Origin of the sequence: Herbidospora sakaeratensis (assembly GCF_001570525.1) — a bacterium.
Lineage (GTDB): Bacteria > Actinomycetota > Actinomycetes > Streptosporangiales > Streptosporangiaceae > Herbidospora > Herbidospora sakaeratensis.
This window is the reverse complement of record NZ_BBXC01000029.1, coordinates 18,183-75,269: the sequence shown is the minus strand read 5'-3', so window position 1 is coordinate 75,269 and position 57,087 is coordinate 18,183. Positions and strand designations below refer to the sequence as shown.

Annotated in this window: 53 protein-coding genes, 1 pseudogene and 1 riboswitch (1 of these 55 cut by a window edge); of the genes and pseudogenes, 12 read left to right on the top strand and 42 right to left on the bottom strand. The window is 72.1% G+C overall.

Annotated features, from left to right (window positions below):
* From murG to mraZ, 10 genes are all read right to left on the bottom strand, one after another.
* Positions 1–142: the start of an undecaprenyldiphospho-muramoylpentapeptide beta-N-acetylglucosaminyltransferase gene (gene murG / locus AW271_RS36755; RefSeq protein ID WP_062342738.1), read on the bottom strand. The gene continues 938 nt to the left of window position 1, outside the view; 142 of the gene's 1,080 nt are visible here — the first part of the coding sequence; its start codon is at positions 140–142; the stop codon falls past the left edge of the window.
* A gap of 44 nt (positions 143–186) precedes the next feature.
* Positions 187–1,440 carry a putative lipid II flippase FtsW gene (gene ftsW, locus AW271_RS36750; protein ID WP_062342736.1) on the bottom strand — a complete coding sequence of 418 codons (1,254 nt, stop codon included), beginning with the start codon at positions 1,438–1,440 and terminating at the stop codon, positions 187–189.
* Positions 1,437–2,798, bottom strand: coding sequence for a UDP-N-acetylmuramoyl-L-alanine--D-glutamate ligase (gene murD / locus AW271_RS36745; RefSeq protein ID WP_062342733.1), 1,362 nt, complete (start codon positions 2,796–2,798; stop codon positions 1,437–1,439). Before murD ends, ftsW begins: the two co-directional genes overlap by 4 nt.
* Positions 2,780–3,856 carry a phospho-N-acetylmuramoyl-pentapeptide-transferase gene (gene mraY, locus AW271_RS36740; protein WP_030450324.1) on the bottom strand — a complete coding sequence of 359 codons (1,077 nt, stop codon included), beginning with the start codon at positions 3,854–3,856 and terminating at the stop codon, positions 2,780–2,782. Before mraY ends, murD begins: the two co-directional genes overlap by 19 nt.
* Entirely contained in the window at positions 3,853–5,220 is a 1,368-nt protein-coding gene (locus tag AW271_RS36735; protein WP_062342731.1) for a UDP-N-acetylmuramoyl-tripeptide--D-alanyl-D-alanine ligase, read from the bottom strand. The genes mraY and AW271_RS36735 overlap by 4 nt, the downstream gene beginning before the upstream one ends.
* On the bottom strand, positions 5,217–6,728 hold the full coding sequence (locus tag AW271_RS36730; protein WP_062342729.1) for a UDP-N-acetylmuramoyl-L-alanyl-D-glutamate--2,6-diaminopimelate ligase: 1,512 nt from the start codon (positions 6,726–6,728) through the stop codon (positions 5,217–5,219). Before AW271_RS36730 ends, AW271_RS36735 begins: the two co-directional genes overlap by 4 nt.
* A gap of 67 nt (positions 6,729–6,795) precedes the next feature.
* A complete protein-coding gene (locus AW271_RS36725; RefSeq protein WP_500784393.1) occupies positions 6,796–8,511 on the bottom strand; it encodes a peptidoglycan D,D-transpeptidase FtsI family protein in 1,716 nt (571 codons plus the stop codon).
* An 893-nt stretch (positions 8,512–9,404) separates the two neighbouring features.
* Positions 9,405–9,935, bottom strand: coding sequence for a cell division protein FtsL (ftsL, locus tag AW271_RS36720; RefSeq protein ID WP_062342727.1), 531 nt, complete (start codon positions 9,933–9,935; stop codon positions 9,405–9,407).
* Positions 9,936–9,943: 8 nt separating this feature from the next.
* Positions 9,944–10,903 (bottom strand): 16S rRNA (cytosine(1402)-N(4))-methyltransferase RsmH, encoded by a 960-nt coding sequence (gene rsmH / locus AW271_RS36715; RefSeq protein WP_062342725.1) that lies wholly within the window; start codon positions 10,901–10,903, stop codon positions 9,944–9,946.
* Positions 10,904–11,147: 244 nt separating this feature from the next.
* On the bottom strand, positions 11,148–11,579 hold the full coding sequence (mraZ, locus tag AW271_RS36710; protein ID WP_030450330.1) for a division/cell wall cluster transcriptional repressor MraZ: 432 nt from the start codon (positions 11,577–11,579) through the stop codon (positions 11,148–11,150).
* Between the two features lie 400 nt (positions 11,580–11,979).
* On the opposite strand from mraZ, the gene AW271_RS36705 reads away from it, so the two are divergent.
* From AW271_RS36705 to AW271_RS36695, 3 genes are read left to right on the top strand one after another with little or no spacing between them, the layout of a single operon-like run.
* Positions 11,980–12,966: an AAA family ATPase gene (locus AW271_RS36705; RefSeq protein ID WP_062342724.1), complete on the top strand. Its 987-nt coding sequence runs from the start codon at positions 11,980–11,982 to the stop codon at positions 12,964–12,966.
* A gap of 11 nt (positions 12,967–12,977) precedes the next feature.
* The gene (locus AW271_RS36700; RefSeq protein ID WP_062342722.1) at positions 12,978–14,216 is read left to right on the top strand and encodes a DUF58 domain-containing protein; all 1,239 of its coding nucleotides are present in this window, start codon (positions 12,978–12,980) and stop codon (positions 14,214–14,216) included.
* Positions 14,216–16,780, top strand: a complete 2,565-nt coding sequence (locus AW271_RS36695) for a transglutaminase TgpA family protein (protein WP_062342720.1) — start codon at positions 14,216–14,218, stop codon at positions 16,778–16,780. The genes AW271_RS36700 and AW271_RS36695 overlap by 1 nt, the downstream gene beginning before the upstream one ends.
* A gap of 84 nt (positions 16,781–16,864) precedes the next feature.
* Here AW271_RS36695 and AW271_RS36690 read toward each other — a convergent pair whose 3' ends face one another.
* The 8 genes from AW271_RS36690 to AW271_RS36655 form a co-directional block, all read right to left on the bottom strand.
* Positions 16,865–17,263, bottom strand: coding sequence for an SCO2097 family morphological protein (locus tag AW271_RS36690; RefSeq protein WP_030450334.1), 399 nt, complete (start codon positions 17,261–17,263; stop codon positions 16,865–16,867).
* 156 nt (positions 17,264–17,419) lie between these two features.
* The gene (locus AW271_RS36685) at positions 17,420–18,658 is read right to left on the bottom strand and encodes a DNA polymerase IV (RefSeq protein WP_062342719.1); all 1,239 of its coding nucleotides are present in this window, start codon (positions 18,656–18,658) and stop codon (positions 17,420–17,422) included.
* 249 nt (positions 18,659–18,907) lie between these two features.
* The gene (locus tag AW271_RS36680; protein ID WP_062342717.1) at positions 18,908–19,603 is read right to left on the bottom strand and encodes a methyltransferase domain-containing protein; all 696 of its coding nucleotides are present in this window, start codon (positions 19,601–19,603) and stop codon (positions 18,908–18,910) included.
* 60 nt (positions 19,604–19,663) lie between these two features.
* The gene (nusB, locus tag AW271_RS36675; protein ID WP_030450337.1) at positions 19,664–20,074 is read right to left on the bottom strand and encodes a transcription antitermination factor NusB; all 411 of its coding nucleotides are present in this window, start codon (positions 20,072–20,074) and stop codon (positions 19,664–19,666) included.
* On the bottom strand, positions 20,074–20,634 hold the full coding sequence (gene efp, locus AW271_RS36670; RefSeq protein WP_062342715.1) for an elongation factor P: 561 nt from the start codon (positions 20,632–20,634) through the stop codon (positions 20,074–20,076). Before efp ends, nusB begins: the two co-directional genes overlap by 1 nt.
* 30 nt (positions 20,635–20,664) lie before the next feature.
* Positions 20,665–21,702, bottom strand: a complete 1,038-nt coding sequence (locus AW271_RS36665; RefSeq protein ID WP_062342712.1) for an aminopeptidase P family protein — start codon at positions 21,700–21,702, stop codon at positions 20,665–20,667.
* A gap of 19 nt (positions 21,703–21,721) precedes the next feature.
* Positions 21,722–23,149 carry an AAA family ATPase gene (locus AW271_RS36660; RefSeq protein ID WP_062342710.1) on the bottom strand — a complete coding sequence of 476 codons (1,428 nt, stop codon included), beginning with the start codon at positions 23,147–23,149 and terminating at the stop codon, positions 21,722–21,724.
* Between the two features lie 25 nt (positions 23,150–23,174).
* The gene (locus AW271_RS36655; RefSeq protein ID WP_062342709.1) at positions 23,175–24,728 is read right to left on the bottom strand and encodes an MDR family MFS transporter; all 1,554 of its coding nucleotides are present in this window, start codon (positions 24,726–24,728) and stop codon (positions 23,175–23,177) included.
* Positions 24,729–24,814: 86 nt separating this feature from the next.
* On the opposite strand from AW271_RS36655, the gene AW271_RS36650 reads away from it, so the two are divergent.
* Entirely contained in the window at positions 24,815–25,363 is a 549-nt protein-coding gene (locus tag AW271_RS36650) for a TetR/AcrR family transcriptional regulator (RefSeq protein ID WP_245653379.1), read from the top strand.
* 25 nt (positions 25,364–25,388) lie between these two features.
* On the opposite strand, the gene AW271_RS36645 is transcribed toward AW271_RS36650, so the two are convergent.
* Both AW271_RS36645 and AW271_RS36640 read right to left on the bottom strand, forming a co-directional pair.
* Positions 25,389–25,934: an SMI1/KNR4 family protein gene (locus AW271_RS36645; RefSeq protein WP_062342705.1), complete on the bottom strand. Its 546-nt coding sequence runs from the start codon at positions 25,932–25,934 to the stop codon at positions 25,389–25,391.
* Positions 25,935–25,966: 32 nt separating this feature from the next.
* Positions 25,967–27,001, bottom strand: coding sequence for an LLM class F420-dependent oxidoreductase (locus AW271_RS36640; RefSeq protein WP_062342703.1), 1,035 nt, complete (start codon positions 26,999–27,001; stop codon positions 25,967–25,969).
* Between the two features lie 111 nt (positions 27,002–27,112).
* Between AW271_RS36640 and AW271_RS36635 the strand changes: the two genes are divergently transcribed.
* Positions 27,113–28,000 (top strand): endonuclease/exonuclease/phosphatase family protein, encoded by an 888-nt coding sequence (locus tag AW271_RS36635; protein WP_062342701.1) that lies wholly within the window; start codon positions 27,113–27,115, stop codon positions 27,998–28,000.
* Here AW271_RS36635 and AW271_RS36630 read toward each other — a convergent pair.
* The 4 genes from AW271_RS36630 to AW271_RS36615 are packed head-to-tail and all read right to left on the bottom strand — an operon-like array spanning position 27,997 to position 31,585.
* Positions 27,997–28,551: a nucleotidyltransferase family protein gene (locus AW271_RS36630; protein WP_062342699.1), complete on the bottom strand. Its 555-nt coding sequence runs from the start codon at positions 28,549–28,551 to the stop codon at positions 27,997–27,999. The genes AW271_RS36635 and AW271_RS36630 overlap by 4 nt on opposite strands.
* Positions 28,548–29,651, bottom strand: a complete 1,104-nt coding sequence (locus AW271_RS36625; protein WP_062342698.1) for an XdhC family protein — start codon at positions 29,649–29,651, stop codon at positions 28,548–28,550. Before AW271_RS36625 ends, AW271_RS36630 begins: the two co-directional genes overlap by 4 nt.
* Positions 29,644–30,729 (bottom strand): vWA domain-containing protein, encoded by a 1,086-nt coding sequence (locus AW271_RS36620; RefSeq protein ID WP_062342697.1) that lies wholly within the window; start codon positions 30,727–30,729, stop codon positions 29,644–29,646. The genes AW271_RS36625 and AW271_RS36620 overlap by 8 nt, the downstream gene beginning before the upstream one ends.
* The gene (locus tag AW271_RS36615) at positions 30,722–31,585 is read right to left on the bottom strand and encodes an AAA family ATPase (protein WP_062342696.1); all 864 of its coding nucleotides are present in this window, start codon (positions 31,583–31,585) and stop codon (positions 30,722–30,724) included. The genes AW271_RS36620 and AW271_RS36615 overlap by 8 nt, the downstream gene beginning before the upstream one ends.
* A gap of 58 nt (positions 31,586–31,643) precedes the next feature.
* Here AW271_RS36615 and AW271_RS36610 point away from each other — a divergent pair, with 58 nt between their 5' ends.
* The 5 genes from AW271_RS36610 (at position 31,644) to AW271_RS36590 (ending at position 35,849) form a co-directional block, all read left to right on the top strand.
* A complete protein-coding gene (locus AW271_RS36610; RefSeq protein WP_062342690.1) occupies positions 31,644–32,231 on the top strand; it encodes an HD domain-containing protein in 588 nt (195 codons plus the stop codon).
* Between the two features lie 63 nt (positions 32,232–32,294).
* Complete coding sequence (locus tag AW271_RS36605) at positions 32,295–33,116, top strand: ABC transporter permease (RefSeq protein WP_062342688.1); 822 nt, start codon at positions 32,295–32,297, stop codon at positions 33,114–33,116.
* Positions 33,092–33,787, top strand: a complete 696-nt coding sequence (locus tag AW271_RS36600; RefSeq protein ID WP_062342686.1) for an ABC transporter ATP-binding protein — start codon at positions 33,092–33,094, stop codon at positions 33,785–33,787. Before AW271_RS36605 ends, AW271_RS36600 begins: the two co-directional genes overlap by 25 nt.
* A complete protein-coding gene (locus tag AW271_RS36595; protein ID WP_062342684.1) occupies positions 33,784–34,746 on the top strand; it encodes an ABC transporter substrate-binding protein in 963 nt (320 codons plus the stop codon). Before AW271_RS36600 ends, AW271_RS36595 begins: the two co-directional genes overlap by 4 nt.
* A complete protein-coding gene (locus AW271_RS36590; protein WP_062342682.1) occupies positions 34,743–35,849 on the top strand; it encodes an LLM class flavin-dependent oxidoreductase in 1,107 nt (368 codons plus the stop codon). The genes AW271_RS36595 and AW271_RS36590 overlap by 4 nt, the downstream gene beginning before the upstream one ends.
* Here the strand turns inward: AW271_RS36590 and AW271_RS36585 are convergent.
* From AW271_RS36585 to rpe, 8 genes are all read right to left on the bottom strand, one after another.
* On the bottom strand, positions 35,846–36,298 hold the full coding sequence (locus AW271_RS36585; RefSeq protein WP_062342680.1) for a PH domain-containing protein: 453 nt from the start codon (positions 36,296–36,298) through the stop codon (positions 35,846–35,848). The genes AW271_RS36590 and AW271_RS36585 overlap by 4 nt on opposite strands.
* Positions 36,299–36,309: 11 nt before the next feature.
* The gene (gene ribH, locus AW271_RS36580) at positions 36,310–36,789 is read right to left on the bottom strand and encodes a 6,7-dimethyl-8-ribityllumazine synthase (protein ID WP_062342678.1); all 480 of its coding nucleotides are present in this window, start codon (positions 36,787–36,789) and stop codon (positions 36,310–36,312) included.
* The gene (locus tag AW271_RS36575; RefSeq protein WP_062342676.1) at positions 36,786–38,006 is read right to left on the bottom strand and encodes a bifunctional 3,4-dihydroxy-2-butanone-4-phosphate synthase/GTP cyclohydrolase II; all 1,221 of its coding nucleotides are present in this window, start codon (positions 38,004–38,006) and stop codon (positions 36,786–36,788) included. The genes ribH and AW271_RS36575 overlap by 4 nt, the downstream gene beginning before the upstream one ends.
* On the bottom strand, positions 38,003–38,623 hold the full coding sequence (locus AW271_RS36570) for a nicotinamide mononucleotide transporter family protein (RefSeq protein ID WP_062342674.1): 621 nt from the start codon (positions 38,621–38,623) through the stop codon (positions 38,003–38,005). Before AW271_RS36570 ends, AW271_RS36575 begins: the two co-directional genes overlap by 4 nt.
* Positions 38,620–39,207 (bottom strand): riboflavin synthase, encoded by a 588-nt coding sequence (locus tag AW271_RS36565; RefSeq protein ID WP_062342672.1) that lies wholly within the window; start codon positions 39,205–39,207, stop codon positions 38,620–38,622. The genes AW271_RS36570 and AW271_RS36565 overlap by 4 nt, the downstream gene beginning before the upstream one ends.
* A 2-nt stretch (positions 39,208–39,209) precedes the next feature.
* On the bottom strand, positions 39,210–40,283 hold the full coding sequence (gene ribD, locus AW271_RS36560; RefSeq protein WP_062342670.1) for a bifunctional diaminohydroxyphosphoribosylaminopyrimidine deaminase/5-amino-6-(5-phosphoribosylamino)uracil reductase RibD: 1,074 nt from the start codon (positions 40,281–40,283) through the stop codon (positions 39,210–39,212).
* A 67-nt stretch (positions 40,284–40,350) separates the two neighbouring features.
* Positions 40,351–40,481, bottom strand: a riboswitch (FMN riboswitch).
* A 75-nt stretch (positions 40,482–40,556) separates the two neighbouring features.
* Positions 40,557–41,336, bottom strand: a complete 780-nt coding sequence (locus AW271_RS36555; protein WP_062342668.1) for an oxygenase MpaB family protein — start codon at positions 41,334–41,336, stop codon at positions 40,557–40,559.
* Between the two features lie 9 nt (positions 41,337–41,345).
* Positions 41,346–42,005, bottom strand: a complete 660-nt coding sequence (gene rpe, locus AW271_RS36550; RefSeq protein WP_062342665.1) for a ribulose-phosphate 3-epimerase — start codon at positions 42,003–42,005, stop codon at positions 41,346–41,348.
* Between the two features lie 75 nt (positions 42,006–42,080).
* On the opposite strand from rpe, the gene AW271_RS36545 reads away from it, so the two are divergent.
* Together AW271_RS36545 and AW271_RS36540 are read left to right on the top strand one after the other, a co-directional pair.
* Positions 42,081–42,977, top strand: coding sequence for an ATP-binding cassette domain-containing protein (locus tag AW271_RS36545; RefSeq protein WP_062342663.1), 897 nt, complete (start codon positions 42,081–42,083; stop codon positions 42,975–42,977).
* Entirely contained in the window at positions 42,974–43,762 is a 789-nt protein-coding gene (locus tag AW271_RS36540; protein ID WP_062342661.1) for an ABC transporter permease subunit, read from the top strand. Before AW271_RS36545 ends, AW271_RS36540 begins: the two co-directional genes overlap by 4 nt.
* Here the strand turns inward: AW271_RS36540 and AW271_RS36535 are convergent.
* The 10 genes and pseudogenes from AW271_RS36535 to coaBC form a co-directional block, all read right to left on the bottom strand.
* Entirely contained in the window at positions 43,743–45,152 is a 1,410-nt protein-coding gene (locus tag AW271_RS36535; RefSeq protein ID WP_062342659.1) for an RsmB/NOP family class I SAM-dependent RNA methyltransferase, read from the bottom strand. The two genes, AW271_RS36540 and AW271_RS36535, sit on opposite strands and share 20 nt — an antisense overlap.
* Positions 45,153–45,200: 48 nt before the next feature.
* Positions 45,201–46,127: a methionyl-tRNA formyltransferase gene (fmt, locus tag AW271_RS36530; RefSeq protein WP_062342657.1), complete on the bottom strand. Its 927-nt coding sequence runs from the start codon at positions 46,125–46,127 to the stop codon at positions 45,201–45,203.
* Positions 46,127–46,675, bottom strand: a complete 549-nt coding sequence (gene def, locus AW271_RS36525) for a peptide deformylase (protein ID WP_062342655.1) — start codon at positions 46,673–46,675, stop codon at positions 46,127–46,129. Before def ends, fmt begins: the two co-directional genes overlap by 1 nt.
* A 45-nt stretch (positions 46,676–46,720) precedes the next feature.
* Positions 46,721–47,950, bottom strand: coding sequence for a hypothetical protein (locus AW271_RS36520; protein WP_245653377.1), 1,230 nt, complete (start codon positions 47,948–47,950; stop codon positions 46,721–46,723).
* A gap of 23 nt (positions 47,951–47,973) precedes the next feature.
* The gene (locus AW271_RS36515; RefSeq protein WP_062342653.1) at positions 47,974–49,659 is read right to left on the bottom strand and encodes a hypothetical protein; all 1,686 of its coding nucleotides are present in this window, start codon (positions 49,657–49,659) and stop codon (positions 47,974–47,976) included.
* Positions 49,660–50,831: 1,172 nt separating this feature from the next.
* Entirely contained in the window at positions 50,832–52,403 is a 1,572-nt protein-coding gene (locus tag AW271_RS36510) for a primosome assembly protein PriA (RefSeq protein WP_245653380.1), read from the bottom strand.
* A gap of 1,209 nt (positions 52,404–53,612) precedes the next feature.
* Positions 53,613–53,894, bottom strand: a pseudogene (locus AW271_RS41040) (primosomal protein N' family DNA-binding protein); the annotation flags it as partial.
* 183 nt (positions 53,895–54,077) lie between these two features.
* Positions 54,078–55,265 (bottom strand): methionine adenosyltransferase, encoded by a 1,188-nt coding sequence (metK, locus tag AW271_RS36505; protein ID WP_062342651.1) that lies wholly within the window; start codon positions 55,263–55,265, stop codon positions 54,078–54,080.
* Positions 55,266–55,355: 90 nt separating this feature from the next.
* Positions 55,356–55,712 carry a hypothetical protein gene (locus AW271_RS36500; protein ID WP_062342747.1) on the bottom strand — a complete coding sequence of 119 codons (357 nt, stop codon included), beginning with the start codon at positions 55,710–55,712 and terminating at the stop codon, positions 55,356–55,358.
* A gap of 80 nt (positions 55,713–55,792) precedes the next feature.
* Entirely contained in the window at positions 55,793–56,992 is a 1,200-nt protein-coding gene (gene coaBC / locus AW271_RS36495; RefSeq protein ID WP_062342649.1) for a bifunctional phosphopantothenoylcysteine decarboxylase/phosphopantothenate--cysteine ligase CoaBC, read from the bottom strand.
* Between the last annotated feature and the right edge of the window lie 95 nt (positions 56,993–57,087).

The window sequence follows — 57,087 nt, the reverse complement described above, 5'->3', positions numbered from 1 at the left end:
GGACCAGCCGCGTCTCCAGGCCGCGTTCGGTGCCGAGGCAGGTGATGCCGATCGACGGGTCGAACTGACGAAGCGCGTCGGCCAGCGCCAGCGCCGGCTCGATGTGGCCGGCCGTCCCGCCGCCGGCGAGGACAACCCTCATGTCTCTCCCTAGTCGTGCTGTGGACCTGTTCGCCCACGTATGCGTCAGGTCTTGAGGCCAAGCCAGCTTAGAGCCCGTGCGGCCGGGCCGGGGCCCCGTGCGGCCAAGGCCTCGGCGGCCCCCGGCTCGCGTTTGGCGAACGACAACAACATGCCAAGCGCGGCGAGCGTCGGCAACAGCGCCGATCCGCCGTAGGAGACCAGGGGCAGCGGGATGCCGGTGATCGGCAGCGCGCCGATGACCGCGCCGATGTTCACGATCGCCTGCCCGCCGATCCAGGCCGTGCAGGCGGCGGCGGTCAGCCGGATGAACGGGTCCTTGGTCCGCGAGGCGATGCGCAGCCCGGCGTAGCAGAGCAGGCCGAACAGGCAGAGCACCGTGAGGGTGCCCATCAGGCCGAGCTCCTCGCCGAGGATGGCGAAGATGAAGTCGCTCTCGCCATGGGGCAGCCAGTCCCACTTCTGCCGCGACGACCCGAGGCCGAGTCCGAACCAGCCGCCCGACCCCATCGCGATCTGCCCCTGGGCGGCCTGGTAGCCCGACCCCTGCGCGTTGCCCCAGGGGTTCAGCCAGCCCTCGATCCGGTCAGACCGATACCCCTCGGAGATGATCATGAAGACGGTGGCCATGGCGAGCAGCGACAGGATGCCGGCGAACAGCCGCACCGGCGCGCCGACGACCCACAACAACGCCAGGAAGATGATCATCAGCACGATCGTGGTGCCGAGGTCGCGGCCGAGCATGACCAGCACGGCCAGGATGGCGACGCCGGGCATCAGCGGGACCAGCAGGTGCCGCCACTCGATCATGCCGTTGCGGGCCCGGCGGGCGAGCAGGTCGGCGCCCCAGATCACCATGGCCAGCTTGGCCGGCTCGGACGGCTGGATGGTCAGGCTGCCGATGTAGATCCAGCGCTGCGCGCCGAGCTCGGAGGAGCCGATGAAGATGGTCATGACCAGGCCGATGATGGACAACGCCATCAGCGGATATCCGGCCAGCCGGAAATAGCGCTGCGGGAGCTTCGAGCAGACGTACATGAGGGGCAGGCCCAGCCCGACCGAGAGCGACTGCTTGAGGAACCAGTAGAACGGGTCGCCCATCATCTGCAGCGCCTCGATCGACGAGGCCGACAGCACCATCATGAGGCCGAGCGCCAGCAGCAGGGCGCTGCACCCGAGGATCAGGTAGTAGGAGGTCAGCGGGCGGCTCAGCAGCTCGCGCAGGGCGCCGAGCTGGGTCGCCGCCCACGACGGACGCGACCGGGTCTGGGTCTCCTCCGCCTCCTGGGTGGCGGTCACCGCGGTTCCAGGGTGCGAACGGCGCGCGCGAAGGCGTCTCCCCGCGCGCCGTAGTTGGCGAACATGTCCAATGACGCCCCGGCGGGGGCCAGCAGCACGGTGTCACCCGGGGAGGCGAGCCGGGCGGCTTCGGTGACGACACGGTCCATCACCCCAGTGTCTTCCCCGGCGACCTCCACGACGGGAACATCCGGCGCGTGTCGCGCGAGAGCCTCGGCGATCCTGGCCCGGTCGGCGCCCAGCAGCACCGCGCCGCGCAGCCGCTTGGCGGCCCGCACGACCAGATCGTCGACGTCGGCGCCCTTCAGCTGCCCGCCCGCGATCCAGACGATCGAGGGGTACGCCGCCAGCGACGCCCCCGCCGCGTGGGGGTTGGTGGCCTTGGAGTCGTCGACGTAGGAGACCCCGCCGACGGTCGCCACGTGGGCGATCCGGTGGGGGTCGGGGGTGAACGCCGCCAGCCCCTCGCGCACCGCCTCGGCCGGCACCCCGTGGGCGCGGGCGAGCGCGGCGGCGGCCAGCGCGTTGGCGACGTTGTGGGGCGCGAACGGCCGGACGTCGGCGAGCGTGGCCAGCTCGACCGCCGAGGTGCGCGGGTCGTCGCAGAAGGCCCGGTCGACCAGCAGGTCCTCGACCACGCCGAGCTCGCCCGGCCGGGGCACCTGGAGCGTGAACCCGATCGAGTCGTAGGGCTCGGCGAGCCGGGCCGCCCAGGGGTCGTCGGCGTTGTGCACGACCACGCCGGCGCCCGCGAAGATGCGGGCCTTGGCGGCGGCGTACTCCTCGAAGGAACCGTGCCAGTCGATGTGGTCGGGCGCGACGTTGAGGATCGCGGCGGCCGCCGGGGCGACGCTGGACGACCAGTGCAGCTGGAAGCTCGACAACTCCACGGCCAGCACGGTGGTGTCACCGGGGTCGAGGACCGCGTCGATGATCGGGGTGCCGACGTTGCCGACCGCCAGCGGCCGCTCCCCCGCCGCCTCGAGGATGGACGTCAGCATGCGCACGGCCGTCGTCTTGCCGTTGGTCCCGGTGAGGGCCAGCCACGGCGCGGCGCCCTCGTGGCGCAGCCGCCAGGCCAGCTCGACCTCGCCGATGACCTCGATCCCGGCCGCCGCCGCCTCGACCAGCAGCGGGTGGCCGGGCCGCCAGCCCGGCGAGGTGACGACCAGCTCCACCTTGTCGGGCAGCCGGTCGGCCTTCTCGACCCCGAGGTCGGCGAGCTCCGCAGGCAGCGGCCGGTCGGACTGCTCGACCACGACGACCCGCTCGCCGCCCAGGGCCAGGCCGCGCGCGGCGGCGGTGCCCGAGACGCCGAGCCCGGCGACGACGACACGGCTCACGTCTTGGGCATCCATTCCACGTAGAAGAGACCGAGCCCGGCGGCGGCGCACAACATCGCGATCAGCCAGAACCGGACCACGATCGTGGTCTCGGCCCAGCCCTTGAGCTCGAAGTGGTGCTGAAGGGGCGCCATCCGGAAGATGCGTTTCCTGGTCATCTTGAAGAACCCGACCTGGATGATCACCGAGGAGGTGATGACGACGGTCAGGCCCGCCAGCAGCAGCAGGAGCAGCTGGGTGCGGGTGGTGATGGCCAGACCGGCGATCACGCCGCCGAGGGCCAGCGATCCGGTGTCGCCCATGAAGATCTTGGCCGGGGGGGCGTTCCACCACAGGAACCCGATCAGCGCGCCGAGCACGGCGGCGGCCACGACGGCCAGGTCGAGCGGGTCGCGCACGATGTAGCAGTTGGGCCCGAGGATCGCGGTCGTGCAGCTGTTGCGCAGCTGCCAGTTGCCGATGAGCACGTACGACGCCAGCACCACGCCGGTGGCGCCGGAGGCCAGGCCGTCGAGACCGTCGGTCAGGTTCACCGCGTTGGAGAACCCGACGATCATGATGAGCACCCAGATGATGAAGCCGATGAGGCCGATCGAGGGGCCGAAGTCGCGGAGGAAGGACAACCGGGTCTCGGCGGGGGTGACCGCGTAGGCGTTGGGGAAACGCACCACGAGGATCGCGAAGACGACGCCGACGAGGAGCTGGCCGAGGGCCTTGGCGCCCGACCGCAGGCCCAGGCTGCGCTGCTTGTAGATCTTGATGAAGTCGTCGAGGAAGCCGACCACGCCCAGGCCCGTCATGAGGAAGAGGACGAGCAGCGCGGAGGCGGTGGGGGGCGAGGGATTGGCCGACAACATGGTGGCCAGGTGGGCGACGGCGTAGCCGAGGAGGGCGGCGATCACGATCACCGTGCCGCCCATGGTGGGCGTGCCCTTCTTGTCGTAGTGGCCCTGGGGGCCCTCCTCGCGGATGTTCTGGCCGTAGCCGCGCCGCCCGAACAGCCGGATCGCGATGGGGGTGCCGAGCATCGAGACGACGAGCGCGACCGCTGCGGCGACGATGATGTCTCTCACCGGGCGTCACCCCCCAACAGGGCTTCGGCGACCTTCTCCAGCCCGGCGGCCCGGGGTCCCTTGATCAATACGACGTCACCCGGCGCCAGGCGGCCGGTGAGCTCGGCCACGGCGGCCTCGACGTCGGGGGCGTGGATCGCGTCGGGGGCGCCGGCGATGATCTGCCCGGCGTCCTCCCCCACGACCACCAGGGTCGCCAGACCGGCTCCCGCGGCCAGGCGGCCGACCCCCGCGTTGAGCTCGGGGGCGTCGTCGCCGAGCTCGCGCAGGGAGGCCACGACCGCGTGCTTGCGGCGGTGGCCGGCCAGGGCGAGCAGCGCGGCGAAGGCGGCGCGCATCGAGTCGGGGTTGGCGTTGTAGGCGTCGTTGACGACGGTCACGCCGTCGGGGCGGTCGGTGACCTCCATCCGCCAGCGGCTGCGCGGCTCGGCCAGCGACAGCTCCTCGGCGATAGCGGCCGGCGACAACCCCAGCTCGTGGGCGGCGGCCGCGGCGGCCAGCGCGTTCTCGACCGCGTGGGCGCCGTGGAGGCGCAGCGCCACGTCGGCCTCGCCGGCGGGGGTGTGGAGGGTGAACCGGGCCCGGCCCCGGTCGTCGAGGGTCTCGTGGGAGGCGCGCACGTGGGCGCTGCGGGTGCGGCCGAAGTAGAGGACCCGCGCCCGGGTGCGCCCGCTCATCGCGGCGACCAGCGGGTCGTCGAGGTTCAGCACCGCGACGCCCGAGGAGGGCAGCGCCTCGGGCAGCTCGCCCTTGGCCCGCGCGATGGCCTCCTTGCCGCCGAACACGCCGAGGTGGGCGGTGCCGACGTTGAGGACGACCCCGATGGACGGCGGGGCGATTTCCGCCAGATAAGCGATATGTCCGGCGTTACGCGCCGACAGCTCCAGCACCAGGAACCGCGTGTCCTCGTCGGCCTTGAGCACCGTGAGGGGGTGCCCGATCTCGTTGTTGTACGACCCCACCGGCGCCACCGTTGGACCGATCCTGGCCGCCAGCCGGGCCATCAGGTCTTTGGTCGACGTCTTGCCGGCCGACCCGGTCACCCCGACCACGGTCGCCTTCGGCAGGTTCGTGACGACGGCGTTGGCCAGCTTCGCCAGCGCCGCCACGACGTCGTCGACCACGACGGCCGGCCCGTCGACCGGCCGGGAGGCCAGCACGGCGGCCGCGCCCGAGGCGAGGGCCTGGGCGGCGAAGTCGTGGCCGTCGGCCCGCTCGCCCCTGATCGCGACGAACAGCGACCCCGGCTCGGCGGCCCGCGAGTCGATCACCACCGGGCCTCTCACGACGGCGCCCGGGTCGGCCTGGCCCGTGAGGGCGCCCGATGTGATCTCTGCGACCCGGCCCAGCGGCAACGGGATCATGCGTTCCTCCTGCTGATGGCGGCGGCGACCACGTCACGGTCATCGAACGGGACGACTTCGCCCGCGAAGTACTGCCCCTGCTCGTGGCCCTTCCCGGCCACGACGACCACGTCGCCCCGGCCGGCCCTGGAGATCGCCAGGTCGATCGCGGCGGCCCGGTCAGGCTCGACGATCACGCGGGCGCGGTCTTCGCGCGGCACGGCCAGCGCGCCGTCGAGCATCGCGGCGATGATCGCGAGCGGGTCTTCGCTGCGGGGGTTGTCACTGGTGAACACGGCCACGTCGGCCAGCCGCGCCGCGGCCTCGCCCATGAGGGCGCGCTTGCCGCTGTCGCGGTCGCCGCCGCAGCCCAGGACGACCGTCAGAGTACCGTCGGTGACCTCGCGCAGCGCACGCAACACCGACTCGACCGCGCCCGGTTTGTGGGCGTAGTCGACGATCGCCTGGAACCCGTCGCCGCCGGGCACCCGCTCCATCCGCCCCGGGACGCCGCGGAACCCGCTCACCCCGTGGACGGCGGTCTGCAGCGGCACCCCCGACTCCACGAGCGCCACGAGCGCGCCCAGGGTGTTGGCGACGTTGAACGGACCCGGCAGCCCGACGGTCACGTCGGCCTCGACCCCGCCCGGCCCGACGACCCGGAAGGAGCTCCCGTCGGCCCCGAGCCGGACGTCGGCCGCCCGCCACTCGGCGTCGGCCGCGCCCTCGGCCGAGAACGTGGTGATCGGGATCTTCACGAACCCGGCCAGCTCGCGCCCGTGGGGGTCGTCGACGTTGATCACGCCCAGCCGGGAGAACTCCGGCGTGAACAGGCGCGCCTTGGCGGCGAAGTAGTCGTCGAAGTCCCTGTGGAAGTCGAGGTGGTCCTGCGACAGGTTGGTGAAGATCGCGACGTCGTAGAACAGGCCCTCGACCCGGCCCAGCGCCAGCGCGTGGCTGGAGACCTCCATCGTCGCGGCGCTCACCTTCTGCTCGCGCATCAGCGCGAACAGGCCCTGCAGGTCGCTGGCCTCGGGGGTGGTCAGCTCGGGCTTGATGACGACGTCGCCCGCGTGGATCTCGACGCCGCCGACCAGGCCGGTGCGGTGCCCGGCCGCGCGCAGCCCCGCCTCCAGCAGGAAGGTCGAGGTCGACTTGCCGCTGGTGCCGGTGACCCCGATGACCGGGATGTCGGCGGCCGGCTGGCCGTAGACCCAGGCGGCCACCTGGCCGAGCACCGCGCGCGGGTCGGGCAGCACGAACACCGGCAGGCCGGTCTCGGCGGCCATCTCGGCGCCCTCGTGGTCGGTCAGGATGGCGCTCGCGCCGGCGCCCATGGCGGCCGAGCTGAAGGTGGCGCCGTGCGCGGTCTTGCCCTGGATGGCGACGTAGAGGTCGCCCCGGCGGACCCGGCGGGAGTCGATCGTGACCCCGGTGACCACGCCGCGCCCCGCACCGGCGACCGACTGCACGCCGAGCAGGGCCGTGAGCCCCGAGAGCGGGCGCGGCGGGCTGGACGACGGGCGCATCTGCTGATCCGGTGAAGGTCGGGCGGTGCGGTCGGGCTCGTTCACGGCGAGAGCGTATCGTTCCCGGTCACCGGAGAAGGCTCGTCGACCCGGTCGGCGGGATTTTCTTGGTCTTCAACGCAAAAGTCATGACTTCCTGGAAAACGGGCGCGGCGATCGTACCGCCGTAATGGTCTTTTTTCGGGTCCTGAATGACGGCCAGGGCCATCAGGCGGGGCGCTTCGGCGGGGGTGAAGCCGACGAAGGTCGCCGTATAACCGCAGTATCCGCCACATTTCTGGTCATAGCGCATGGCGGTTCCGGTTTTGCCCGCCACCCGGTAGCCCTCGATGGCGGCCGCGCCACCGGTTCCGTCGGCTCCGGCGACCGCCTTCTCGAGCATGCCGGCGAGCTGGCGGGCGGTCAGTTCGCTGATCACCCGGGTCTGCTTCGGGGCGGCGGCCGGGACCAGGTGGCCCTTCTCGTCGGTGGTGCCCGCGACGATCGTGGGGGTCAGCCGCACGCCGCCGTTGGCGATGGTCTGGTAGACGCTGGCCATCTGGAGGGCGGTGACGCTGATGCCCTGGCCGTACATGATGGTGCAGCGCTGGGAGCCGCTCCAGTCCTGCCAGTCGGGCAGCAGGCCGGCCTCCTCGCTCGGGATGCTGCCGCCGCTCTTCGCGCCGAAGCCGAAGGCGGTGAACATGTTGTGCAGCCGCTGGTCGGTGATCTTGGTGCCCGCCATGATCGTGCCGACGTTGCTCGACTCCTCGAGGATCTGGGCGAAGGTCATCTGCTCGGTCGGGTGCGGGTGGGCGTCGCGCAGCACCTTGTCGGCGCACTGGATGTTGTCGGGCACCGTGAACAGCGTCGACGGCGCGACCACGCCCGCCTCCAGCGCGGCGGCGGCCGTGATGACCTTGTTGGTGGAGCCCGGCTCGAACACCTCGGCGGCGGCCTTGTTGCCCCGGTCTTCGGCGCTGGTCGCCTGCCAGTCGCGCAGGTCGACCTCGGGCGCGTTGGCCATGGCGAGGATCTGCCCGGTCTTGATGTCCATGACGATGACGCTGCCGCTGCGCGCCCCGACCGCCTTGACCTGCTTGGCGATCGCCTCGTAGGCGGCCCACTGGATGTACCGGTCGATCGTCAGCCGCAGGTCGCGGCCGGGCACCGGCGCCTGGCGGGTGCTGCGCGTCATCGGGATGCGCTCGCCGCCCCGGCCGATCTCGATGCTCTGCTGGCCGTCCTGACCCGCGAGCGTCTTGTTGTACGCCTGCTCCAGCCCCTCGAGCCCGAACCCGTCGTCGCCGACGAACCCGACCAGCCCGCCGGCCAGCGTGCCGCCGGGATAGAGCCGCCGGTACGTCGGCTTGGAGCCCACCCCCCGGAAGCCCATGCCCATGATCTTGCGGGCGACCAGCGGGTCGACGTCGCGGGCGACGACCAGGTAACGCTTGTCGACCTGGGCGAGCTTGGCGGCGATGCCGTCCTTGGGCTTGCCGAGCTCGGCCGAGAGCGTGGTGGCGATCAGCTCCCGCTGGGTCTCCTTGACCTCCTTGGGGTCGAGGTAGATCTCCCGGGCGTCGGCCGTGACGGCCAGCTCGTTGCCGTTGGCGTCGGTGATCGACCCCCGCTTGGCCGGCAGGACCTCGGGCGTGACCCGCTGGTCGGCGGCCTTGGCCTGGAACGTCTTGGAGTTCAGCCCCTGCAGCTGCACCAGCCGCCCGGCGAACAGCGACAACACCACGGCCATGGCCATCAGCGCGATGTTGATCCGCCGCCGCGGATTGCCCAGCCGCAACACCGCGGGTCGCGGCGGCGGCCCCGGCCGCCGAGGCGGCCCCCCGGGCCCTGCGGGCGACCTGCGCGGCGGCACGTCGCCGTCGCGCCCCAGGACCGGCCGCTCCCCCGGCCGCAACGGCCGCGCGGGCCGGTCGCCGGACCTCTCGCCGGGCCTTTCTCCGGGCCGCGACGGCCTCCCGGCGCCGTCCCGCCCACGGGCGCCCTCACGAAGCGGCCCGTCGGCGAACCGGCCACCGTCACGAAGAGATCCGTCGGCAGGACGACCACCGCCACGAGACGGTCCGTCGCCAGCGCGGCCGCCCGTGCGGGCACGCCCGTCGGCCGAGCGGGCGTCAGCCGGGCGTGCGGCATTCCTGGATCGGCCGTCTCCGGGACGGCCCCCGTCGTGAAACCGGCCCTCGTCACGAAGGCCGGACTCGCCGCGCCCGCCATCACGCGAGCGCGCACCACCGTCACCGGCCGGCCCCCGCGTGCGAGGCCGAGCTCCGTTGTCACCGGCCCGACCGCCATCACGGGAACGAGCGCCGCCGTCGCCAGGGCGCACACCCTCACGCGAGCGCGCGCCGCCCTCACCGGCCCGCCCGCTCTCGCGGGAACGCGCGCCGGCGTCGCCGGACCGTCCGCCGTCGCGGGAACGCGCGCCGCCGTCGGTGGGGCGGCGGCCTTCGCGGGAGGTCTCCGGATGGTCGTCGGCCGGGCGGCCCGTGCGGGGGGCGCCCGGTTCGGTGTCGGCCTCACGGGGGCGGCCCGGGTCGTCGGGGCGCCGGGGGCGGCCCGGTCCGTCGGCGCGGCCCGGGTGGGAACCCGAGCCCGAGGCGCGGCGGCCGTCGCGCGGGCCCCGGTCGCCGGGGCTGCCCGGCCGGCCCGGGGACGGTGGGCGGCCGCCGCCACTGCTCACTGCTCGCTGCTCCCCGTCTCCGAAGCCTCAGCCGCGCCGCCGGGCTCGGTGCGGCCCGACGTGGTGGGCTCGGCGCCCGGCGCCGACGGCGTGTGACCGCCGCCGACCCACTTCGGGGCCGACTCGTCGGGCGAGACGCCGTGCTGCACGGCGCCCTTGGCGACCGCGTCGGGCTGGCGGGCGTCGCGGATGCGGCCCTTCTCCGCGTCGGCCTGCTGACGCAGCTGCTCGTTCACGCGGCGCAGCTCGTTGTGCTTGAACGAGTCCTGCGCCAGCACCGTGTTGAGCAGCAGCAGGCTGACCAGACCGCCGCCGAGCAGGCCGACGACGAGCATGACGAAGGGCGCCCTCGGCGGACGCCGCCGTTCGGACGGCGGTTGCGGCGCGCGCCGGGCGACCGGGACCTCCGTCCGCTCGACCGGGCGGGCGTGGGTCACGGGGCCGCGCGGGCGACGGCGCGCGTCGGGCTTGGCGCCGGGCTTGGCGCCGGGCTTGGCGCCGGTCTTCGGGTCTTTCAGTGGGCTCATCGTCGGCCTCATCCCTGGCGGATCCTCTCTGCCGCCCGCAACCGGGCCGAGGCGGCCCGCGGGTTGCGGGCCAGCTCGTCGTCGTCGGGGAGCTCGGCCCCCCTTGTCAGGTGACGGAACCGGGGCTGGTGAGCCTCCAACGGGACCGGCAGCCCCGGAGGGCCGGTTTCCCTGGTTCGCGCCGCGAGGACCTGCTTGGTGAGCCGGTCCTCCAAGGAGTGGTAGGAGAGCACGACCACGCGCCCGCCCACCGCGAGCGCGTCGAGCGAGGCGGGCAGGGCCGCGTCGAGGGCGGCCAGCTCCGCGTTCACTTCGATGCGCAACGCCTGGAAGGTTCGTTTCGCCGGGTTGCCGCCGGTCCGGCGGGTCGCGGCGGGGATCGCCTCGCGCACGAGGTCGGCGAGGCGTTTGGTCGAGGTGATCGGCTCGACGGCCCGTTCCTTGGCGACCCGCTCGGCGATGCGCGCGGCGAAGCGTTCCTCGCCGAAGTCGCGCAGCACCCGGGCCAGGTCGCGGGGCTCGTAGGTGTTCACCACGTCGGCGGCGGTCAGCTCCTGGTCGCGGTCCATGCGCATGTCGAGGGGCGCGTCGTAGGAGTAGGCGAACCCGCGGTCGGCCTCGTCGAGCTGCGGCGAGGAGACGCCGAGGTCGAACAGCGCGCCGTGGATGACCGGGTGGCCGCTGTCGGCGAGCACCTCGGGAAGCTCACTGGAGACCGCGCGCACGATGGTCGTGCGGTCGGCGTAGGGCGCCAGCCGTTTGGTGGAGTGGTCGATGGCGAACGGGTCGCGGTCGATGCCGATGAGGTGCACGTCGGGATGTGCGGCGAGGATCGCCTCGGCGTGGCCCCCGAGGCCCAGGTTGGCGTCGACGACCACCGGAGACGGCCCGGTGAGCGCGGGAGCCAGCAGCTCCAGCACACGGCCGAGCAGCACCGGAACGTGCCCACCGGTGTTCTGGTCGGTCATACGTCGTACACCCCCATGAGTAAATGCCGCTTCTGGGCTCGCGGTCGCGCGGCGCCCCGTCGGCTAGACAGTCCCCACCCTCGGTCGACTGCCGCCGAGAACTATGGCGGACGGCCGACCCGTCCGGCCAGGTCCCCATCCGCAGACCGCGTCTCGTGGCACCTGACACCGGGGAAGGTGCATCAGGTACCCGGCGGGCGGGTGGAGACCTCGCCGAACGTCACCGACGGGTCATTTCGAAAGGTCACAGGATCCCTGGCAACACCTCCTCGGACAGGTCGGCGAATGCCTGCTCCTGGTCGGCGAGATAGGCCTCCCACGCCGGGGCGGCCCAGATCTCCAGCCGGGTGTTGGCGCCGATGACCACGCAGTCACGATCGAGCCCGGCGTACTGGCGCAGGCCGGACGGGATGGTGACGCGCCCCTGTTTGTCGGGGGTCTCATCGGAGGCACTGGCGAAGAAGACGCGGCTGTAGTCGCGGACGGCCTTGGCGGTCACCGGCGCGGTGCGCAAAGCCTCAGTGATGCGCTGGAACTCCTCTACGGGGAAGACGTAGAGGCAGCGCTCCTGGCCTTTGGTGATCACAAGACCCTCCGCCAGCTCCTCGCGATACTTCGCCGGCAGGAACAGCCGTCCTTTGTCATCGAGGCGCGGGTGGTGAGTGCCGAGGAACACCGGCGCCACCTCCCGTGCCATGGGGAACACGAAGCCCTACAGCCACGGTCCTCCATTGGGCTCCACCATACTCCACTTCTCTCCACCGTCAACTGATTCAAACGGTATGACGATCTCGTTTATCGGACGTTTTCGCAGGTCAAACGCGGTGGTGTGAAGTGGGGCGCCGGAGCGGCGCGGGCGTGTCGCGCGCCGCCGAGAGGTCAAGTCGCCCGCCCGGCGTGTCACGGAATCCTGACCGGCGTACCACGCGATCGGTACCGCTTAGCACGACACTGTGGGCAGTTCACGCTTCTTTCCGCACAAAGTCGCCGGAGAACCACGTGCGGCATAGTCTCGGTACACACAATGGATAAGAAATGGCAAACCCCCAGCAATACGGCACGCCCTTGGAGGCCCGGTGGCAGTAACTCACGGCGTCGGTGACAAAACCGGCTCGGAGAGTCTCAACGAGCTGGTCGAGACCGCGCACCGGATCCGGGACGCGATCGAATCCGTCATCGAAGGCAAGAGCGACGTGGTTCGGCTGACGCTGACCGTATTGCTCGCGGAAGGTCATCTTCTCATCGAAGACGTACCGGGCGTGGGAAAGACGATGCTCGCCAAAGCGCTCGCGAAGTCGATCGACTGCCCGATGCGCCGCGTGCAGTTCACCCCCGACCTCCTCCCCTCCGACATCACCGGTGTGAGCGCCTACAACCAGCAGACCCGGGAGTTCGAGTTCAAGCCCGGCCCGGTGTTCGCCAACATCGTGGTCGGCGACGAGATCAACCGGGCCTCGCCGAAGACCCAGTCGGCCCTCCTGGAGTGCATGGAGGAGCGGCAGGTGACCGTCGACGGCCTCACCCACCGGCTCGACGCGCCGTTCATGGTCATCGCGACCCAGAACCCCATCGAGATGGAGGGCACCTATCCCCTCCCCGAGGCGCAGCGCGACCGCTTCACCGCCAAGATCGCCATGGGCTACCCCGAGCCGGTGGCCGAGCTCGAGATGCTCGACGTGCACGGCGCCTCCCAGCCGCTCGACAAGCTGGAGCCGGTCGCCACCACCGCCGAGGTGAAGGCGCTGATCGAGGCGGTCCGCGCGGTCTACGTCTCGCAGCCGGTGAAGAAGTACGCCATCGACCTGGTCACCGCCACCCGCCAGACCCCCGACCTGCGGCTCGGCGCCTCCCCGCGCGCCACGCTGCAGCTGGTCAGGGCGGCCCGCGCGCACGCCGCGCTGTCCGGCCGCGACTACGTGATCCCCGACGACCTCCAGGACCTCGCCGTGCCGGTCCTGGCCCACCGCCTGCTGCCCAGCATGGAGGCGCAGGGCCAGCGCCGGACGCCCGAGCAGTCGCTCGCCGAGCTTGTGCGCCGCATCCCGGTGCCCGACACGAAGTAGGACTCCTCTCTATGACCGGACTCAGGGCGCTCACCGCCCGGGGCAGGTCGTTCCTCGCGTCCGGGATCGCCGCCCTGGTGTGCGCGTTCCTGCTCGGAGAGCACGACCTCATCCGGGTGGCGATCCTGATCGTCGCGCTGCCGCTGCTGGCCGTCATGGTCGTGGCGCGGACCCGTTACCGGCTGAGCTGCGCGCGCCGCCTCGACCCCTCCCGGGTCGAGGCCGGCAACGACAGCACGGTCACGCTGCGGCTGGAGAACGTGACCCGGCTGCCCACCGGCCTGCTCCTCGTCGAGGACACGCTCCAGTACGCCCTGGGCACCCGCCCCCGGTTCGTGCTCGACCGGGTGGAGGCCAAGGGGATCCGCGAGATCGACTACAAGGTGCGGTCGGACCTGCGCGGGCGCTACTCCATCGGGCCGCTGTCGGTGCGCATCACCGACCCGTTCGGGCTGGTCGAACTGGCCCGCACGTTCACCGCGACCGACACCCTCGTGGTGACCCCGCAGGTCATCCCGCTGCCCTACGTGCGCCTGTCGGGCGAGTGGGCGGGCGGCGGCGACAGCCGCACCCGGTCGGTGGCGGCCGCGGGCGACGACGACGTCGCGCCGCGCGACTACCGGCAGGGCGACGACCTGCGCCGCGTCCACTGGCGCTCGACCGCGCGTTACGGCGAGCTGATGGTGCGGCGCGAGGAACAGCAGTGGCAGAGCCGCGGCGCGCTCCTGCTCGACACGCGGCGGCCCGCCCACCGGGGCGAGGGCCCGCGTTCGTCGTTCGAGGTCGCGGTCTCGGCGGCGGCCTCCATCGGCGTGCACCTCGCGCACGAGGGGCTCGGGCTGCGGCTGGTCACCGACCAGGGGCCGCAGCAGCTCATGGAGGGCGGCGTGCAGGCCTCGCTGCTCGACACGCTCGCGGTGGTGCGCAACAGCCAGGCCCGCTCGCTCTCCAACGGCATCGCCGGGTTGCGGCAGGGCGGCGGCGAAGGACTGATCGTGGCGGTGCTCGGGGCGCTCGACCTCGACGACGCGCAGTCGCTGGCGCGGCTGCGGCACGGCCACATGACCGGCGTCGCGGTGCTGCTCGACGTCGCGACCTGGGAGGGCGGCTCGGAGGGCGAGGTCTCCCCCGAGCACGAGCAGGCGCAGGCGGTGCTGGCCGCGAGCGGCTGGCGGGTGCTGCGGCTGCCCGCCGGGGTGTCGCTGGCCGCGATCTGGCCCGACGCCGCGTACAAGAGGAGTGCCGCGTGATGCGACTGCCGATCGCTTCGGGGGCGGCCACGGGTGCCGTCGCGCTCACCCTTTATCCGTTGTTCTCCGAGGGCTCGTGGTTCTGGGCGACGCTCGGCATCCTGCTGTGCACGACGCTGGCGGCGGCGCTGGTGTCGCGGTACGCGCAGCCCGCGTTCGCCGCGCCGGTCGGCATGGCGCTGGCGGCGATCCTGTTCATGACCGTCACCTTCGCCCGCGACGAGGCGTGGTGGGGGTTCATCCCCAACTTCGACTCCACCGCCCGGATCGCCGAGACGATGGCCGAGGGCTGGGACGAGATCCAGAAGTTCGCCGCGCCGGTCCCGTCGACCGGGGGCATCAGCCTGCTGACCGCGGGCGGGGTCGCGTTCATCGCGATCCTCGTCGACGCGTTCGCGGTGCGGGTGCGCCGGGCGGCGCTGGCGGGCCTGCCGCTGCTCGGGCTGTTCACCGTCCCGGCCGCGGTGCTGAACGAGCCGATCGCCTGGCCCGCGTTCATCATCGGCGCGCTCGGGTTCGTCGGCCTGCTGGTCTCCGACGGGCGCGAGCGGGTGTCCCACTGGGGCCGGGCCGTGCTGGTACGGCGTTCGCGCACGACCACCACCACCCCCGACGCGGGCAAGCTGGTCCTGTCGGGCAAGCGCATCGGGGTCACCGCCGTGGCGCTGGCCATCGGCATCCCGGCGCTGATCCCCACGCTGACGCCCAACCCGCCGTTCGGGTTCGGCGTCGGCAACGGCCTGGGGCCGGGCGGCCGCAACGTCGGCATCCCCGACGCCATCGCCAAGCTCAGCGGGCAGTTGTCGCACCCGGTGAACGCGCCGGTGCTGAGCTACACCTCCACCGACGACGTGCCGCGCTACCTGCGCATCTACTCCCTCGACGAGTTCGACGGGCAGCAGTTCAAGTCGAGCGCGCTGCGCGGGCGTCCCGAAGACCGGGTGAGCGAGAGCGTCATGCCGCCCGCGCCGGGCCTGTCGCCCATGACGCCGGGGACGGCGACCGACCAGACCATCACGGTCAGCGAGGACATCGAGGAGCTGCGCTTCCTGCCGCTCCCCTACCCGGCCACCCGGGTCGTCGCCGACGGCGACTGGCGGGCCGACCGCAACACCCTGATGGTGTTCTCCACCGAGGACGACGCGGCCGGGCTCGAATACCAGGTCATCGGCAAGGACGTGCGGCCCACGCCCGAGATGCTGGACAACGCGCCGATGGCGCCGATCGACGTGCAGGGCCGCTTCCTGACGCTGCCCGCCGACATCGACCCCGCCGTCGTCGCGCTGGCCGACGACGTCACCCGGGGCGCGGCCACCAAGTACCAGATGGCGGTGAAGCTGCAGGAGTGGTTCACCCGCACCGGCGGGTTCACCTACGACGTGCAGACCAAGGGGTCGGGGCTCGACGCGCTGACCGACTTCCTGCTGGTCGGCAAGTCGGGCTACTGCGAGCAGTTCGCCAGCGCCTTCGCGGTGCTGGCGCGGGTGCTGGGCATCCCGTCGCGGGTGTCGATCGGCTACACCGGCGGCACCAAGTCGGAGGACCGGTGGGTCGTCCGGACCCACGACGCGCACGCCTGGCCGGAGCTCTACTTCGAGGGCGCCGGATGGCTGACCTTCGAGCCGACGCCGGCGGGCGGGTTCGGGCAGGCGACGGCGCGGGTGCCGTCGTACACGCTGCCGCAGTCGGACTCCGCCGAGCCCTCGTCGGGGGCCTCGGCCCGGCCGTCGAGCGACCCGGCCGCCTCGCCGGGGGCGAGCAACCCGGCGCGCGGGATCGGCAACGCCGAGCGGGAGCTCGGGCCGACCGGTCTGCCGGTGGCCGAGGAGCGGTCGGTCTGGGTGAACGTCGGCATCGGCGTCGCCGTGGCGCTGCTGCTGTCGCTGATCCCCGCGTTCATGCGGGCGGTGCTCTGGCTCTGGCGGCGGCGGGTGCTCAACCGGGCGGCCGCCGTGCCCGACGACGAGGTGCCCGTCGTGAAACCGAAGAAGGACGACGACGACGGCTGGAGCGGCGGCGAGGTGATCGGCGGGGAGCCCGCCGAGAAGCCCCTGTCGGTCTGGGCCGTCGCCGAGGAGCCGGTCGTGGCGGCGCCCAAGCAGGAGAACACCTTCGCGGCCCCGGCCGTGGAGGCCGCCTGGGCCGAGCTCTGCGACACGCTGGTCGACCTGGGCATGCCCAAGGCGAGCAGCGAGACGCCCCGGGCGCTGGGCCGGCGGCTGGCCGGCGCCTACCCCCTCGACACCGAGGCGGCCAAGGCGCTGGCCAAGATCGCCACCAGCGAGGAGAAGCTGCGGTACGCCCGCACCCCCGGCGAGGTCACGCCTCTGGTCGACGACCTGAAGGCGGTCAGGCGGGGCCTGGCGGCGTCGGTGTCGCGCGGGCGGCGGATCGCGGCGGTGCTGGCGCCCATGTCGTCGTTGCTGCGGGTGCGCGGCCTCGGCGAGCGCATGCTGGACGGGTTCGACCGCCTGGAGAACATCCGGCTGCGGCCGGCCAGGAAGGAACCCGAGACCGCGGCCACTGAGGACGTGCTGGAGTCACAGGTCGGGTCGCGTCGGTAATACCGGAACAAACGAGCGGGCTCGGGGCGTGTCAGCCCCGGGCCCGCCGTCTTTCCATGATTACTGTGACAACTACTGCGGCGGCTAGCGCTCGTCGTTACGACGGCGCCAGCGCTCCTCCATGCGCTCCATGAAGCCGGGACGGCGCCCACGGCGGGCGGCCGGCCCCTGCTGCTGCGTGGACGTGGCGGAGCGGCTGTCGCCGTGGAAACCGTTCATGCGTTTCCAGCTGGACAGACCCCACAGACACGTCGCGAGCATGACCACAAAGCCGGCGACCCCGAGCCAGATGACGGTGGACACGACGCCGACCATCAGCAGGACGACGCCGAGTGCGAAGCCGATGGAGGCCTTCACCAGGCGGCGCTTGTAATGGCTGCGTGGGTCACTGATCCGGACGGTATTGGCCCACTTCGGGTCCTCGGCATAGAGGGCCTGCTCGATCTGGTCGAGCAAGCGCTGCTCGTGCTCAGACAGCGGCACGGCGCCTCCCAAGGACGGCCCCAAGACGGGGAAGACGGCAACGAACGAAGGATGTCCGAACCCTGCGGTCGGTTATCCCCAGAATACGAGTCTGTAGACGTGGGCGAAAGAAAACGGTCAGAACGTCCACAAGCGCGGTCCAATGCGGAGGTGACGTCATAGATCCATTGGACCAAACCGTTTTCGGACGAGCGAGGCGGGGCGGACCGCATCGGGCCCGAACCTCCGGATCGCCCTGTCCATGGCCTGTTCCGCCTCCCGCCAGCCGATCTCGCGGTCTCCCAGGCCGATTTGCCTGGTCGCCGTGTCTGCCGGGCGGAGGTTCTCCATCCGGACGCCTACGAGTCGCAGCCGCACTCTATCGAGACCTGCGGCCCTGTAGAGGTCGCAAGCGGTGGTATGTATCTCTTTCGCCACATCTGTGGCCTCTCGGAGGGTACGCGACCGCGTGATGGTCGTGAAATCGGATCGGCGCAGCTTCACGCTGACGGTCCGGCCGACGTAGCCGGCGGCGCGCAGCCGGGCGGCGACCCGCTCGGAGAGCCGGAGCAGCTCCCGCATGATCGTCTCGGGGTCGTCGACGTCGTGGGCGAAGGTCTCCTCGTTGCCGATGCTCTTGTCGGGGACGTGGGCGGTCACCCGGCGCTCGTCGCGGCCCCACGCCAGCGCCGCCAGATGGCTCCCCGCGGCCCCGAACTCGCGCTGGAGCGTGGCAACGGGCACCCGGGCCAAATCGCCCACGGTTTTGATGCCCAGCCGCGTCAGGGCCTGCTCAGTGCGTTCGCCCACGCCCCACAGGGCCGCGACGGGCAGCGGGTGGAGGAACTCGACGACGCCGTCGGCCGGGACGACCAGGAGGCCGTCGGGCTTGCACTGGCGGGAGGCGAGCTTGGCGACGAACTTGGTGGACGCCACCCCGACCGAGCAGGTCACCCCGAAACGCTCGGCCACCTGGGCCCGGATCGCCGCCGCGACCTGAACCGGGGACCCCAGCCTGCGGCGGGCGCCGCCGACGTCGAGGAACGCCTCGTCGACCGAGAGCGGCTCCACGAGCGGGGTGACCGCGTGGAAGATCTCGAAGACGCCCTTGGAGATCGCGCCGTACTTGCCGTGGGAGGGCGGGATGACCGTCGCCTGCGGGCACAACCGCATCGCCCGGGTCATCGGCATCGCCGAGTGGACGCCGAACCGGCGGGCCTCGTAGGTGGCGCTCAGCACCACGCCCCGCGCCCCGGCGGCGCCGACGATCACGGGGGTGCCCACGAGCTCCGGGCGGTCGATCAGCTCGACCGCGGCGAAGAACGCGTCCATGTCGACGTGGAGGATCGGGCAGCCGCTGTCGTCGGCGCTCCCGGCCGGGGTGGTGACCTGCGGCAACACCTGTTTCCTCGACATGGCGCGAGTCTAACCGAACGCGTGTTTGACTGCGCGTGCCCCGCACGCGCGGGCCCGAGCGCACGAGCAGACCTGCATGTTCATCCAACCCCTCGCCCGGCCGACGCCCACGGCGGGGCAAGATCGCTCTTTTCGCCCGGCCTGCTCGTTGGGCGCGACGCGGGAGCGGCCGGTCGGCGCCGGGTGCGGCGCTTCCCGGGAGCGGTGGTCGGTGCCGGGGTGGGCGGAGCCGTAACGGAAAAGAGGCTCTTAGCGGTGGGCGAGGAGGTGGAGCCTGGTCGCGATGTCCCTCAGCACGGGGTGGGCGGCGGCGGCCCGTTCAAGCTCGATCAAGCCATCAGGGTCGTCTTCGGCGAAGCGGCTGGGGACCAGGTCGGTGAAGATGCGGGCGCCCTGGACCTCGCCGACGGTGAAGCCGGCCTTGCCCAGCAGGGCGGCGAGGGCCTCGCCGGTGAAGCGGCGGGGGGTCGGGTCCTTCTCGCCCCAGGTGCCCGTGTCGAGGACGTCGCGGGCCTCGGCGAAGTTGCCGGCCAGGGCGCGGTGGATGGCGGTCGCGACGGGGTTGGCGGCCAGGACGCTGACCACTCCCCCGGGGCGCACGACCGTGTGGACCGACGCGAGGGCGGCCGACGGGTCGTCGACGTATTCGAGCACGCTGTGGCAGAGCACCAGGTCGGCGCTGGCGGGCGGGAGGAGGTCGGCCAGGTCGCCGGCGTCGCCCTGGAGGCCGGTGACGGTCACGCCCGCCTCGGCGGCGCGGCGCTCCAGCGCGGCCAGCGAGTCGGGGGTGGGGTCGACCACGGTCACCGCGTGGCCCAGGCGGGCCAGCGGCACCGCGAAGCCGCCGGTGCCGCCGCCGGCGTCGAGGATGTCGAGCGCGGATCTGCCGGCGATGACCGCTTGGAGCGACTCCCAGACGACGGCCTGCCGCGTGGCGTCACGCACGGTGATCCTCCGAAAAGTCGACGACGACGTAGGCACGCCAGCCTACGCCGCCGCCGGAGCTCAGAGCGTCAGGGACGGCTTGAGCTGCTTGAAACGGGCCAGCAGCCCGTTGACGAACTGGGGCGACTCGTCGGTCGACAACTCACCGGCGAGGGCCACCCACTCACTGATCACGACGCCTTCGGGCACCTCTTCGACCCAGAGCATCTCGTAGGTGCCGACCCGGAGGATGTTGCGGTCGACGGCGGGCATGCGCTCCATCGTCCACCCCTCCGAGTAGGTCGAGATGAGCTCGTCGATGCGGCCCAGCCGCCCGGCCACGCCCTCGACCAGGCTGACCGTGTATTCGTTGACCGGCGGCTCGGCCCGCTCGACCCGCTCGGCGAGGATGTCGAGCGGGTTGGTGTCACGTGCCTCGGCCTCGAAGAGGATGTCGAGCGCGCGGCGGCGCGCCTTCCCCCGGGCAGACATCAAGCGCGACCGAGGTAGTCGCCGGTCCGGGTGTCGACCTTGACCTTCTCGCCGGTCGTGATGAAGAGCGGCACCTTGATCTCGGCGCCGGTCTCGAGGGTGGCGGGCTTGGTGCCGCCGGTCGAGCGGTCGCCCTGGAGGCCCGGCTCGGTCTCGGAGATGATCAGCTCGACGGCGGCCGGGAGCTCGACGTAGAGGACGTTGCCCTCGTTGATCGCGACCGTGGCGGTCATGTTCTCGAGCAGGTAGTTGGCGGCGTCGCCGACGGCCACCCGCGAGACGTTGAGCATGTCGTAGGTCTCGGTGTCCATGAAGACGAACTCGTCGCCGTCCATGTAGGAGAACTGCATCTCACGACGGTCGACGGTCGCCACCTCGACCTTGACGCCGGCGTTGAAGGTCTTGTCGACGACCTTGCCCGACTTGATGCTCTTCAGCTTGGTGCGGACGAACGCGCCGCCCTTACCGGGCTTGACGTGCTGGAACTCCACGACCGACCAGAGGTCGCCGCCGTCGAGTTTGAGCACGAGTCCGTTCTTCAGGTCGTTCGTGGTCGCCACGTGAAGTCTCTTCTCCTGCGTGCGGGCCGCTCACAGGACGAGCAGCTCCCTGGTGGTGAGTGTGAGCAGTTCCGGCAATGGGTCACGCGTCACGAGCGTGTCCTCGATGCGCACACCGCCCAACCCCGGCAGGTAGACCCCGGGTTCGACGGTGATCGGAACTCGATCCTCTAGTCTACCGGTCCGGCCGGGGCCGAGAAACGGCTCCTCGTGGATCTCCAGGCCCACGCCGTGGCCCAGGCCGTGGCCGAAGCGGTCGCCGTAGCCCGCGTGGTCGATCAGGTCGCGCGCGGCGGAATCGATCTCGGCGGCGGTGGCCCCTGGGCGGACGGCGGCGCGTCCCGCCGCCTGGGCGTCGTGGACGAGGGTGTAGATCTCGCGCTGCCAGTCCGCCGGCTCGCCCAGGGCGACGGTCCGGGTCATGTCGGCGTGGTAGCCGGCGTACAGGGCGCCGAAGTCCATGGTCACCAGGTCGCCCCGCCGCAGCGGGCGGTCGCCGGGCGAGTGGTGCGGGACGGCGCCGTTGGGGCCGCTCGCGACGATCGTCTCGAAGGCCGGGCGGTCGGCGCCGAGCTCGGTCATCCGCGCCTCCAGCATCCGGGCGATCTCGCGCTCGGTCATACCGGCCGCGATCTGGGCGACGACCAGGGAGAACGCCTCGTCGGTGAGGGCGCAGGCGCGGGCCAGGGCGGCGATCTCGGCGTCGTCCTTGACCCTTCTGAGGTCTTCGACCAGGCCCTCGGTGAGGGGCGCGGTCCCGCCCAGGCGGCGGAACTCGGCGACCGTCAGGTGGTGGGCCTCGACGGCGGCGCCGGGTTCCAGGAGCTCCCCGGCGACGTCGCGGGTCTCCTTGATCTGTACGTCGCCATCGAGCCCCCGGGCCGTCTCGATGTAGCGGGAGTCGGTCGCGAGCACGGCGGTCGCGTCGGCGCGCACCAGCACGGCGGCGTTGGAGCTGGCCAGCCCGGTCAGGTAGCGCACGTTGACGGGCCGGGTGACCAGCAGGCCGGGGTGGCCGCCCTCGGCGAGGAGGGCGGCCAGACGGGCTCGGCGTTCCGCGAAACTCATGGTCAGAATCTAGGACATGTCAACATTGCGGGGGCTCCAGGCGGGCTCTGGCGCGCGGCTCCCGTGACGGCGCGGCCCCGCCGAGGAGGGCCCGGGTGAGCGACTCGCCGTCCCCGGCCATCCGGGTGAGGACCGTGGTGAAGTGGTCGTCGGTGAGGGCGTGCTCGTCGCGTCTCAGGGCCGTGAGGACGACCCTCCTGAGCAGTTCCTTGACGAACGAGGCGGTGACCCCCTCGGTGGCCTTGACGACGGCCTCGACGTCGGCGGCGAGGGGCCGGTTGCGGGCGTAGAGGCGGATCAGGCGGTCGCGGGCGGCCGCGTCGGGGGGCGGGACCTCGACGGCCAGGTCGACGCGGCCGGGCCGCTGGACCAGCGCGGCCTCGAGGGTCTCCACCCGGTTGGTGGTGAGCAGGAAGGTCACGTCGGCGTCGCCGGTCACGCCGTCCATCGCGTCGAGGAGGGCGAACAGCAGGGGGCTGGTCTCGAACTGGGAGCGGTCCTCGGCGATGAGGTCGACGTCCTCGACGACCACGATCGACGGCTGGAGCCGCCGCGCCAGCGCCACCGCGAAGTCGATCTTCGACATGCCCTCGGCGGTCATCAGGATCGCGGTGCTCTCGGGCCGCCGCCCGATCAGGTAGCGGACGGTGTGGGTCTTGCCGGTGCCGGGCGGGCCGTAGAGCAGCAGGCCCCGGCGCAGGTGCTGACCGGCCTCGCGTAACCGGTCGGCCTCGCGGCCGATCCCCACGACGTGGTCTTCGAGGGCCTCCAGGCGGCCGTCGGGCAGCACCACCTCCTCGGGGGCGAGGTCGGCCCGGGGGATGAAGGTGAGCAGCTCGTTCTCGCGGTGCTCGGAGAAGCCGAAGCTCACCACCTGGCCGCGCAGCGGGTCGAGCGTGTTCTTCAGGCGGTCGACCTCGGCGCGCACGGCGGCCGCCGCCTCCCGCTCGGTGGCGATCACCGTGAGGAGGGCGAACTTGTTGTAGTCCTCGCGGTTGCTGACTCCCAGGATCACCGGGCTGCCGTCGGGGGCGTGGGTGCACACCATGCCGAGCTGGATCACGTCCATGGTGTCGTCGGGCCCGACCGCGGCGACCGCGTAGTCGGGCCGGCCGAGGAGCACGCCGCCCGACTTCATGGCGCTGGTGATCATGTTGATCAGGCTCTCCCAGCGCCGGTCGGAGCCGACGATGCCGAACCACTCGGCGCCGGGGCTGTGCTCGGCGAGATAGCGGTCGGCCGCGAGCTGGAGGGCGGCGTGCTCGAAGAGGCGGTACTTCTCCTCGACCACGACCACCTCCCCGATGGGCCGGGCCAGGTGGCCGGTGACCTTCGCGGCCAGGGGCGAGGTGGCGTTCTCCTCGGTCACGCGTTGCGCGACCGCGTCGTAGACCCGGCGGAGGCTCTCGGCCAGAGCACGGGCGTCGTGCGAGTCGATTGACGTCACCCGGCCATGCTGCCAAACGCGCGCCTCAGACGGGCTGCCTGCGGCGCTCGTGCCGGCCGCCCCGCTGCTGCGGGGCCGGGCCGCCGCGCAGCGGCACCTCCTTGAGGAACAACACCGCGACCACCCCGAGGACCGCCGCCGGCACGCCGACCAGGAAGACGGTCTGCATCGCTTCGGTGTACGACTCCAGCACCGCCTTCACCACCTGCGGCGGCAGCCCGTGGATGGCCTCGGGGGTGCCCAGCTGGGGCGCGGCGGCGACGCCGCCGAGACGGGCGGCCAGTTCGTCCTTGACCCGGTTGGTGAGGATCGCCCCGAACGCCGCGACGCCGACCGCGCCGCCCAGGCTGCGGAAGAACGTGACACCGGAGGTGCTGACCGCCATGTCCTGGCGGGAGGCGGCGTTCTGCGCGGCCAGGACGAGCATCTGCATCGTCATGCCGAGCCCCGCGCCCATGATCGTGATGTACGCCCCGATCTCCACCGGCGTGGAGTCGACGTGCAGCCGCGACAGCAGGAACAGCCCGATCGCGACCAGCACCAGGCCGACAGCCGGGAACGCCTTCCACCGCCCGGTCGTCGAGGCGACCTTGCCCGAGACGATCGAGCTGAGGAACAGCCCGATCACCATCGGCAGGGTCATCAGGCCCGACTCGGTGGGCGACATGCCCTTGACGATCTGGAGGTACTGCGGCAGGTAGATCATCGCGCCGAACAGGGCGACGCCGACCAGCAGCGAGGCGATGCTCGCCAGCACGAACGTGCGGTCGCGGAACAGCCGGGGCGGCAGGATCGGCGAGGCCGCCGCCCGCTCGGCCACCACGGCCGCCGCGACCAGGACCACGGTGACCGCGCCCAGGACGTAGGTCCACGCCGAGTTCCACGCGAACTCGTGGCCGCCGAACGACAGCAGCAGCATGAGGGCGGTCGCGCCGCCGGTCAGCGTGGTCGCGCCCCACCAGTCGATGCGGGCGTCGCGGCTCTCGTGGTCGAACCGGAGCACCCGCTGCACCACCGCGAAGGCGACGACCGCGAGCGGCACGCAGACGTAGAAGCACCAGCGCCAGCCCAGCCAGTCGGTGTCGACGATGAACCCGCCGAGCAGCGGCCCGGCGACGGTCGAGAGGCCGAACACCGCGCCGACGTAGCCCGAGTAACGCCCGCGTTCCCGGGGCGGCACGATGTCGCCCAGGATCACCTGGGTGAGGGCCGACAGGCCGCCCGTGCCGAGGCCCTGGACCGCGCGGGCCGCGATCAGCATGCCGATGTTCTGCGACAGGCCCGCCACCACAGAGGCGGCCACGAACAGGCCGAGGGCGATCTGGAAGAGGCGCTTGCGGCCGAAGATGTCCGACAGCTTGCCCCAGAGCGGGGTGGAGACGGTCATCGTGAGGAGGGTCGCGCTGGCCACCCAGGACAGCTGCTCCTGGCCGCCCAGGTCGCCGACGATCGTGGGGAGGGCGGTGCCGACGACCGACGTGGAGAGCATCGAGGTCATGAGGGCGAGCAGGAGGCCGGAGAGGATCTCCAGGACCTGGCGATGGCTGTAGGTGCGTTGTGGTGCGTCCAAGAGAGTCAAAGCCGGCGTCCCCCCGTGTAAAGAATGCTCCTCAACAGAGTTAGTAGACGCTTGTTTACTTGTCAAACGCAGCTAATATTCGTCAGGTGACGAGAGATCGGGAGGCGACCAGCCGGCGGATCCTGGAGGCGGCCCGCGACCTGTTCGCCGCCCACGGCTACGACCAGGTGACGATGCGGATGATCGCCGCCGAGGCCGGCGCCAACGTGGCCCTCGTCAACCGCTACTTCGGCACCAAGGCGGCCCTCTTCGCCGAGGCCCTGGCGACCGGCTCGACGATCGAGTCGGTGATCGCCGGCGACCCGGCGGGCCTGGCCGGGCGGCTGGCCCACCGGCTGGCGGTCCGCCTGCAGAGCGGCGCGACCGAACCGGTGACCCGCATGGTCGACCGCGCCGGCACCAGCCCCGAGATCCAGGCCATCCTCCACGCCCACGTCGAGGCGACGATCATCAAGCGCATCGCCGCCCAGCTCGACGGCCCCCACCCGGAACAACGCGCCCTGCTGGCCGCCACGATGATCCTGGGAACCGGTTCGGTACGCCGCCTCTTCGGCCCGGGCGTGATCGAGGCGGTCGACGCCGAAGAGGTCGAGGCCCGCCTGAAGGCGATGTTCGAAATCTGCCTGCGCCCCTGAGGCACGGTCACCGCTCAGCCCGGCCTCAGACCAGGTCGCCCTTCATCAGCTCCCAGAACGACCGCCCTCGAGCCGCGCCCGCCCGCCACGACGCGAGGTGCCACGCCTCCCACTCCCCCTCGGCGGTGACGACCAGCGGGTTGAGGAGCAGCAGCCCGTCCCAGTGGCCGACGAGAAGGGTGTGCGGCACGTATTCGCCGCGGACGAAACCGTTCTGCCCCGGCCCGTAGTCGAAATAGAGGTCGTCGGGCACGCTCGGAACCCTGTCGCCCTCCTTCGGGCCCCAGAGCCGGACCCACTCGGGTTCCAGGTCGCGCAGCCAGCCGACCTGGTGGGTCCGGAAGAGGCAGTACTCCTCTTCGTCCCCGTCGCCGTAGCCGTCGGCGTAGAGGAGCAGGGCACGGTAGCTCGGTGGGAGCGGCCTGCCCAGCCGCTCCTCCAGCAGGCGCACCTCCGGCTCACCCGCGGCGGCGTGGAGACCGTGGTCGGGCGGGAAGGGGTAGTCGGCGAGTTCCTCGGGCATCGGCCCCTTGGGCGGGAAGACGTCGGACCACGCGAACGGGGGGCTCATGGTGGACGACCCTAGGGGGCGGCACCGACAGTTCAGTTCGCCAGTTCCTTGACCTTCTCGATCAGGCGGACGCGGTCTTCGTGGGTGGCGCCGACCGGGGTCACGTTCACCGTCGTGACGCCGCTGTCCTTCATGGCGGCCAGGCGGTCGCGGACGAAGCCCTCGCTGCCGATCAGGGACATCTTCTCCAGCAGCTCGTGGGGCACCTTCGCGGCGGCCTCGTCCTTCCTGCCGGCCAGGTAGAGGTCCTGGATCTCGGCGGCCTCCTGCTCGTAGCCGTAGCGGACGGCGAGGTCGTTGTAGAAGTTCTTGCCCTTCGCGCCCATGCCGCCGATGTAGAGGGCCGCCATCGGGCGGCCGAACTCCAGGAAGCCCGCCACGTCGTCGCCGATGGCCAGGTGGGCGGTGGCGACGACGTCCAGGCCGCCGAGTTCCGGGTCGCGTTTGGCCGCGCCGGCCGCCAGGGACGGGCCCCACACGTCGGCGGCCTTCTCCGGCATGTAGAAGATGGGCAGCCAGCCCTCGGCCAGTTCGGCGGCCAGTTCGACGTTCTTGGGGCCGATGGCCGCCACCACGATCGGGATGCGGTCGCGGACCGGGGCGTTGATCAGCTTCAGCGGCTTGCCGAGGCCGGTGCCGCCCTGGAGGGGCATCGTGTAGTGCTTGCCCTGGTATTCGAGGCGCTCGCGCTTCCAGACCTTGCGGCAGATCTCGATGACCTCGCGGGTGCGGCCCAGCGGGGCCGAGTAGGGCACGCCGTGGAAGCCCTCGATCACCTGCGGGCCGGAGGCGCCCAGGCCCAGGGTGAAGCGGCCGTCGGAGACGTAGTCGAGGCCGGCGGCCGTCATGGCCAGCAGGGCGGGGGTGCGGGAGTAGACCGGGAGGATGCCGGAGGCGATCTCCAGGCGCTCGGTCCGGGCGGCGATGTACCCCATCTGGCTGACGGCGTCGAAGCTGTAGGCCTCGGCGACGTACACGATGTCGAGGCCGGCCTTCTCGTAGTCGGCCAGTTCGGCGACGGTCTCCTTGAAACCGCCGGAATAGCTCAGGGCCATCCCGATCCGCATAGATCCTCCTGGACCGAATGTTGTTCCGGTAGTACGGGATTCCGAGGGTACATGTCGGCTCACGTCCTCCGTATCCGGGGAGCCGTACACTTTCGCGGCAGGGGAGGGATCTTGCTGGGTCGTGTGGTGTCGGTGGTCGCGGTCGCGCTCGCCGCGGTCCTGGCCGGGCATTCGCTGCTGCCCGAACTGGGCGGGGTGACGCCGGTTCTCGAGAGCGTGCTGCCGTGGCTCGGGGTGCTGATCGTGCCGCTGGTGGCGATGGCGGCGGTGGCCCGGTCGCGGGGGGCGGTCGTGGCCTCGCTGACCCCGGCGGTGGTGTGGGCGGTGATGTTCGGGCCGGGCGTGCTGCGGCACCCGCCCGGCGGGGCCGCCGACTTCACGGTCGCGACGCTCAACGTCGGGGTGGCCAACGAACTGTCCGGCGAGGCGGTGCGGGCGGCCGCGCAGGGCCGCGACGTGGTGGCGGCGCAGGAGCTCACCCCCGGCGGCCCGGCCGCCAAGGAGCTGAACCGCATCTACCCCTACCGATTCCAGGTCGGCACGGTCGGCTTGTGGAGCAGGTACCGGCTCGACGGGGCGAAACGGGTCGACGTCGGGCTCGGCTGGGCCAGGGCGCTGCGCGCCGTCGTCAAGGCCGAGAAAGGCGACGTGACCGTGTACGTCATGCACCTCGCCTCCGCCCGTCCCGGTGAGACCTCGTTCCGCGACAAGACTTTGAAGGAGGCCGGTGAGGTCATCGCCAAGGACAAGAGCCGCCGGCTGGTCCTGCTGGGCGACCTGAACACCGCCACGACCGACCGGGCCAGGGGCAACCTGGTGCCGCCGCTGCGCGACGCGCAGGAGGAGGCGGGCCAGGGTTTCGGCTTCACCTGGCCGTCGGGCTTCCCGATCACCCGCCCCGACCACATCCTCTACCGGGGCATGGAGGCCACGCTGGCCGACGTCCGGGAGGCGTCCGGCAGCGACCACCGCGCGGCGGTCGCCGACCTCAGGTTCTAGCCGACCGGCAGGTCGCCCGGCTCGTCGAGGTCGGCGGGGTCGCCCGCGCCGTCGCAGGGCACCTCGGTCACCAGGTGGCGGTTCCGCTTGAGGTAGGGCCGCGCGCCCACGTCGCCCTCGAGCGAGCCGGCCACCGCGGCGACGTGGTCGCGGCCGATCAGCACGGGGTTGCGCGGCGCTCCCCCGTAGGTGGCGACGGCGAGTTCGGCCCCGGCCTGGAAAGCGGCGATGAGCCGTTCGACCGCTTCGGGGCGGATGAGCGGCTGGTCGACCAGGGCGACCACCACACCCGCCGCCTCGGGCGGCACCGCCGCCAGGCCGACGCGCAACGAGGAGCCCATCCCGGTCGCCCAGTCGGGGTTCAGCACCGTCACCGCGCCCCGCACCTGGGCGCACACCGCCCCGAGCACGACGACGACCGGATGGCAGCCGCCCTCTTCGAGCAGCCGCACCCCCCGGTCGACCAGCCGTTCGCCCTCGTACTCGACCAGGGCCTTCGGGCGGCCGAAGCGGCGGCCCTCGCCGGCGGCCAGCAGCACTCCGGCGATCATGCGAGGTCGCCGTGGATGCGGCCCTCGGTGGTGGTCAGCGGGCGGCCCGAGCCGCCCCAGCGCAGCTGGATGAGCTCGGCCGCGATCGACACGGCCGTCTCCTCGGGGGTGCGGGCCCCCAGGTCGAGGCCGATCGGGGAGCGCAGCCGGGCCAGTTCGGCCTCGGTCAGGCCGATCTCGCGCAGCCGGGCCATCCGGTCGTCGTGGGTGCGCCGTGAGCCCATCGCGCCGACGTAGGCGGCGGGCGTGCGCAGGGCCACCTCCAGCAGCGGGACGTCGAACTTCGGGTCGTGGGTCAGCACGCAGATGACGGTGCGCTCGTCGACCGCCGCGTGGGACAGGTAGTCGTGGGGCCACTTCACCACGACCTCGTCGGCGTCGGGGAACCGCTTGGAGGTGGCGAACACCGGCCGGGCGTCGCAGACGACCACGTGGTAGCCGAGGAACTTGCCCACCCGGGCCACCGCCGCCGCGAAGTCGATCGCGCCGAACACCAGCATCCTCGGCGGCGGCGCGAACGACTGCACGAACACCTGGAGGTCGTCGAGGCGGCGTTCGCCGCTGCGGCCGTAGCGGCGGACGCCGGTCGTGCCCTGGGCCAGCATGCCTCGGGCGTCGTCGTCGACGGCGGCGTCGAGGCGGGGCGAGCCGAGCGTGCCCGACACGTGGTCGTCCCACACGACGCGCCGCGCGCCCACCCTGCCCGGACCGGACAGTATGGTCGCCACCGCCACCGGCACGCGCTTCTCGATTGACGCCGCGATCTCGCCCAGCTCGGGGTAGGCGTCTCTGGAGACCGGCTCGACGAAGACGTCGATGATCCCCCCGCAGGTCAGGCCGACGGCGAAGGCGTCGTCGTCGCTCACCCCGTACCGCTGCAGGACGGGTCTCCCGGACGCGACGACCTCCTGGGCCAGTTCGTAGACCGCGCCCTCGACGCAGCCGCCCGACACGCTGCCGACCGCCTCCCCGCCCAGGACGGCCATGGCCGCGCCGGGCTGGCGGGGCGCGCTGCGGAAGGTGCCGACGACCGTGGCCAGGCCGAACACGCCCCGGTCGGCCGTCCACCAGCGGTTGACCTGCGAAAGGATGTCACGCATGCCCGGCTCTCCTTCCCGCGAGGAGCCCGGCCAGCTCCTCGTAGGCGGCCAGGCTGTGCCCGGCCACCAAGTCGTCGACGTGGGGCAGCGCCGCCCGCATCCCCCCGGTCAGCGGGCGGTACGCCGGGTCCCCCTTATGAGGGTTAACCCAGATGACCCGGTGGGCCATCCGGCCCAGCCGCTCCATCTGCGCGCCGAGCAGGGACGGATCACCACGTTCCCATCCGTCTGAGGCGATCACCACGATCGCGCCCCGCGCGTCGGGGCCTTTCAGGAACTCCCGCAGTTCCTCGCCCAGGCGGGTGCCGCCGCTCCAGTCGGGGATGGCGGCCGAGACCTGGTCCATGGCGCGGGCGGCGTCCCGCACGCGCAGTTCGGCGGTGAGCCGGGTGAGGCGGGTGCCGGCGGAGAAGACCTCGGTGGCGCGGGGGGCCGACCGGACCACGGCGTGGGCCAGGCGCAGCAGGGTGTCGGCGTACGCCCGCATCGAGCCGCTCACGTCGATCAGCAGCACCACCCGGCGGGGTTTGCGCCGCCGGTCGCGGAACCGCAGCCGGGCCGGTTCGCCGCCGCGCCGCATGGCCTCCCTGACCGTGCGGCGGGGGTCGAGGGAGCCGTGCCGGGCAGGGGCCAGGCGGCGGGAGACCCGCGTCTCGCGGGTGGTGCGCATGAGCGCGAGCAGCCGGTTGATCTCGGCGCGCTCCTCGGGGGTGAGCTTCGCGACGTCGCGGGAGCGCAGGACTTCGAGCGTGCTGGCGGTGGCGGCGGCGGTCGTCTCACCGGCGACCTCGTCGCCGCCGGGTGAGGCGACGTATCGGGTGACCGTGACGGCCGGCGTCAAGGGCCTGGGTGAATCGCGGCCGTCGAAATAGGCGGCGAAACAGCGGTCGTATCTCGGAAGGTCGTCGGGGCCGGAACAGAGGGTGAGCCGGCCGGCCCAATAGACGTCGTGCCTTTCGCCGGCGTCGAGATTCTCCAGGGCTTCGAGAAAACCCCGCGCCCGCTCGTGGTCGGCCGCCACTCCGGCCGCCCGGAGTGTCCGGACGAAACCCGCCAGCACCGAAACGACGTCAGACATCGAGAAGGCCGTTCTGAAGGGCCGCCTGCTGGTCTTCGCGGTGTTTCAGCGCGGCCCCCAGGGTGACCGCCGCCAGGGCCGGGTCGAGCCGGTCGGCTCCCAGGGTCAGCAGGGCCTCGGCCCAGTCGATCGTCTCGGCGATGCCGGGCGGTTTCAGCAGGTCGGCGGCCCTCAGCCGGGCCGCCGCGCGGGCGACCTGCTCGGCGAGGGCGGTCGTGCAGGAGGGCAGGCGGCGACGCAGGATGGCGACCTCGCGGTCGAATCCCGGATGGTCGAGCCAGTGGTAGAGGCAGCGCCTCTTCAGCGCGTCGTGCACTTCGCGGGTGCGATTCGAGGTCAGCACGACCAACGGCGGCGAGGAAGCGCGAATGGTTCCGAGTTCGGGAATCGAAATGGTGAAATCCGAGAGCACTTCCAGAAGAAACGCCTCGAACTCGTCGTCGGCCCGGTCGATCTCGTCCACGAGAAGGACGGCGGGTTGTGTCTCGATCGCCTGCAGCAATGGGCGGGCGATGAGGAACCGGCGGTCGTAGATCTCGCCTTCGAGGGCTTTCAGGTCGGTGACGCCGGCCGCTTCGGCGGCCTTCAGGTGCAGCAGCTGGCGGGCGAAGTCCCAGTCGTAGAGGGCCTGGGCGGCGTCGAGGCCCTCGTAACACTGGAGGCGGATCAGCGGCGCGCCGAGGACGGCGGCGAGGGTCTTGGCGAGCTCGGTCTTGCCGACTCCGGCCTCCCCTTCGAGGAACAGCGGGCGGCCCATGCGCAGGGCCAGGTAGGCGGCGGTCGCCAGGCCCGGCCCGGCCAGGTAGTCGCGCTGTTCGAGGAGGTCCCGCAGGGTCTCCGGGGAGTCGATTTCCACCCGTCCAGGCTACTTCGGCGCGTGATCACGCGGCGGCCGCCCTTGGTAGGTTCGCCGGGTGACGCAGGATTTCCCCGACTCCCCCGCGGGGCGCGCCCTGGTCGCGGAGTTGTCCGCACGCTGGGCCGAACCCCACCGCCGCTACCACACGACCCGCCACCTGACCGAGGTCCTGGCGGCGGTCGAGACGCTGAGAGAGCACGCGCCCGACCTCCGGGCGGTGCGGCTGGCGGCCTGGTTCCACGACGCCGTCTACGACGGCCGCCCCGGCCTCGACGAGGAACGCAGCGCCCAGCTCGCCCAGTCGCGCCTGACGGCCCTGGGCCTGCCGGTCGCCCGGGAGGTGGCCCGGCTGGTCCGGGTGACCACGACGCACGCCTATGCCGAGGGTGACGGGAACGCGGCGGTGTTGTGCGACGCCGACCTGGCCGTGCTCGGCCAGAGCCCGGAGCTGTACGCCGCCTACGCCGAGGCGGTCCGGCGGGAGTACCGCCACGTGCCCGACCCCCTGTTCCGCGTGGGCCGGGCCGAGGTGCTCCGGCGGCTGCTCGGCGGTTCTCTCTACGGCACCGAGACCGCCCGTGACCTGTGGGAAGAGCAGGCCCGGCACAACCTGGCGCGGGAGCTTCGCGGTATTACCGATTGACTTGGTAGGAAATATGGGTAACTCTGAGGGCGGTCCACTCACCGCTCTCTGCGAGGTTCCCGTATGTCCGTCGTCGAGCTGGCGCGCCCGGTCGAGAAACCGCGCGCCACGCCGAAAGGGCCGCGGCGCCGCGTCACCGCGTGGCATCGCTGGCTGAGCCCGCTCGCCCTGCTCGTGGTCTGGCAGATCGCCAGCGCGACCGGCCTGCTCCCCGAACGCCTGCTGGCCGCGCCGGCCGCCATCGCCTCCACCGCCGTCGAACTGACCCAGGCGGGCACGCTCCCGACCGCGATCGGGGTCTCGCTCCAGCGGGTGCTGATCGGCTTCCTGGTCGGCGGCGCGGCCGGGATCGTGCTGGCCCTGGCCGCCGGGCTGAGCCGGGCGGGTGAGAACGCGGTCGACCCGATCATGCAGGCGCTGCGGGCGCTGCCGTTCTTCGGCCTCATCCCGCTGTTCATCCTCTGGTTCGGCATCGGCGAGGAGCCGAAGATCCTGCTGGTGGCCCTGGCGGTGTCGTTCCCCCTCTACCTGAACACCTTCTCCGGCATCCGGGGCGTCGACGGCAAGCTCGCCGAGGTCGCCACCACCCTCAAGTTGTCCCGCGGCCAGCTGATCAGGCACATCGTGCTGCCGGGCGCGCTCCCCCAGACGCTCGTCGGGCTGCGGCAGGCCCTCGGCGTGGCCTGGCTGGCGCTGATCGTGGCCGAGCAGGTGAACGCGACCACCGGCCTCGGCTACATGATCAACGACGCGCGCGAGTTCCTGCGCACCGACGTGATCGTGGTCGGCCTGCTCGTCTACAGCGCGCTGGGCCTGGCCACCGACGCGATCGTCCGGCTGCTGGAGAGGAGGGCGCTGGCATGGCGACGCGGCTTTCTGGCGTAGCACGCGCGTTCGGCGACCGGGTCGTGCTCGACTCGCTCGACCTGGAACTGCGCGACGGCGAGTTCACCGCCCTGCTGGGCCGCAGCGGCTCCGGCAAGTCGACCCTGCTGCGGGCGCTGGCCGGGCTCGACCCCGAGGTCACCGGGACGATCGACGTGACGGACTCGGTCGCGGTGGCCTTCCAGGAGCCCCGGCTGGTGCCGTGGAAGCGGCTGCTGGCCAACATCACCCTCGGGCTCGACGCCCCCGTCTCCAAGGCGAAGGAGGCGCTGGCCGAGGTCGGGCTGAGCGAACGCTCCGACGCCTGGCCGCTGACCCTGTCGGGCGGCGAGGCGCAGCGCGCCAGCCTGGCCCGCGCGCTGGTCCGCGAGCCCGAGCTGCTGCTGCTCGACGAGCCGTTCTCCGCCCTCGACGCGCTCACCCGGATCACCATCCACCAGCTGGTCCTGGAGTTGTGGGCCCGGCACCGCCCGGCCGTGCTGCTGGTCACCCACGACGTCGACGAGGCGCTGCTGCTGGCCGACCGGGTGCTGGTGCTCGACGAGGGCCGCATCGCCCACGACATCTCCATCACGGCCGACCGTCCCCGCCACCGCGAGGACCCCGGCCTCGTCACCCTGCGGACCACCCTGCTCGCCGCGCTCGGCGTCTCACCCGAAGGAAGATCATGAAACGCGCACTGATGGCCGCCGTCCTGCTGCTGGCCGCCGCCGCGTGCGGCGCACCGGCGACCGACGCCGGCGCCGCCGATTCGACGATCACGCTCCGCGTGGGCGACCAGAAGGCCGGCTCGCAGGCGCTGCTGAAGGCGGCCGGGCTGCTCGACGACGCCCCCTACAAGATCACCTTCGCCCAGTTCACGTCGGGCCCGCCGCTGCTGGAGGCGATCAACGCCGGGGCCGTCGACATCGGCGGGGTGGGCAACACTCCCCCGATCTTCGCGGCGGCGGCCGACTCGAAGATCAAGATCGTGGCGGCCTACAAGCAGAACGTGACGGGGGCGGCGGTGGTCGTACCGGCGAACTCGACCCTCACGAGCCCGGCCGACCTCAAGGGCAAGAAGATCGCGGTGGCCAAGGGCAGCTCCTCCCACCACCACCTGCTGTCGGTGCTGAAGAAGGAGGGCCTGAAGTTCTCCGACATCCAGCCGCAGTACCTCCAGCCCGCCGACGCGCTGGCCGCCTTCTCCGGCGGCACGGTCGACGCCTGGACGATCTGGGAGCCGTTCACCTCGCAGGCGATCCTGCAGCACAAGGCGAAGGTGCTGGTCGACGGCACCGGCTACGTCAACGGCCTGAACTTCACCGTCGCCGCCCCCGAGGCCGTGGAGTCGAAGACCGACGCGGTCCGCGACTACCTCACCCGGCTCGGCAAGGCCCGTGAGTGGGCGCTCACCCACAAGCCCGAATGGGCCAAGGTGTGGGCGGCCGAGACCGGCCTGCCGCAAGAGGTCGCCGACGCGGCCGTCGACAACGCGGTCTCCTCGCCGATCGTCATCGACGACGCGGTGATCACCTCCGAGCAGGAGATGGCCGACGCCTTCGCCGCCGAGGGCCTCATCCCGGGCGGCCTGACGTTCGCCGACTTCGTCGACCAGCGGTTCAACGACATCGTGGGGGCGGCGCAGTGAGGTTCCACTGGTTCCTGCCGACGACCGGCGACGGCCGCTCGATCGTGGCCGGCGGCCACGGCCTGGGCCGCACCTACGGCGACGCCGAATACCGCCCGCCGACGGTCGAGTACCTCGGCCAGATCGCGAAGGCGGCCGAGCAGGTCGGCTTCGAGGCGGTGCTCACCCCGACCGGCACCTGGTGCGAGGACGCCTGGCTGATCACGGCCGCCCTCACCCAGGTGACCACCCGGCTGAAGTTCCTGGTGGCGTTCCGGCCCGGCCTGCTCTCCCCGACGCTGGCCGCGCAGATGGCCGCGACCTACCAGCGCGTGTCGGGCGGGCGGCTGCTGCTGAACGTGGTGACCGGCGGCGAGGCCGCCGAGCAGGCCCGGTTCGGCGACCACCTGAGCAAGGACGAGCGCTACGCCCGCACCGACGAGTTCCTCAGCGTCGTGCGGGGCGCCTGGCAGGGCGGCTTCGACTTCACCGGCACGTATTACGACGTGGCCGACGCCCGCGTCGCCGCGCCGCCGGAGCCGACCCCGGAGATCTACTTCGGCGGCTCCTCCGGCGCGGCCGGCCCGGTGGCCGCCAGGCACGCCGACGTCTACCTGACCTGGGGCGAACCGCCCGCGCAGGTGGGCGAGAAGCTCGGCTGGATCCGCGACCTGGCCGCGGCGGAAGGCCGCACGCTCCGGTACGGCGTGCGCCTGCACGTCATCACCCGCGACACCAGCGAGGAGGCGTGGGCCGAAGCCGGCCGCCTGCTGGAGCGCATCCCGGGCGGCGACATCGCCAAGGCCCGGAAACTGCTGTCGAGCAGCGAGTCGGTCGGCCAGAAGCGCATGCTGGCCCTGCACGAGGGCTTCAAGAGCGGCAGGGCCCGCGACCTGGAGATCCACCCGGGCCTGTGGGCGGGCGTCGGCCTCGTGCGCGGCGGCGCGGGCACCGCGCTGGTGGGCAGCCATTCGGAGGTGGCCGACCTGCTGGAGGAGTACGCCGCCCACGGGGCGTCGGAGTTCATCCTCTCGGGCTACCCCCACCTGGAGGAGGCCTACTGGTTCGGCGAGGGCGTGCTGCCCGAGCTGCGCAGGAGGGGCCTGGTCGCGAAAGCCGCCTAGTGGTCGGGAGCCTCGCTCTTGATCTTTATGAGGGCGTTCAGCTCCGCCACCGCGCGGGCCGCCCGCGCCTTCTCCGAGCCCTGGATCCCCATCGCCCCCACGACGCTTCCGTCGGCGAGGTCGAGGTGGGGCCAGGGCTCGGCGTCGGGCAGGGAGACGCCGAGGATCTCGGCCCACTCGTAGCGGTGCACCCGCACCGCGTTGACCACGGTCACGCCGCCGTCGTCGGCCACCACCCGCAACCGGCCCAGCAGGTGGAGGAGGAAGGCGACGGCGCAGCCGAACACGAAGACCCCGATGCGGTCGGGGAGGTGGAACTGCCCCGGGAGGACGACCGCCAGGATCAGCGCGCCGCCCACCATGACCGCCGCGAGCGTGTAGGCCACCACGCGGGCCCTCTTCGGACGCCAGACCACGGGGAGGGGCGGCGCGGGAACAGTCGGGAACATGAGACCGAACGTTAGCGCGATCCGGGCGTGAGGCCGCGCAACAGGACCGCCGTCTCCAGGGCCGCGACGGTCGCCTCGTAGCCCTTGTCCTCCTTCGAACCGGGCACGCCCGACCGCTCGACGGCCTGGTGCACGCTGTCACACGTCAGCACGCCGTTGCCGACGGGGGTCGACTCGTCGAGGGAGACCCTGGTCAGGCCGCTGGTCACCGAGTCGCAGACGTACTCGAAGTGGGCCGTCTTGCCGCGGATGACCACCCCGAGCGCCACCACGGCGTCGTGGGTGCGGGCGAGCGCCTGCGCCACCACGGGGATCTCCAGCGACCCGGCCACCCGGACCACGGTCGGGGTCGCGCCGCTGTCCTTGGCCGCCGCGACGGCCCGCTCGACCAGCTGGTCGGTGATCTTCTCGTGCCACCGGGCCGCGACGATGCCCACCGTCAGGCCCTGCGCCTCGACCGGCCACGTCTCCGGCCGTCCAACGCCGCTCATGCGTTCTCCTCGGGGATCTCGTGACCAAGACGGTCACGCTTGGCGTACAGGTACTTCTCGTTGTACGGGTTGACGGCGATGGGCATCGGCTCGCGGCCGAGGACCTTGATGCCGTATCCGTCCATCCCCCGCATCTTGGCGGGGTTGTTGGTCAGCAGGCGCACCGATTTGACCCCGAGGTCGCCGAGCATCTGGCCGGCGTTGGAGAACTCGCGGGCGTCGACCGGCAGGCCGAGTTCGAGGTTGGCGTCGACGGTGTCGTGGCCGTCGTCCTGGAGGGCGTAGGCGCGCAGCTTGGCCAGCAGGCCGATGCCGCGGCCCTCGTGGCCGCGCAGGTAGACGACCACGCCGCGGCCCTCCGAAGCGATGGCGGCCATGGCGTGGTCGAGCTGCACGCCGCAGTCGCAGCGCAGCGAGCCCAGCACGTCGCCCGTCATGCACTCGGAGTGGGCCCGCACCAGCACGTTCTCGCCGTCGTCGAGGTCGCCGTAGACGAGCGCGACGTGCTCGCCGCCGTCGAGGGAGCTGGCGAAGCCGTAGGCCCGCCACATGCCGTAGCGGTTCGGGATGGACGTCTCGGCGACCCGCGTCACCACCCGCTCGGTGCGGCGGCGGAACTCGATGAGCTGCTCGATGGAGACCAGCGCGAGGTCGTGCTCGTCGGCGAACACCCGCAGCTCGGGCAGCCGGGCCATGGTGCCGTCGTCGTTGGTCACCTCGGCCAGCGCCCCGGCCGGGGTCAGGCCGGCGAGCCGGGCCAGGTCGACGGCGGCCTCGGTGTGGCCGGGCCGCACCAGCACGCCGCCGTCGCGGTAGCGCAGCGGGAAGATGTGGCCCGGCCGGACCAGCTCGAACGGCTCGGTGGCCGAGTCGGCCAGGGTGCGGATGGTGCGCGCCCGGTCGGCGGCGCTGATGCCGGTGCTGACCCCGTCGCGGGCGTCGACGCTGATCGTGTACGCCGTCCGCATGCGCTCCTTGTTGTCGTTCACCATCAGCGGCAGCCCGAGCCGGTCGAGGTCGTCGCCCCGCATGCCGACGCAGATGACGCCCGAGGTGTGCCGGATCGTGAAGGCCAGCGTCTGCGCGGTGGCCTTGGACGCCGCGAAGATGAGGTCGCCCTCGTTCTCGCGGTCCTCGTTGTCGACGACCACGACCGGCTTGCCGTCGCGGATGTCGGCGATGGCCCGCTCGATGGGGTCGAGCCTGATGTCACTCATACTGCGACAGCCTCCTGCTTGCGCCAGTTCACGAATCCGGTGAGGACCAGGACGAAGAACACCGCGTACACGGCCCCCGAGACGACCAGCCCCGACCGGAAGGCCAGCGGCACCCCGACGAGGTCGACGGCGATCCAGACGAGCCAGAAGTCGGTCAGCGCCCTGCCCTGGGCCCAGGTCGCGACCGCGCTGCCGACGAAGATGTAGGCGTCGGCGGCCACCAGGAAGTACCCCTCGGGCAGCGGCGCGTGCGCGCCCCACGAGAGCCCGGTGACGAAGAAGAACCAGCCGGCCAGGGCGGTCCCGGCGACGACGGTCCCGGTCAGGAACACCCGCTCGGCGTACGTCGCGGTACGCACGGCCAGCTGCTCGCCCTGGCTCTTCCAGCGCACCCAGCCGTAGACGGCCAGCACGCCGAACATGACCTGCTTCAGCGCGTTGCCGATCAGCCCGGCGTCGAGCGAGGCGGTCAGCAGCAGCACCGAGGCGGTGAGCTGGACCGGCCACGTCCAGAGCGAGCGGCGGATGGCGAACACGACCGTGGCCAGGGCCAGCACGTTGCCGATGAGGTCGGTCCACAGGACGGTCGTCCCGAAGGCCTCGAAGGTGGCGTTCACCTCACCACCAGCTTCTCGACGTACTTGGCGATGACGTCGGCCTCCAGGTTCACCGGGTCGCCGGCGACCTTCGAGCCGAGGGTGGTCAGCGCCAGGGTGGTCGGGATCAGGCTGACCGTGAACTCCTCGGCGGACACCGACGCGACGGTGAGCGACACGCCGTCGACGGTGATCGAGCCCTTGTGCACCACGTAGCGGGCCAGGTCGGCGGGCAGCGAGATCGTGACGACCTCCCAGTGCTCGTCGGGCTCGCGCCGCACGATGACGCCGGTCCCGTCGACGTGGCCCTGCACGATGTGGCCGCCGAGCCGCTGGTCGGCCCTGACCGCGCGTTCCAGGTTCACGGGGGAACCCGACTCCAGGGCGCCGAGGCTGCTCCGGTCGAGGGTCTCCTTCATGACGTCCACGGTGAAGACGTCGCCCTCGACCGCGACGACGGTCAGGCAGACCCCGTTCACGGCGATCGAGTCGCCGTGCTTGGCGTCCTGGGTCACGAGGGCGCCGCGGAAGGCCAGCCGGGCCGCCTGCGGGAGGGGGTCGACGGCGACGACCTGGCCGAGTTCCTCGACGATTCCGGTGAACATGCTCAGTTCTCCTTCGGGGGCGCCGGCCGCGCGGTCACGCGCAGGTCCGGTCCAATGGGGACGACGTCTTCGAACTCCCAGCGGTGGATGCCGCCGACGCCCGTCACCCCGGCGTCGCCCAGGGCGGCGCGCCCCGAGCCGAGGAAGGCGGGCGCCAGGTAGGCGACGACCCGGTCGACCAGACCGGCGCGCAGGAAGCTCCCGGCGAGGGTGGGGCCGCCTTCGAGGAAGACGCTGACGATCTGACGCCGGTGGAGTTCGGTCAGCAGGGCGGCGAGGTCGAGGCCGCGCGGGCCGCGCGGGACGCGCACGGCGTGCTCGGCGGGCAGGTCGGCCCCGACGGCGAGCAGGGTGGGCGCGGCGTCGTCGAGCACCCTCGCGTGCGGGGGCGTGAGGCCCTCGCTGTCGACGACGACCCGCAGGGGTGTCGCGGGGCCGGGCCGGACCGTCAGGTGGGGGTCGTCGGCCAGCACGGTGCCGATCCCGGCCATGATCGCGTCATGCTGCCCGCGCAGGCGGTGCACGTCGGCGCGGGCCTCCGGCGAGGTGATCCACTGGCTGGTGCCGTCGGCGGCGGCCGACCGGCCGTCGAGGGTCGCGGCGAACTTCCACGTGACGAACGGCCGCCTCAGCCGCGTGTACGTCAGCCAGTGGGCGTTCCCCCGCTCCGCCTCGGCCCGCAGGAGCCCGCTTTCGACGGCGACCCCCTCGCGGCGCAGCCTCTCCAGGCCGCCGGCCGCGACGGGGTTGGGGTCGGGCACCGCGACGACGACCCGCGCGACGCCGGCCTTCAGTAGCGCCTCGGAGCAGGGGCCGGTCCGGCCGTGGTGGTCGCAGGGTTCGAGGGTGACGTAGGCGGTGCCGCCCCGGGCCAGCTCACCGGCCTCGCGCAGGGCCCAGACCTCGGCGTGCGGCCCGCCGGCCGCGGCGTGGAAGCCCTCGCCGACGACGGATCCCCCGGCCGAAGTGATCACACACCCGACCACCGGATTCGGGCTCGTCGTGCCCAGCCCGCGCGCGGCGAGGTCGATCGCCCGGCGCATGAAGTGGTCGTCCACCCCGGTCCTTCCCTGCATCAGGGCTCCGGGGCATGGGCATGGAAGCGCCCAAGGACGGACGCGCCCCAATAGGGGGCCTCGCCCGCCGCGTGCTGCCTCCCATCCGGACTTTCACCGTCGGTCCTGGAATTCCACCAGGTCAACCGGCCGATGGATTCGGCCGGGTCGCGGACTGTCACCGCCGGTTCGGACTTTCACCGACCCCGGAGCACGCATTGTGTTCTTCGATGTGCGTCAAGGCTGTTGCCTACGCAAGTTATTCCCAGTCTGCCACGACGGTTCCGGGCGGCGTCAATGTGGCGCCGGTCGCAGTGCCCTCGGCACGGCGTTCAGGCCGGTCCGGACGGTGCGCAGCGTCATCGTCGCCCACACGTCGCCGAACGGGGTGGCAGGCAGGCCGTAGAGGCGTCTGGCCCACCGGGGCAGGCTGGCGAAGGCCACGGCGGTGATCCACGGGAAGATCGGCTTGATCAGGGTGAGCCGGGCCGGCAGCGGCGGGTTGAGCGACATCAGCAGCGGGTGGGGCGCCTCGGGCACGAACCGCAACTTCGGCCGTTCGGCGTCGATGTAGTCGCGCATCTCGCCCACCGAATGGGGCACGTCGCCGGGTGACAGGCCGACGACCTCGGCGGCGCGGCGCCATTCGTACACGAACTGATCGGCCTCGTCGTCGGTCAGGGGCACCCCGGCGCGGCGGGCCGTGGACAGGTAGGAGTCGACCTCCCCGACGTGCACCCAGCGCAGCGCGTCGGGCTCGTCGAGGTGGTAGCGGTCGCCGACGTCGGGGTCGTAGGCGGTCAGGGTCGCGTGGATCTTACGGACCCGCTTGGCCGCCTTGTCGACCTCCTCGGCGCTGCCGTAGGTGCGCACCCGGACGAACTCGGTGGTGCGCAGGAACCGCGCCCACGCCTCGGAGGGATCGAACAGGGCCGAGTTCTGGATCACCCCGCGCATCGCCCGGGGGTGCAGGCCCTGCATCAGCAGGGCCCGGAAGCCGCCGACGAACAGGACCGGCTCCGCCATCACCCGCCAGGTGACCGAACCGGGACCGAACAGCCCGTCTTGGTTCATGACCTCACGCTACGCCCCCTCGGCGAGCGCACGAAGGGCCTGCACCGCCGCGGCGGGGTCGTCGCGGCCGTAGACGGCGTTCCCGGCCACGAAGACGTCGGCGCCCGCCTCGGCGCAGCGCTCGATCGTCTCGTCGGCCACCCCGCCGTCGACCTGGATCCAGACCTCCAGGCCGTGCTTGGAGACCAGCTGGCGGGCCCGGCGGATCTTCGGCAGCACCCCGTCGATGAACGACTGCCCGCCGAACCCCGGCTCGACGGTCATCAGCAGCAGCATGTCGATCTCGGGCAGCAGGTCCTCGTAGGCGTCGACGGCCGTCGCCGGGTTGAGCGCGAACCCGGCCCGCGCGCCCTCCTTGCGGATCGCCCGCAGGGTGCGCACCGGGGCCTTGGCCGCCTCGGCGTGGATGGTCACGCTCCGGGCGCCCGCCTCGGCGTAGCCGACGGCCCAGCGGTCGGGGTCTTCGATCATGAGGTGGCAGTCGACCGGGGTCGAGACCGACTTCAGCAGCGCCTCCACCACGGGCAGGCCGAGCGTCAGATTGGGCACGAAGTGGTTGTCCATCACGTCGACGTGGAGCCAGTCGGCCACCCCGGCGACCCGGGCGGCCTCGTCGGCCAGTCGGGCGAAATCAGCGGACAAGATGCTGGGCGAGATCTGTACGGCCATGACGCCGCAGTCTACGCGGCAAGGTTTTGTCCCCTCATGAACCTGTGGATGATCTGCGCAAACTAGCCTCGAACCATGATCAGCGCAGCCGGCCTGACCAAGGTCTACGGCGGGAGGACCGCCCTCGATCACGCCGACTTCACGGTCCGGCCGGGTGTGGTGACGGGTTTCCTCGGCCCGAACGGCGCGGGCAAGTCGACCGCGATGCGGCTGATCCTCGACCTCGACCGGGCCACCGCCGGCTCGGTCACCGTCAACGGCCGCCGCTACCGCGACCTGCCCGTGCCGCTGCGCGAGGTCGGCGCCCTGCTGGAGGCCAAGGCGTGGCACGGCGGCCGGTCGGCCCACGACCACCTGCGCTTCCTGGCCCGCACCAACGGCATCCCCAAACGCCGGGTGCGCGAGGTGCTCGACATCGTCGGCCTGCACGACGTCGCCGGGAAACGCGCCAAGAGCTACTCGCTCGGCATGGGCCAGCGGCTCGGCATCGCCGCCGCCCTGCTCGGCGACCCCGCGATCCTGATGTTCGACGAGCCGGTCAACGGGCTCGACCCCGAGGGCATCCTGTGGATCCGGCGGCTGATGCAGTCGCTGGCCGCCGAGGGCCGGACCGTGTTCGTCTCCAGCCACCTGATGGCGGAGATGGCGCTGACCGCCGGGCACCTGATCGTGATCGGCCGGGGCCGGATCCTGGCCGACACCCCGATGGCCGACTTCATCCCCGCCAGCCACGTGCGGGTGCGCTCCCCCGACCTGGCGGCCCTCGTCCGGGCCGTCGCCGCCGAGGACTGGCGGGCCCGTCCCGCCGACGACGCCCTGCTCGTGTACGGGGTGACGCCCGCCGACGTCGGCGACCTCGCCTACCGGAACGGGATCCGGGTGCACGAGTTGTCACCCGTCCACCCGTCGCTGGAGGAGGCGTTCATGCGCCTGACCGCCGACAGCGTCGAGTATCACGGGGGCGGTGGATGACCCTCCGGCGGGCCGGCTTCGCGGGAGCCGTGGCCGGGGAGTGGATCAAGATCTGGACCGTGCGGTCGACGTGGTGGAGCATGTTCGCCACCGTCGTGGTGACCGTGGGGCTCTCGTCGCTGCTGACGCTGGCGTACACGCTGTCGTACGACCGGCTCGGCTTCCGGGCCCGGCTGGCCTTCGACCCGGTCGCCTACGGGCTGGCCGGGCTGAACTTCGGGGTGATCACCCTGGGCGTGCTCGGGGTGCTGGTGGTGTCGACCGAGTTCTCCTCGGGCCTCGTGCGGACCTCGTTGTCGGCCGTGCCGCGCCGGTCGCGGCTGCTGGCCGCCAAGGCCGTGGTGCTGGCCGCGGTCGCGCTGGCCGTGGGGCTGATCTCGTCGTTCGCGGCGTTCTTCGCCTCGCAGGCGGTCTTCTCGATGCGGCGGCTCGGGGCCGGGATCGGCGACCCCGAGGTGCTGCGGGCGGTCACCGGCGGCGGGCTCTACCTCACGCTGATCGCGCTGATCTCGCTCGGCGCGGGGGCGATCGTGCGGCACACCGCCGGGGCGATCACGTCGGTGCTCGGGGTGCTGTTCGTCGCGCCGATCTTCGGGGTGTTCCTGCCGGAGGACTGGGGGCGCACCGTGCAGAAGTTCCTGCCCCCGGCCGCCGGGAGCGCCATTCTGACCACCCGCGAGACGCCGGTCACCCTGCCGCCGTGGCAGGGGTTCGGCGTCTTCGCGGGCTACACGGCCCTGGTGCTCGTGGTCGCGTTCGTCCTGTTCAGGCGGCGCGACGTCTGAGCAGCGCCAGGAACATCGCGTCGGTGCCGTGGCGGTGCGGCCAGAACTGGACGTAGGGGCCGTCGCCGAGCCCCGGGACCTCGGGCAGGTAGGCGCGGGCGTCGAGGGTCTCGGCCAGGTCGCCCATGTCGCCGACGACGGCGCGGGTCTCGGCGATGTGGGGCGAGCAGGTCACGTAGGCGACCACGCCGCCGGGACGCACCGCCCGCAGCGCCTCCCTGAGCAGCGCCCGCTGGAGCGCGGTCAGCTCGGGGATGCCGCGCGGGTCACGCCGCCACCGCGCCTCCGGACGGCGGCGCAGCGCCCCCAGGCCGGTGCACGGCGCGTCGAGCATGACCCGGTCGAACACGCCCTCCCGCCACGGCGGACGGGTGCCGTCGGCCACCACGACGGCGGCCTCCTTGGTCGCCTGCCAGACCAGCCGGGCCCGGTGCTCCTGCGAGTCGCCCGCGAGCAGCCGGGCGCCCGTCTGCGCGGCCACCGCGTCGAGCAGGCCCGCCTTGCCGCCGGGGCCGGCGCACATGTCGAGCCAGGTGCCGTCGCGGTCGTCGAGCGGCACCCGGGTCAGCGCGAGGGCGACGAGCTGGCTCGCCTCGTCTTGCACCGCCGCGCGGGCCTCGCCGACGGCCTTGAGCCGGCCGGGGTCGCCGTCGACCAGGTAGGCGCCGTAGGGCGAGTAGGGCGCGGGCTCGGCCCCGGCGTCAACGAGCTCGTCGATCGTGGCCCGGCCCGGCCGCGCCACCAGGGCCACCCGGGGCCGCTCGTTGTCGGCCTCAAGCGCCTTGGCGGTCTCGTCGATCGACCCGCCGACGGCGTCGCGCAGGGCGGTGACGATCCACTTCGGGTGGCTGTAGGTGATCGCCAGGTGGCCGACCGGGTCGTCTTCGACCGGCGGCGCGACGGCCTTCAGCCACTCGTCGAGCGAACGCTGGCTGACCTTGCGCAGGATCGCGTTGGCGAACCGCGACGGCCCCTGGCCGACCCGCAGCCGGACCAGGTCGATCGTGGCCGAGACGGCGGCGTGGGCCGGGATGCGGGTGCGCAGCAGCTGGTGGACGCCCAGGCGCATGGCGTCGAGGAGCGGCGGGTCGATCTCCTCCGGCGGGCGGTCGCTGCAGGCGGCGATCACCTCGTCGTAGGTGCCCAGACCCCGCAGGGTGCCGTAGGCCAGCTCGGTCGCGAGGGCGGCGTCGCGGCCGGTGATGTCACGCTGCCGCAACATCTGCGGCAGCAGCAGGTTCGCGTAGGCGTCGCGCTCGTCGACGGCCCTCATCAGGTCGTACGCCGCGTTTCTCGCCTCGTCACGGACGGGCTTGGGGGGCCTCGGAGGGCCGCCGCGCCGACCGGTGGAGCGGGCCCGTCCTGAGGGGTTGTTGCCCCGGTTCGTCATCTGGCGGTTGCCTTTGGTTGGTGGTGGCGAGCGATCATTCAGGGTAGCTCAGCTGAGGTGGTCGCCTTCCCCGATTCGGGCACCGCGGGCCCAATCGCCCGCCGCCATGGGCTTCTTCCCCTCGGCCCGCACCTCCCCGAGGAGCACGGGGTGACTGGCCGTGCCGACCCAGACGCGGTTCTTCTGGACGCGGATCTCGCCCGGCGCCAGCTTCTCGGCGTCAGGAGCCTTTTCGACTCTCCCCAGCTTCAGCCGCTGCCCCCGGAACTCGGTCCAGGCGCCGGGGTTGGGCGTGCAGGCCCGGATCAGCCGGTCGACGCGCAGGGCCGGGGCGGCCCAGTCGACCCGGGCGTCGTCGACCTGGATCTTGGGCGCCAGGCTGACGCCCTCGGCGGGCTGCGGACGCGCTTCGAGGGAGCCGTCGGCGATGCCGTCGATCGTGGCGGCCAGCAGGCCCGCGCCCGACTCGGCCAGCCGCGCCAGCAGCTCGCCGCTCGTGTCGGAGGGCCGGATCTCCTCGGTGACCACGCCGAACACCGGACCGGCGTCGAGCTCCTTGACGATCCGGAAGGTGGCCGCTCCGGTGATCTCGTCGCCGTGCAGCACGGAGTGCTGGACGGGGGCCGCGCCGCGCCAGGCCGGCAGCAGCGAGAAGTGCAGGTTGACCCAGCCGTGGGCCGGGATGTCGAGCGCGGCCTGCGGCAGCAGCGCGCCGTAGGCGACCACCGGGCAGCAGTCGGGCGCGATCTCGCGCAGCCGGTCGAGGAACGCCGGGTCGCCGGCCTTCGCGGGCTTCAGCACCTCGACGCCCGCCTCGGCGGCGAGCTCGGCGACCGGGCTGGGATGGAACTGCCGGCCCCGCCCCGACTGGGCGTCGGGCCGGGTCACCACGGCCGCCACCTCGTGGCGGGAGGCCAGCAGGGCCCGCAGCGACGGGAGCGCGGTCTCGGGGGTGCCCGCGAAGACGAGACGCACTAGATGGCCCTCCCGCCGGTGGCGTGGGGCGAGAACCGCACGACCGGGGCGGACAGGCCGCTCCACTCGGCCTCGCGGACCGCCTTCATGGCGGCCTTGCGCTGCCGTTGGTCCATGCGGTCGATGAACAGGATGCCGTCGAGGTGGTCGGTCTCGTGCTGCAGGCAGCGCGCCATCAGGTCGGTGCCCTCGATCGTGACCGGGTCGCCGTGCATGTTGAAGCCCTTGGCGACCGCGCGGATGGCGCGCGGGGTCGGGAAGGCCAGGCCGGGGAAGGACAGGCAGCCCTCCTCGCCCTCCTCGTCGCACTCCTCGCCCAGGTCGAGGACCGGGTTCACCAGGTGGCCGACCACGTCGTCGATGTTGTAGGTGAAGACGCGGAGCCCGACGCCGATCTGCGGGGCGGCCAGGCCCGCGCCCGGGGCGTCCATCATCGTGTCGGTCAGGTCTTTGACCAGCTTGCGCAGTTCCTTGTCGAAGGTCTTCACCGGCTCCGCCGGAGTGCGCAACACGGGGTCGCCGAACAGGCGGATCGGCTGAACTGCCACCAGAAGGCTCCTTGGACTAGGGATCAGCCCAGTTTAAGGGCGCTCTCAGCGCGACCGGGTCTTCATCGCCGCCTTGCGGGCGGCCTTGGCGACCACGACGTCGGGGTGGTTCTTGCCGAGCAGTTCGAGCACGGCCAGAGCGTCGGGGTGGTCGGCCGCGCCCATGACGGGCACCAGGCTGAGCAGGTCGTCGCCGAGCACGTCGAGGTCGCCGCCCTTGGCCGGGGCGCCCAGGTAGAGCAGGGCGGCCAGGGTGTCGACGGCCACCCACGCGCCGTCGGCCTCGCCGAGGGCCGGGGCGTCGAAGTCGCGCACGCCCAGCCAGGCGGCGGCGTAGCGCCACATCAGCGGCTCGTCGAGCGCCTCGCGCACGGCCGGGGCGGCCTCGGGGCCGAGCTCCTCCAGGACGGTGCCGGCGGTGCCGCGCTGGGCGGCGTTGCCGGTCGCGGCGATCTTGATGAGGTCGCGGGCCGCCTCCTCGGGCGCCCGCCGCTCCAGCCACAGGCTCGCCGCGCTGGCCGACGCCTTGCCGGCGATCAGGGCGTCGACGAGCTCGCCGGCGGTCAGCAGGGCCAGGCCCTCGATCTCGCTCAGCGAGGGGGCGTCGTGGCCCTCACGCAGCAGGTCGCGGCGGACCGCCCACACGCCGATCGGGGTGAGCCGCACCGAGTCGGCCCCCGCCGGTTCGATCAGCCCGCAGTAGGCCAGCAGCTCCATCGCGGCGGCGAGCTCGGCGGGCAGTGCCAGGCGCAGCCTTCGCAGCTCCTGGAGCCCGGCCTCGCAGCCGACCTCGTGGGCCTGCAGGATGCCGGTCGTCAGCAGCGGCACCGCCATGCCCTCGCGCACGGAGTACATCGTCGCCAGGATCTCGGTCAGGTGCTCGTCGACGACGGCCGAGCCGGTCAGGCCCTGCTCGTCGGTCCGGTCGAGCACGTCCATGACGACGCCGTCCCAGAACTCCATCGTGTCGCGAACCCCGGGCCCCGGACGGGCGCCCTCGGGGGTGATCTCGACGAGGCGGCCGTTGACCGCCACGATCCACAGCAGCCGCAGCCGGTCGGCCTTCAGGCCGAGGTCGTGGACGACCTGCGCGGCGTCGCCCGGCAGGAGGTTGTGATCGTCGGCGACGGGGCGGGTGCCGGTCCAGACGGCGAGGCGGGCCGCGTCGCGCACCAGGGGGACCGCCCGCACCTGAGCGGCGAGCTCGTCGTCGAGCGCCAGCTCCACCGGCGGGAAGGTGAGCACGTCGCTGTCGAGGATCGCTGAACCTGGCATTCCTGCAACTTACTCCACACTGGTTACCTGATACCCCGCGAACGAGCCTTGAAGGCGGCCTTCCTGGCGGCCTTGGCGGCGTTGCGGTCAGGCAGGGTGTGCCCGAGCAATTCAAGCACCTGCACGACGTCGGGGTGCTCCACCTTCCACATGTCCTCGATCACCTCGGGCGACGGCCCGGAGGCGGCCATGTTCTCGGCGAACGACTCGGGATCGGCCTCGGCCGCCGGGATCGCCAGCGCCAGCATGTCGACGCTGACCCAGAGCATCTCGTCGTCGGTCATCGGCGGCGCGCCCAGCCGGCGGGCCGACAACCAGTGGATGACGTGGGGCCGCAGCTCCTGGTCGGACAGGTACCGCCGGACGGCGGGCTCGGCCTCGAACCCCAGCCGGTCGACGATCGTGACGGCCACCCCGCGCACCTCGGCGGGCGCGCCGACGACCGCTTCGAGCAGCTCCCCGGCGGCCTCTGCGGGCGACCGCGCGCCCAGCCACCGGACGATGTCGGGCTCGGCCGCCTCGGGCGAGATCCCATCGGACAGCAGCCCCGCGATGAGCCCGCTCGCGTCGCCCTCGGCCAGGTCGGGCGCGATGGGCGCGTCGAGGCCGAGTTCGGCGTACATCTCGCGGATCCCCCACATCCCGTGGGGGGTCAGCACCAGCCCCTCGGACGTGACGGCGACGGTGCCGGCGGCGGCGAGCCCTTCGAGCGCCTCGGTCAGGTCGCCCACCGGCCCGTCGTCGGCCACCTCGCTGAGATAGTCGCCCACCGCCTCGACCGGGACCGGGACCTGGAGCCGGTAGAGCAGGTCGTGGATGGCGTAGACCTCCTTGTCGACCACCGCCGACCCGGTGACCTCGCCCCGGTCTTCGCCCAGGAACTCGACCAGCCCGACCCAGAGGTCGAGCACGTCTTCGTCGGCCCGCTCCTCCAGCGGCCGGAACCCGGCCTCGGCGCTGACCTGGACGCCGTCGAGCTCGGCGAGCCCGAGCTCCAGCGCCAGCCCCCAGGCGGCGGCCGGCCGCGCCACCCCGCGCCCGGCGAGCACCTTGGCGTCTTTGACCCGCAGCGCCTTGCGGGTGGTCGCGGTGGCCCCGCTGCCGACCATCCAGGCCACGACGGTGTGGGCGTCGCGCAGCAGCGGCACCTCGCGCACCAGCTTGGCGACCTCACCCGGCGCGGCCAGCCGCACCGGCGGCAGCGGCGCGCAGCCGGGGCAGTCGCAGTCTTCGTCGAGGGTGAGGCTGCGCCCCTGCCCGAGGCGCGGCGCGGCGTCGTCGACCCCCGGCTCGATGAGCTCGAAGGTGTCGGCCCCGATGACGCTGAAAATGCTCTTGGCCATGCCGAACTTGGACGAGTCGGCCAGCGCGGCCGGCATCAGCGGCCCCACCCGGTCGAGCGTGCCCCGCATCTCGGCGGCGGTCGTATCGTCGACCTCGCCGGTCGCGGCCAGGAAGTCGACGAGCGAGTGGGCGGCCGCGACGGTTCCCGGCGCGCTGTCGGGCGGGGTGATCACCTTGCGTGGATAGATCTCCAGCAGCAGTTCCTCGAAAGTGGCGGGCCGGAAATCCCCCGGCGCCCCGACCTCCAGGTAGTCACTCGCGTAGTCGCACAGCAGCCTGATCTCATCGACATCGGGCGTGACGCCGTTCTCGTGCCCCCACACGCGCAGGCCATCGATGGCCCGGTTCACCCATTCGATCGACACAGGGAGACGCTAACGGGTTACTGACCGCATCGCGAATTCACCGGTGCGGACGACCCCCGGAACCCCTCACCGCGAAGGCTCTCCCGCTTCCCTGGTCCACCGCCGCCCAGGGGTCGCTTTCGCTCTGGCGGCCTCGGCGAAGGGCCTCGTCCCTCGCGCTCCCGGGAAAGGCTCCGCTCCCCTCGGCCGCATATCCCGGCGACCGCGCTTCACGAAATCGTGCTCTTTCCTTCCTCGTGCCGAGCTCCCTGACGTGACTCGAAGCCAATCACCGAGTCAATTATCGGCACGCCGTAAAACAGGCCGGCATCACGCAGGGTCCCCAAGCCGGATGACTCGGCTTTCGGGGCCGGGACGTTTCCGCTGTGGGATTCTCGCTTGCTTCCCCAGGGCGAACACCCCGGCCGGACTGCCCGAGAGCCAGGCGAGGCCGGCCTCGGTCAGCGGGCCTCTGCCCGGCAGCAGGTGAGGACAAGCCTCCGCTTGCACGGAGAACGTCTCCTGCCGATCGGGTGCCTGTCGGCATAGGAGGGCCGCCGACCGGTACGTGTGGGATCCGCTCCTGCGGGAGTTGATGACGCGCTCCCGGGTGCGCAAACCCGCAGAAACGCCACCAGCGACATTCCTTTGTCCCGATTAGAACTGGAACCTTGGCGGCGCAAACAAGAAAGGAAACGCCTTCTTGGCAGCGCGACGACACTCTGCTTCCGCAGAAACTGGAGATGCCACTTCCGTAAAGCCCCGACCGCACCGGCGAACGCCTTCGTCGGAGGTCTTCGACTCTCGGGTTCGCGGTGACCACATGCAAGTCTTCGACGCTCAGAACACGATGATCACAGCGAGCCCTTGAGACGCGGGACTACATGCGAGTCGTCGCCCCTTGAGACGCGGGACTACATGCGAGTCGTCGCCCCTTGAGACGCGTGCTCATAGCGAGTCCTCGCCCCTTGAGGCGCGGTGCTCACAGCAGTCCCCGCCCCTGCAAGGCGGCACCACATACCAATCGTCGCCCCCTGAGACGCGGTGCTCACAGCAAGTCCTCCTCCCTTGAGAGGCGGTGCTCACACCAAGTCCTCGCCCCTTCGCTCCCTCGAACGCGGGACCACATACGAGTCGTCGCCCCCTGACGCGCCGACCTCAGCGGGTCTTCACCCCTCGGGATTCAGGTGTGATCACAGCAGATCGAGCGGATCGATGTCGATCCTCACGACGTCGGCGGCCTTGCGCGCCGACCTGATCCCGGCCGCGCCCTTGAGGACTCTGACCAGTTCGGCCCCCCGCGACCGCGCCGCCCTGAGCACGGCCCGCTCCTCGCCGGTCCGCCCCACCGGCACCGGCCCCAGCACCTCGACACCTTCCGGAAGGGTCACCAGCCCGAGCATCTCGCGGATCGCCGAAGGGGGCCCGGTGAGCGTACCGACCTGAGTGACGGGCGGGAACCCGAGTTCGGCGCGGTCGCGGAGCTCGCGCTCGGCGTGCGTGACGGGATCCCACCGGACCAGCGCCTGGGTGACCGGCGCCTGCGCGTCGGCGAGCACGACCACCTCCCCGCCGGGCCGCACGAGCGCGGCGGCGTTCAGCCACCTGCGCAGCGCCTCCTCGGCGGCCCGCAGATCGGGCCTGCTGAGCATCGCCCACCCGTCGAGCAGCGCGGCGGCCGCGTAACCGTTTTCGGCGACCGGCTCGGCGCCGGGAGTGGCCACCACGAGGGCCGGCGCGTCGGGCACCGACGCGAGCACCCCGTCGCGCCCCGACGTGGTGACCCGCGTCGACGGGAACGCCCGCCCCAGCTCCTCGGCCGTCCTGCGCGCTCCCACGACAGCCGCTCGCAGCCGGGGAGACCCGCAGTTGGGGCACCGCCAGTCTCCGGCGATCCGGCCGCACCAGCGGCAGTAGGGCGCCGCATGCCCGTTGGTCAGCGCCAGCGGCCCGGAGCAGGCCGAACACTGCGCCCGCGTGCGACAAGACTGACAATTCAACGCCGGGAGATATCCCCGCCGAGGCACCTGCACGAGCACCGGCCCGCTCTCCAGCCCCCCTTTGAGCGCCCGCCAGGCGACACTCGGCAACCGGGCCGCCCGGGCCGCCTCGTCGCGGTGCAGCTCGGCGTCGTCCCCGGCCGCCCGCACCCGGGGCGCCCGCCGCCGGACGTCATCGCGGGCGGCGGTCAACGGTTTCGCCCACCCGGTGGCGATCAGCCGTGTCCCTTCGGCGGTACGCGCGTACCCTCCGATCAGCATCGCCGCCCCGGCCGCGTGCACCCGCGTCGCCAGGACCTCCCGGGCGTGCGGGTAGGGCGCCAGCCGCTCGGAGTGCAGATCGTCCCCGTCGTCCCAGAGCACCGCGAGCCCCAGTTCCCGCACCGGCGCGAACGCCACGGCCCGGTTGCCGACGGCGACCCCGACCTCCCCGCGCAGCACCTTGAGCCACCGTCGATAACGCTCGGCGGGCCCGAGATCGGCGGTGATGGCGACGTGCGGGACGTCGGCGAGCGCGGCGTCGACCATGGCGACGTCCTTGCCATCGGGAACCACCACCACGGCCCCCCGCCCGGCGGCCACGGTGGCGGCAACGGCCTCGGCCACGGCCTGCGGCCAGCTGGGCGGCCCGCCGGGCAACGCCGTCCAGACGGCCCGGACCGCCCGCCCTTCGTGAAGCGCGGCGAGGAATGCGGGCCCGGCGGGATAGGCAGCCCAGTAGCCGCTGCTCCAGTCATGACTCGTGTCTTCCTGCGGCGAGGACACCCCGTCGGCAGGCCCACCGGAAATATCAGGATTCGCCCCGGCCGACGACCATTCCCGGCCCGCCTCCCCCGGGGGCGAGGAAGTCTCATCTCCGGGACCACCGGAAGTCACGTGACTCGCCCTAACCGACCCAGGCGACGGCCACTCGCGACCCGCCTCCCCCAGCGGCGAAGATGCCGCAACCGCACGGTCGCCGGAATTCTCAGAATGCGCCTCAACCGCCCCGGCCGAGGGCCGCAAGCGAACCTCACCCCCATGCGGCGTAGACGCCGCGACCGCGCGACCGCCAGAAGTCAGCGGATTTCCCCCGCCAGACCCGCCAGACCCGCCAGACCCGCCCGATCCGCCCGATGGCCGCCTGTGACCCGCATCCTCATCCGACGAAGACGCCACATGCACAGGACCGCCAGACGTCTCAGAATTCGCCCCGCCCCACGAGCCCTGACCCGCGTCCCCCCGCGGCGAAGACGCCACATCTGCGCGGCTGCCGGACACCTGGAGGCTCGGCACACCCGCCGACCCCTCCTGACCCGGCAAAGACCCCGCAACCGCGGCACCGCCAGAAATTTCGGGATTCGCCGTGCCCCACGCCCCGCTCTGTCCCGCGTTCCCCTGCAGCGAAGACACCGCATCCGCCCGGCCGCCCGATATTTCAGGACTCGGCCCACCCGGCAGCCGATCCCGACCCGGCAAAGACGCCACATCCGCAGGACCGCCAGAGATTACGGGATTCACCCCGCGAGACGACCCCTGACCCGCACTCCCCTCCGGCGAAGACACCTGGTCTGCCTGACCACCGACCAACTCGGGACTCGGTCCACCCCCCGGCCCCTCATGACCCGGCGGCAAAGACGCCACATCCGCAGGACCGCCAGAAGTTACGGGTATCACCCCGCCAGACGACCCCCGGCCCGCATTCCCCTCTGGGGAAGACACTCCATCTGCCCGGCCAGGAATCGGCCCACCCGCCGACCGATCCCCATCCGGCAAAGACGCCGCAACCGCCGCACCACCAGAAATTTCGGCATTCGTCCCGCCCGACGACCCCTCGGAACCCGCGCCCCCCTGCCGCGAAGACCCCACGCCGCCGGAAATTTCAAGATTCGCGCCCCCAGCCCCCCCGCCGTCACCAGGCCGAAGAGTCGCCGACACCCCCCGCCGGGACACCGCCGCCGCCTCCGCCCGCGCGTGTCGCGGCGGGATCGCCAGCCGCAGCACGTCGGACAACGTCCCCGCATACCGGTCGGCCACCGCCCGCGCCAGAGCGGAGATCTCCGCCGTCAGCACCCGCTCAGCCGAGATCACCCGCTCAAGGAAGAGCAACGCCCCCTGATGCGCGCTGGACTCCACCCGCTCCAGCAGAAACGCATCGGTCAGCTTCCCGGCGAACCGCACCCGCACCCGCACCCCGGGCAGGGCGACGTCGTCGAGCGCCACGGGAACGAGATAGTCGAAGGGCCGATCCAGGTGCGGCAGCGGGTTGTCGACCACGACACGCGCCACCGGAAGGTGCGGGGCGGGTGCGGGCGCGCCTGCGGCCCTCCCTCGGGCTGCCGGGGAGGTCGCGTCGGAGGGAAGCGCGATCAGCGCCTCCTGCGAACCCTCGCTCACAAGGCCCAAGTCCTAGCAGCAACCAAAAGATCCCCGGGCCGGAGCCCGGGGATCTGGGGAAAACTACAGACCGGCGGCGGCGCGCAGCGCGCCGGCGCGGTCGGTCGACTCCCAGGAGAAGCCGTCGCGGCCGAAGTGGCCGTAGGCGGCGGTCTCGGAGTAGATCGGGCGGAGCAGGTCGAGGTCGCGGATGATCGCGGCCGGGCGCAGGTCGAAGACCTGGAGCACGGCGGCCTGGATGGCGGCGATCTCGACGGTCTCGGTGCCGAAGGTCTCGACGAAGACGCCGACGGGCTGGGCCTTGCCGATGGCGTAGGCGACCTGGACCTCGGCGCGGTCGGCGAGGCCGGCGGCGACGATGTTCTTGGCGACCCAGCGCATGGCGTAGGCGGCCGAGCGGTCGACCTTCGACGGGTCCTTGCCCGAGAAGGCGCCGCCGCCGTGGCGGGCCATGCCGCCGTAGGTGTCGACGATGATCTTGCGGCCGGTGAGGCCGGCGTCGCCCATGGGGCCGCCGATCTCGAAGCGGCCGGTCGGGTTGACCAGCAGGCGGTAGCCCTCGACCACGATGTCGAGGTCGGCCAGGATCGGCTCGACGACGTGCTCGCGGATGTCGGGGGTCAGCATCTCCTTGAGGTCGATCTCGGGAGCGTGCTGGGTCGACACGACGACGGTGTCGAGGCGGACGGGCTTGTCGCCGTCGTACTCGATGGTGACCTGGGTCTTGCCGTCGGGGCGCAGGTAGGGGACGGTGCCGTTCTTGCGGACCTCCGACAGGCGGCGGGCCATGCGGTGGGCCAGCGTGATCGGCAGCGGCATCAGCTCGGGGGTCTCGCGGCAGGCGTAGCCGAACATGAGGCCCTGGTCGCCCGCGCCCTGGCGGTCGAGGTCGTCGGCCTGCTGCTCCTCGCGGTGCTCGATGGCGTCGTCGACGCCCTGCGCGATGTCGGGCGACTGGGCGCCGATGGAGACCGAGACGCCGCAGGAGGCGCCGTCGAACCCCTTGTGGGAGGCGTCGTAGCCGATCTCGAGGATCTTCTCGCGGATGACGCCGGGAATGTCGACGTAGGTCTCCGTCGTCACCTCACCGGCGACGTGGACCTGGCCGGTGGTGATCATCGTCTCGACGGCGACACGGCTCTTGGGGTCGTCCTTGAGCATGGCGTCGAGGATCGCGTCACTGATCTGGTCGGCGATCTTGTCGGGGTGGCCCTCGGTGACCGACTCGGAGGTGAACAGGCGACGGGACAACTCGTGGCTCCTCATGCAGCGGCTGCTGACGGCTAAATGGCTTCGCTGAGTGTAGCCGGACGACCGTCACCCCCGCGAAACCGTCTCACGTTACAAGTCGGGTAGCGGATCCCTCGGGAGATCCCCCGGGGCGAACGCCTCGGCGTCGGCCGCCCCGACGACGGCCACGTACTCGTCGGCGACCTCGAACGACACGCCGCCGAGCTCGATGACGGGCCCCGGCGAGAAGTCGACCGGCCCGAGCCGGGTGCGCCGGGGGTGGCGGGCCCACACCGACGCGGGCTCGTGCCGCCCGAACACCTTGGTGGCCAGGACGGTGATCGACCGGTCGGTCACCACGACGAGATAGCCGCCGCCGTCGGCGTAGGCCGGGAAGACGTAACGCAGGTCCTCGCCCGGCGGGAGCAGGGCGCGGCAACGTTCCCGGATCGCGGCGGACACGGGCATGGCCATCTCCTTCATGTGCCCGGAGAGCCAAACGAGCCTTTTATGGGCCTCATTCCCTCTTTGTCCCGCGAACCCGCGCGTTACACCAGCCGTGCGGCGATCAGATCCCAGACGACCCCCGCGAGATCGTCCTTGGGCCCGCGCGGGATTTCGACCGGCTCGCCCCCCGCCACCAGAACGGTGGCCGCGTTGTCGGGCGTCCCGAAGGCGAGGTTCTCCCCCACCTGGTTGACGACGAGCAGGTCACAGCCCTTGCGCGCCAGCTTGGCCTGCCCGTTGGCCAGCACGTCGTCGGTCTCGGCCGCGAACCCGACGATCACCCGGGGCGACTTCTCCCCCGCCCGGCGCCGCTCCCCGAGCTCGGCCAGAATGTCCGGATTCTTGGTGAGACGAATGGCCTCGGGCTCGTCCCCCGTCTTCTTGATCTTGCTCTGACGAGGCGCGACCGGCCGGAAATCCGCCACCGCCGCCGCCATGACCACCGCGTCGGCGTCGGCTACGGCGTCGATCACGGCGTCCCTGAGCTGCAACGCCGACTCGACCCGCACGACGTCCACTCCCGCGGGGTCGGGCAGTGACACGTTGGCCGCCACGAGCGTCACCGCGGCCCCCCGCGCGGCCGCGACGCGCGCCAGCGCATACCCCTGCAATCCGGACGACCGGTTCCCGATGAACCGAACGGGATCGATGGCCTCGCGTGTCCCGCCGGCGGACACCACCACCCGCCGCCCCGCGAGATCGGCCCGCGCACCGGCGAGAACCGCGCGGCAGACCTGAAAGATCGCGGAAGGATCGGGCAACCGCCCTTTCCCGGAGTCGGCCCCGGTCAGCCGCCCCACGGCGGGCTCGATCACGATGGCCCCCCGCGCCCGCAGGGTCGCGACGTTGGCCTGGGTGGCCGGGTGCTCCCACATCTCGGTGTGCATCGCCGGCGCGAACACGACAGGGCAGCGGGCGGTCAGCAACGTGTTGGTCAGCAGATCGGAGGCCAGCCCATGAGCGGCCTTGGCGAGAATGTCGGCGGTCGCCGGCGCCACGACGAGAAGATCGGCATTCTGCCCGATCCGCACATGCGGCACCTCCTCCACCGAATCCCACACCTCAGCGGAAACGGGATTCCCGGAAAGCGCCGCCCACGTCGGTTCCCCCACAAACCGCAAAGCATCCCGTGTAGGCACAACACGGACAGAATGCCCCGATTCGGTAAACAACCGAAGAAGTTCACATGCCTTATAGACCGCGATCCCCGCGGAAACCCCCAGCACCACCCGATTCGCCACAGAGAAACCCTACCGACCCCCTTCCCACCATTCCGCGCACCCCCACCCAAGAACAAGAACCTTCTTCTATTCCATTACGGCTCCGCCCACCCCAC

Coding starts and splice junctions, on each gene's coding strand:
- AW271_RS36585 (WP_062342680.1), bottom strand. CDS start 36,298: ATGTTCCCGACTGTTCCCGCGCCGCCCCTCCCCGTGGTCTGGCGTCCG.
- AW271_RS36500 (WP_062342747.1), bottom strand. CDS start 55,712: ATGCCCGTGTCCGCCGCGATCCGGGAACGTTGCCGCGCCCTGCTCCCG.
- AW271_RS36730 (WP_062342729.1), bottom strand. CDS start 6,728: ATGCGCCCGTCGTCCAGCCCGCCGCGCCCGCTCTCGGGGCTCACGGCC.
- rpe (WP_062342665.1), bottom strand. CDS start 42,005: ATGGCCGTACAGATCTCGCCCAGCATCTTGTCCGCTGATTTCGCCCGA.
- AW271_RS36565 (WP_062342672.1), bottom strand. CDS start 39,207: ATGTTCACCGGAATCGTCGAGGAACTCGGCCAGGTCGTCGCCGTCGAC.
- AW271_RS36605 (WP_062342688.1), top strand. CDS start 32,295: ATGTCCGTCGTCGAGCTGGCGCGCCCGGTCGAGAAACCGCGCGCCACG.
- AW271_RS36625 (WP_062342698.1), bottom strand. CDS start 29,651: ATGCGTGACATCCTTTCGCAGGTCAACCGCTGGTGGACGGCCGACCGG.
- AW271_RS36595 (WP_062342684.1), top strand. CDS start 33,784: ATGAAACGCGCACTGATGGCCGCCGTCCTGCTGCTGGCCGCCGCCGCG.
- AW271_RS36700 (WP_062342722.1), top strand. CDS start 12,978: ATGACCGGACTCAGGGCGCTCACCGCCCGGGGCAGGTCGTTCCTCGCG.
- AW271_RS36545 (WP_062342663.1), top strand. CDS start 42,081: ATGATCAGCGCAGCCGGCCTGACCAAGGTCTACGGCGGGAGGACCGCC.
- AW271_RS36520 (WP_245653377.1), bottom strand. CDS start 47,950: ATGCCAGGTTCAGCGATCCTCGACAGCGACGTGCTCACCTTCCCGCCG.
- AW271_RS36540 (WP_062342661.1), top strand. CDS start 42,974: ATGACCCTCCGGCGGGCCGGCTTCGCGGGAGCCGTGGCCGGGGAGTGG.
- AW271_RS36640 (WP_062342703.1), bottom strand. CDS start 27,001: ATGCGGATCGGGATGGCCCTGAGCTATTCCGGCGGTTTCAAGGAGACC.
- ribD (WP_062342670.1), bottom strand. CDS start 40,283: ATGCAGGGAAGGACCGGGGTGGACGACCACTTCATGCGCCGGGCGATC.
- AW271_RS36665 (WP_062342712.1), bottom strand. CDS start 21,702: ATGAGTTTCGCGGAACGCCGAGCCCGTCTGGCCGCCCTCCTCGCCGAG.
- ribH (WP_062342678.1), bottom strand. CDS start 36,789: ATGAGCGGCGTTGGACGGCCGGAGACGTGGCCGGTCGAGGCGCAGGGC.
- AW271_RS36685 (WP_062342719.1), bottom strand. CDS start 18,658: ATGTCGAGGAAACAGGTGTTGCCGCAGGTCACCACCCCGGCCGGGAGC.
- AW271_RS36535 (WP_062342659.1), bottom strand. CDS start 45,152: ATGACGAACCGGGGCAACAACCCCTCAGGACGGGCCCGCTCCACCGGT.
- AW271_RS36645 (WP_062342705.1), bottom strand. CDS start 25,934: ATGAGCCCCCCGTTCGCGTGGTCCGACGTCTTCCCGCCCAAGGGGCCG.
- AW271_RS36600 (WP_062342686.1), top strand. CDS start 33,092: ATGGCGACGCGGCTTTCTGGCGTAGCACGCGCGTTCGGCGACCGGGTC.
- AW271_RS36620 (WP_062342697.1), bottom strand. CDS start 30,729: ATGTCTGACGTCGTTTCGGTGCTGGCGGGTTTCGTCCGGACACTCCGG.
- AW271_RS36695 (WP_062342720.1), top strand. CDS start 14,216: ATGCGACTGCCGATCGCTTCGGGGGCGGCCACGGGTGCCGTCGCGCTC.
- nusB (WP_030450337.1), bottom strand. CDS start 20,074: ATGTCTGCCCGGGGGAAGGCGCGCCGCCGCGCGCTCGACATCCTCTTC.
- murD (WP_062342733.1), bottom strand. CDS start 2,798: ATGGATGCCCAAGACGTGAGCCGTGTCGTCGTCGCCGGGCTCGGCGTC.
- ftsL (WP_062342727.1), bottom strand. CDS start 9,935: ATGAGCCCACTGAAAGACCCGAAGACCGGCGCCAAGCCCGGCGCCAAG.
- AW271_RS36575 (WP_062342676.1), bottom strand. CDS start 38,006: ATGAGTGACATCAGGCTCGACCCCATCGAGCGGGCCATCGCCGACATC.
- rsmH (WP_062342725.1), bottom strand. CDS start 10,903: ATGACCGACCAGAACACCGGTGGGCACGTTCCGGTGCTGCTCGGCCGT.
- AW271_RS36630 (WP_062342699.1), bottom strand. CDS start 28,551: ATGATCGCCGGAGTGCTGCTGGCCGCCGGCGAGGGCCGCCGCTTCGGC.
- AW271_RS36735 (WP_062342731.1), bottom strand. CDS start 5,220: ATGATCCCGTTGCCGCTGGGCCGGGTCGCAGAGATCACATCGGGCGCC.
- AW271_RS36555 (WP_062342668.1), bottom strand. CDS start 41,336: ATGAACCAAGACGGGCTGTTCGGTCCCGGTTCGGTCACCTGGCGGGTG.